This window comes from Paraburkholderia sp. BR13444 (assembly GCF_040948755.1).
GTDB classification, from domain to species: domain Bacteria; phylum Pseudomonadota; class Gammaproteobacteria; order Burkholderiales; family Burkholderiaceae; genus Paraburkholderia; species Paraburkholderia youngii.
Map to the genome: position 1 here is coordinate 57,672 of NZ_JBFPKM010000012.1, position 56,732 is coordinate 114,403.

A 56,732-nucleotide genomic window follows, 5' to 3' on the forward strand; every position below is an offset into this window, starting at 1 on the left:
TGACGATGCGCAGAACGTGCTGTCGATCGAGGGGCTCGCGGTCGACTATCGAACGAACGCGAAAGGCTGGCGCTCGTTGCTCGGCAGGACGGCGTTCCGCGCGCTGCACGAAGTCGACCTCACGCTGCGCCGCGGCGAGACGCTCGGCATCGTCGGGGAATCCGGCTCCGGCAAGTCGACGCTCGCCTCGACGGTGCTCGGCTTGCAGCGGGCCACGGTCGGCGACGTCAAGGTGGCCGGCAAGCCGCTGCGCGAATATCGATCGTCCAGCAAGGCCTGGCGTGCGCTGTGTGCGCGCATGCAGATCGTGTTCCAGGATCCGTTCGGCTCGCTTTCGCCGCGCATGACGATCGAGCAGATCGTCGGCGAGGGGTTGCGGATTCATCGTCCCCAGCTCGATGCGCCTGAACGCAGGGCGCGTATCGTCGAGCTGCTCCAGGAGGTCGGTTTGTCCGCCGAGGTGCTGCTGCGTTATCCGCACGAATTCTCGGGCGGTCAGAGACAACGGATCGCGATTGCCCGCGCGCTTGCCGTAGAGCCCGAACTGATCGTGCTGGACGAGCCGACGAGTGCGCTCGACGTATCGGTGCAGCAGCAGGTGCTCGGCCTGTTGACGCGTTTACAGAAGAAGTATGGGCTCAGCTACCTTTTCATCACGCATGATCTGGCCGTCATCCGCGCAATGGCGCACCGCGTGGTCGTCATGAAATCGGGGCGGATCGTGGAGACCGGCCACACGCTCGACGTGTTCGACACACCTTCGCATCCCTATACTCAGTCGTTGCTCGCGGCGTCGATTCTGCAGAACGCCGCAGCGCTCAAGGAGAACATTGCATGATCGAAGAACTCTGGACATCGGCCGCGCGCGCATTGCGCAGCGATGCCGATTTCTGGTCGGTGCGATTCGTGGACGAACGCAAGGACGAGCACGTCGTGCGCAACGACGTGGCCTTGCCGATTTCCACCGCACGCGAGCGCGGCGCGATGGTGACGGCGTGGGCCGGTGCCGGCGCGGGCTATGCGGCGACCGCGGATCTTTCGGCAAGCGGCCTGCAACGCGCGCTCGACATCGCCACCGCACGTGCGCAGGCGAGCGCGGCACACACGCTCATCGACCATCGCGAGATTGCGCGGCCGACGCAAAGCGGCAGCTATGTGTCGCCGAATGCACAGGGCGCTCTGCCGTCGCGGCGCGAATGGCTTGAACGGCTCGCGCACGAATGCGCGGCTGCAAATCTGGGCGAGCGCATCGTCGAGCGCGTGGCCGGCATGCAAGTGACGCACTGCGATCAGCTTTACGTGACGAGCGATGGCGTGCGCATCGATCAACAGTTGCGCTTTCTCATGCCGAGCCTTTCCGCAGTCGCGCACGGCGACGGCGACACCCAGGAGCGAACGCTCGCGGGCCACTATGGGACGCTCGCGCAGGGCGGCATGGAAATCCTCGCGCGCTACGGCTTTGACGGCGCGGGCGCGCGCGTGGCCGACGAGGCGCTGCAACTGCTGGCCGCGCCGAACTGTCCCAGCGGCCGCCGCGACCTGCTGCTGATGCCCGACCAGATGATGCTGCAAATTCACGAATCGATTGGCCATCCACTCGAACTCGACCGCATTCTCGGCGACGAGCGTAATTTCGCGGGCTGGAGCTTCGTGAAGCCGGAGATGTTCGGCCACTACCAGTACGGCTCGGAATTGCTAAACGTGACCTTCGACCCGGAGGTGCGCGAGGAGGCCGCCGCCTACGCGTTTGACGACGACGGCAGCGCAGCCAGTCGCCAATATCTGATTCGTGCCGGCGTGCTCGAACGGCCGCTCGGCGGCGCGCTGTCACAGCAGCGGGCGGGACTGCCTGGCGTGGCGAACTCGCGCGCATCCAACTGGAACCGGCCGCCCATCGACCGCATGGCGAACCTCAACATTGAACCCGGTGAATCGTCGCTCGACGTGCTGATCGCGGGCATCGAGCATGGCATCCTTATGAAAACCAACACGTCCTGGTCCATCGACGATCATCGCAACAAGTTCCAGTTCGGCTGCGAATTCGGCCAGCTGATAGAGAACGGCAAGCTCACGCAGGTCGTCAAGCGTCCGAACTATCGCGGCGTTTCTTCGAGCTTCTGGCGCAGCCTCGCCGCGGTTGGCGATGCATCCACGCGCGAAATCTACGGCACGCCGATGTGCGGCAAGGGCGAACCCGCGCAGGTGATCCGCGTGGGACATGCATCGCCCGCATGTGTGTTTTCGAACGTCGAAGTATTCGGAGGCGCGTGATGACCGAGATGCTTTTCCCGCGCGGCGTCGATGCGATCGACTGGCACGCGCGCTTCATGATGCTCGCCGGCGCGATTGAGCGCCTGCGCCGACCCGGCGAGACCGTGCTTAGTTCGTTTGCGGGCGAGCAGTCGGATTTCATCCGCTTCAACGCGGGCAAGGTGCGGCAAAGCGGTCGGGTGGAGCAGGGGCGATTGACACTGCGGCTCGTGAACGGTGCGCGTCAGGCGTATTTCACGCTCGACCTGAGCGGCGACACCCACGCCGACGCGCGTGATGTGGACAAAGCGCTCGCGGCGCTGCGCGAAAGTCTGCTGGATGCGCCCGACGATCCCCATGTGCTGTTCGATAGCACGGCGTGGTCGCGCAGCACGCACCGAAGCGGCAGGCTGCCGGAGCCGCAAGCGCTCGTCGAACTCGTCGCGCAGTGTGCGCAGGGTCTCGATTTCGTGGGCTTCTACGCGGGCGGCACGGTCTTGCGCGGCTTCGCCTCGACCTCGGGTAGCCGCGGCTGGTACGAAGTGGAGAATTTCAATTTCAGCTGGTCCCTCTATCAGCCCAACGGGCGCGCGATTAAGACGACCTACGCGGGCGACGCGTGGGACGACGTCGTGTTCGCGGGCAAGGTGAGCGAGGCGGCGGCGCGCTTGCCCGTGTTGCTGCGTACGCCGCGCGTGCTCACGCCGGGCGGCTATCGCGCCTGGCTCGCACCGGCGGCGCTTTCGGAGCTGGTCGAATCGATGGCCTCGAATGGCTTTTCGGCGCGTGCCCAGGCGAACTCGATGAGTCCACTCTACAAGCTCCACACCGGCGCGTGCGCGTTCGACGCGCGCGTGGCGCTGGCGGAATCGCTTGAACTTGGCATCGCACCCGGTTTCAACGACGACGGCTATCTACGCAAGAGCGTGCCACTGATAGACGCGGGTCGCAGCGTTGGCCAGCTAACGAGCGCGCGTTCTGCGCGCGAGTGCGGGCTCGAACCGAACGGCGCACTGCCGGAGGAACTGCCCACCTCGCTTGCGATGGCCGGCGGCGACCTCGTCGAGGACGACGTGCTCGCACGCCTCGGTACCGGACTTTATGTCGGCAACCTGTGGTACGTGAACTTCTCGGATCGCATGAATTGTCGACTGACCGGCATGACGCGCTTCGCGACCTTCTGGGTGGAGGACGGCGAGATCGTTGCGCCCGTCGACGCGATGCGCTTCGACGACAGCCTCTATGGCCTCTTTGGCGAACGTCTCGAAGCGCTGGGCGCACGTACGGAACTGCTGCTCTCGGACTCTACGTGGGGACAACGCGCGGCCGGCGGCATGCAACTGCCAGGCGCGCTGGTGAAGTCGTTCGAGCTTGTGTTGTAGCGCGGCGCGCTGGCCAGGTGGTCACGCATTACGGAAGTGCAGCTGTATCGCAAGTCCGGCTTCGAGATCGAAGGGCGGCTGCGTGGCTATATGCTGCGCCAGGGCGTCCTTGTCGATGCATATCTGTTGGGGCGCCTGAGCGCGCCACTGCCTCACATTACGGAGTGACGCTCGATGAATCACCATGGTGAAGCCGTGGCGGCCCACGTCGCGTTCGCGAAGACGGTGCGTCTACGCGCTGCCGAACTCGATGATTGCGAGGCGATCGCCGCGCTCATGAACCTGCCTGGTGTGCGGCCCGGCATTCTTTCGCACGGTTATCGCACCGCCGCATCGCTGCGCGACTGGCTGGAGAATCTCGCAGCGAATTCGATGATAGTCCTCGCCGAATGTGAAGGGCGTTTGATCGGACAGGCTGGACTCATGGTGCACACGGGGCGGCGCGCGCACAGCGCTTCGCTTGGCATCGCGGTGCACGACGCGTATCACGGCTGCGGCGTGGGCTCGCTGCTACTCGGTGCGCTACTCGAAGCCGCCGACAATGCGCCCGGCCTGCGCCGCATCGAGCTCAGCGTATTCGCGGACAATGCCCCGGCGATCGCGCTGTACCAGAAGCTCGGCTTCGTGATGGAAGCGCGCGCCCGGGCCGACGCTGTACGCGACGGTGCGCTGCACGACGTCTTCCCTATGGCGCGCATCGCCAGCGCGCCCGAATTCGGTCCGGCGCAAGTGCCCACGGATTCCACGGCAGCCCACTGACCCAGGACCCCACACGTGCCCTTCTTCTTCATCGACAGACCGGTTTTCGCGTGGGTGATCGCGTTCGCCGTGATGGTGGCCGGTGCGCTTGCCATCACGCAGTTGCCAGTCTCGCAGTATCCGCGCCTTGCGCCGCCGCGCGTCGTCATCTCCGCGACTTACCCCGGCGCGACAGCCGAGCAGATCGACAGCGACGTCGCGAGCCTGATCGAGCAGAGCCTCGACGGCGCAACGGGACTCTCGTACTACGAGACGACGAGCGACGCGCTCGGCGAACTCGAGATCGATGTCATGTTCACGCCCGGCACGAATCCCGACCTGGCCATGGTCGACGTGCAGAACCGCCTGAGGCAAGTCGAACCGCGTTTGCCGCAGCAGCTCGTGCAGCAGGGCATCAGTGTCTTCAACGCGGCGAATACGTTCCTCATGCTCGTCACGCTGGTGTCGACCGACGGCACACGCGATTCCACGACATTGAGCGACTATCTGAACCGTTATCTGCTGCGCGAACTGAAACGCACGCCAGGCGTCGGCTCGGCTGAACTGTGGGACGCTGACGAGGCGATGCGTATCTGGCTCGATCCGGTGAAGCTGCGCGAATACAGCCTGTCGCCCGCCGACGTCAGCGCCGCGATCCGTGCGCAGAGTTCGAGCGTCACGGCGGGCGCGATCGGCGATGCGCCGGCCACGGCCGGGCAGGCGCTGACCGCGTCCGTCAACGTGCATGGGCAGTTGCGCACGCCGGCCGAGTTTGCCGCGGTCGTGCTGAAGGCGCAGCCGGGCGGGGGCGTGGTGCGGCTTGGCGACGTGGCCCGCGTCGAGGTTGGGCGCGACAGCTATACCTTCTGGTCGCGCCTGAACGGCCATTCGGCCGCGACCGTCGGCATCCAGCTCGGGCCGCTCGGCAACGCGCTCGCCACATCGAACGCGATCCGCGCGCGCATCGACGCATTGTCGAAGACCTTGCCAGCGGGCATCGACGTGCGGATTCCCTACGACGGCGCGCACTTCGTCAAGATTGCCATCAAGGAGGTCGTCCTGACGCTCTGCGAGGCGATCGTCCTCGTCTTCTGCGTAATGTGGCTGTTCCTGCGCGAACTGCGCTACGCGCTCGTGCCGACCGTCGTGATTCCCGTCACGCTGTTGGGCTCGTTCCTCGCCATGCACGCGTTCGGCCTCTCGATCAACGTCTTCACGTTATTCGGGCTCGTGCTTGCGATCGGCATTCTCGTCGATGACGCGATCGTCGTCGTGGAAAACGTCGAACGGATCATGCACGAGGAGGGACTGGCGCCGCGCGAAGCGACGCGCAAGGCGATGCGGCAGATCGGCGGCGCAATCGGCGGCGTGACGGCCGTGCTCATTGCCGTCTTCCTGCCGATGGCGTTTTTCAGCGGCGGTGTGGGCGGAATCTACCGGCAGTTCTCGATAGCGATGATTTCGGCGATTCTGGTCTCGGCGTTCATGGCGCTTTCGCTCGCACCTGCACTCTGCGCGAATCTCCTCAAGCCGCCGCGGGACCATAACGCTTTGCGCGGCGGTGTCGCCGCGCGCTGGCTTGCGAAGTTCTCCTCGGGCTTCGATGGGGCGACGCGTCGTTACGGCGTCTGGGTGGCGCGATGGCTCGGGCGCTCGAAGCTGGCCTTCGCCGTGCATCTCGCGCTGATCAGTGCGGCGGCGGTACTCTACGCGGCGATGCCCGGGGGCTTCTTGCCGACGGAAGACCAGGGGCAGCTTCAGGTGATGGTGCAGCTGCCGTCCGGTGCTTCGCAGGAGCGGACCTTCGCGGTGCTGCGCCAGGTTGAATCGATCCTGCACAAGGAGCCCGCCGTCGAAAACGTGACCTCGGTGATCGGGTGGAGTTTCGCGGGCAGCGGGCAGAACGTCGGCATGGCCTTCGTGTCGCTGAAGGACTGGGAACGACGCAATGTCGATGCAGTGACCTTGCGCGAAAGACTGAACCGCGAATTCGCCAGGATCCTCGACGGTGAAGTGTTCGCGCAGTTGCCGCCATCGGTGCCCGGGCTCGGCCACGCCGACGGCTTTACGTTTCACCTCGAAGATCGCGGCGGCGTGGGCAAGGAGGTGCTCGACGCGGCGCGCGAGCGCCTGATCGAACTCGCGAAGCAAAGCCGCATGCTGGCCGACGTGCACTCGGAGACGCTGCCTGACGCGCCGCGCGTAACCGTCGAGGTCGACCGCATGAAGGCCTATGCGATGGACGTGTCGTTCGATGCCATCGCCGACGTACTCCGCGCGACGTTTGGCACGTCGTACATCGCCGATTACCCAGCGGGGGGACGCATGCTGCGCGTGCTCGTCGGCGGCAATGCTGCGACCCGGATGACGGACACCGATCTGCTCGCGCTCACGGTGCGCAACCAGGCGGGCAGGATGGTGCCGTTCTCGGCTTTCGCGTCGCTGCGCTGGGCGCGCGGGCCGAGCGTCCTGACGCGTTATAACGGCTACCCGGCGCTCGACGTGACGGGCCGCGCCGCGAACGGTTACAGCTCCGGTGCCGCGATGGCCGAGATGGAGCGGCTCGCGGCCCAGTTGCCCGAAGGTATCGGGTTCGAGTGGGCCGACGTGTCACTCGCCGAGACGCAGGCGGCGCAACAAACGCCGCAGTTGCTGGCGTTGTCGCTGCTCGCCGTGTTCATGGCGCTCGCGGCGCTTTACGAAAGCTGGACGATTCCGTTGTCGGTGCTGGTTGTCGTGCCGCTCGGCATCATCGGCGCCGTTGCGGCGATGTTCTTGCGCGGTTTGCCGAACGATATTTACTTCAAGATCGGCGTGGTGACCGTCATCGGCCTCGCGGGCAAGAATGCGATTCTGATCGTGCAGTTCGCGCGCGATCTGCATGCGAGCGGAGCGGGTCTCGCCGATGCGATCGTCGAGGCTTGCACGATGCGCTTTCGACCGATCGTCATGACGTCGGCGGCATTTCTAGTCGGTGTCGTGCCGCTTGTGTTCTCGACGGGCGGTGGCGCTGAAAGCCGCCACTCGATTGGCACGGGCGTGTTCGGTGGCATGATCGTCGCAACAATACTTGGGTTGATTTTTACGCCGGTCTCGTTCTATGTCTGCACGCGGGCCATGCGCAGGCGGCGTCGTGCAGAGGGCACGTCGGCGTGGAAACGGCGCACGCTGGAGGCCGCGCTCGATCGCGCCGTCACGGCGGAGGTGAAGCAGGGCGATTAGGGCAGTTATGCGAAATCGAGTGCAGTGGGCGACCACACCCTTGTGCCTTTCACCGAGTGACACAGGGTGGCATTCGTTCCGAATACCGCCGTCGGCTGAAGATCGCGTCGGGATTCCCTGGCACGTCGCACACGAGCTTGCCGCCACGGAACAGGTCGCGACGGATTCGCGCGTCGCTTGCGTTAAAGGAATTCATACCCGGACAACGCAAAGGACCGACATGCTCACCACTCTCTGCACACGCGTGCTGACTTCCGTCGCCGTCGGGCTGTTGTTGCAGGTAGCGGCGGGATGCGCGGAGCAGGCGGCGTCGACCGAAGCCGCCGCCTCGGCTTCCGCGCCGCCGAAGATCGATCCGCTGGTACACACGCCGGTACCGGTCGTGCTGGACGGCCGGTTCGAAGTCGCGACGCCGGCCGGGCGGGGCATCGTCCCGATTCACGTGACACGCGACTGGTCGGTGCCGCAGCCCGACGTGACGCGTGCGGTCGTGGTCATTCACGGCTGGCCGCGGCGAGACCTGGCCTCGGCGGACAATGCGGCAATCAAGGCAGGGGCGGCGGCGGAGCACACGATCGTCGTCACGCCGCAATTCCTCATTGCCGCGGACATCGAGGCCCACCACCTGCCCGGCGACATGCTGCACTGGGGTCGAGATGGCTGGAAGACGGGCTACGACGCGCACGGCCCGGCACCCATCAGTTCGTTCAGCGTGATAGATACGATCTTCATGCGGCTTGCCGATCGGCGACTCTTTCCCTCGCTCAAGCAGGTCGTGCTGGCCGGGCACTCGGCGGGCGGACAGTACGTGCAGCGTTACGCGGCCGTGGGCCGCGGCGACGCGCCGCTGCTCGCGCACGGCATCGCGATCCGATACGTGGTAGCCAATCCGTCGTCGTATCTGTATTTCGACGCAGCGCGGCCCGTCGCGACGACAGCCGCATCGTGTGCGCACTTCGACCGCTGGGAATATGGGCTTGAAGGCGAGCTGCCGCGCTATGTCGAGCAACCCGTCTCGGCATCGGCCATCAAGGCGCACTATCTGGCGCAGGACATCGTCTACCTGCTCGGGACTGCGGACAACGACCCGAACCACAAGCAACTGGACCGCTCGTGCGGCGCAGAGGCCGAAGGCCCAACGCGCCTCGCGCGCGGACTCAGCTACGTCGCCTGGTTGCGCGCGCAAAGCGGTGGTCATTCCGGTGGAGATTTCAGCCAGCGCGTTGTCGAAGTGCCCGGCGTCGGACATAGCAGCACGCGCATGTACGCATCGACGTGCGGCACCGCGGCACTGTTCGATCGCGCCGGCTGCGAAGCGATGGATGCGGCTTTTGCGGCAAAGGGGCGGTGATTGGTGTTGGGATGCCAGGCGGGTTTTGCGACCGAACGCATGACCAAAGACCTGGGCGCTCCCGCCCAGCGGCTCTGGTACGCAGAAAAATCGCTCGAGCACGGCTGGCTGCGCAGCGCGGGGCGGATGAAAACCCCGTGTTGCTCGCCGCTTCCTCCCTCCGTCTCCTTCGCACTAAAACATCGCGGTCGTAGACACCCCTTCGACGGCCCCTATGGCGATTCTATTCGTGCCATAGCGATCAACCTGTATCCAGCGCGATCAAGGCGATCCCGCCGAGCTCGCTGTGGGACGTTCGACGCAGGTGGGCCGGTGCCTCGATCAGCATGACCTCGAGCGTCGGACGCACGTGCAGTTCTTGAATGTGGCCGCCGACGGTGCGGCCGCCTTTTAGTCCAAGGAGTCCGTGCAGATGCAGCGATGGCCGGCCATCGTCTCCCTTGGCGACATCGCCCAGGACGGAGATCACCTCGCACTGCTCGTCCACGGAGATCGGCTCATAGGTCTTTGTTTCCCAGTTGAGCCATGCCACGACGCCGCACTGCAGCGCACCTATCGCACTGACCCGGGCGCCTTCGATCCCATTGTCGCCAGCGAATGCCTTGAGGCCGCCGACGGCTTCCTCCCCCGTATCGAAGACGACCACGTAGGTGCGGCCACCCTGGGCGTCGGTCTCCAGCAGCTTCGATTTCATGTTGGCTCTCCTCTGTCTTTATCGTCTCCTATGTGCACTCTGCGATTCCCGAAATTACAAAGGGCCGGGTGAATCGTGCGTGGCCCATCTTGCAAACACATGCGGCACTCAGGACAGTCGTGAGTACCGCGCAACTTGCCGGGGCGACAAATGACGCGTCAGCGGTCGGGCGTCGAAGGCGTGGACACGGCGGAAAGCGTCGAAGAAGTGCCGCCGTCCGCAGTCGTTGCAAGGTCCCCGAGCGCGATGATGCCGACGAGATGCTTTTCCCGATCCACCACGGGTAGCCGGCGAATCTGCGCATCCGCCATTTTCTTTTGGGCTACGTCGAGGTCCTCGTCTTCGAAGCACCAGTTGACCGGGCCGCTCACAATGTCCTCGATCGGCGCGTCGGACGACATTCCTGCAGCGATCGCGCGCACGACGATATCGCGATCCGTCACCATACCGAGGAGGTTGGCGCCATCGCAAACCGGCAAGGAGCCGACGTTCAGTTCGTCCATCAATTTCGCCGCTTGCTGAATACTTTGCGCTGCGCCGATCGTGGCGACGTCGCGAGTCATTACTTGTGCTACTGAGGTCATGGTTTGCTCCTCCTAGAGGTTGAACTGTAGTTTCAATCGCAGCACGGGCCATTCCAGAAAAGCGGTTGGTTGTTTGGGTATGTGCATTGCGGCGACCTATTCGTGTCATGCCAGAAATGGGTTCTAAAAGGTGTGTTGCTTCGGTGCCAGCCGCTGCAGGTCAAGCGCCGCGCCCGAAGTCCACGCCGCCCACAGATAGCGTCATGCATAGCGTAAAACGGAATCCACCCAACCAGGCTGACGGCGCGCAGAGCCCCGTCTGCCCGACCTGCGGCACCCAGTATCCACCGTCGAGCACACCGCCGCGACAATGTGCGATCTGTTGCGACGTTCGTCAGTTCGTGCCGCGCGAAGGTCAGACATGGACCGATCTCGCGAGCCTGCGCGTCAAGCACGCAAACGCGTTCAAGCGGCTACGCGCTGGCCTGTACGAGATTCGCACGCAACCGCCATTCGCGATCGGACAGCGTGCGCTGCTGGCCACCACCGCTGCCGGCAACGTGCTTTGGGACTGCGTTACGCTGCTCGACGATGCCACGGTCGACATCGTCGATGCGTTGGGCGGTCTCAGTGCAGTGGCGATCTCGCATCCGCATTACTACGCGACGATGGTGGAATGGGCACGAGCCTTCGGCTGTCGTGTCTGGCTGCATGACGCCGACAGGCAATGGGTGATGCGCGACGATCCCGCGTTGCTGTACTGGTCCGGCGAGCGCATCGCATTGAATGACGAGGCGACGCTGTTGCGGGTTGGCGGACATTTCCCGGGTGCAACCGTGATGCACTGGTCGAACGGCGCGGGTGTGCTGCTATCGGGAGATGTGCTGCAGGTCACGCCGGGACGCTCGCACGTTTCTTTTATGTACAGTTATCCAAACTATTTGCCCTTGTCGGCGAACTGCGTGCACGCGATCGAACAAGCGCTCGACGGCGAAGCGTACGACGCCGTATACGGCAGTTTCGCGAATGCGGAGATCGAGCGCGATGCGAAGCGGGCGGTGGCCGATTCGGTTGCAAGGTACGTGGCGCTTCTCGACGATCGCTCGGTGTGATCGTCGATTGCGCAAACGAAGGTCGAGTTAAAAGACCAGCGCGCGAGGCGGCGCGTGACGGCCGCTTACGCGCGCGTAGGAAATGAAAGACATGGAAGGGTATAAGGCTTGCTCGATCGTCGGCACATCGAAGAAGGAGAAGCCCATGTCCAACGATCGATCGACGAGCGCTCCTGGCCGCGAGTCGTTTGCGCAAGACAACACGCCCGCGGACCAGGTGTCCCACGGGCGCCGCAAGGTCGTGCAAAGCGCCGCGGCCGGTCTGGCCGCGGTCTTCGCCGGAAACGCGCTCGCAGCCGATCCCGGCGCGCCGGGTAGCCAAGCCGCTGACGCCGCAGCACCCGCAGCGCCGGCCGTTCCCGACGCGAACGCGGCGCTAAGCGATCCGCGCGATCTGTATCCGCACCCGCCGTTTCAGGATCAGCAGCAGCCGTGGCCCGGCCTTGCGAGCCGCATGACGCCGCGTCCCGATCATGGCGAGTCCAGCTATCGCGGCAGCGGACTGCTGGCGGGCCGCAAGGCGTTGATCACCGGCGGCGATTCGGGCATCGGTCGCGCGGCGGCGATCGCGTTCGCACGCGAAGGCGCAGACGTATCCATCATCTATCTGCCCGCCGAGGAGCCGGACGCGCGCGAGGTCGTGGCACTGATTCGCGGCGCGGGTCGCAAAGCGCTCGCGATACCCGGCGACCTTCGCGACGAAGCGTTCTGCAAGCAGGCCGTCGATCGCGCGGCGAACGGCATGGGCGGCCTCGACATCCTCGTCAACAATGCGGGACGCCAGCACAGCCACGATTCGATTCTCGACATCAGCACCGAGGATTTCGACTGGACCTTACGCACCAATCTGTACGGCATGTTCTGGATCACGAAGGCTGCGATCCCGCATATGCCACCTGGTGCGGCGATCATCAACACGAGTTCGGTGAATGCCTACAATCCGTCGGTGAACCTGCTCGACTACGCGATGACGAAGGCCGCGATCGCGAACTTCACGAAGTCGCTAGCCAAGCAGATGATCTCGCGCGGCATCCGCGTGAACGCGGTGGCGCCCGGTCCGTTCTGGACGCCGTTGCAGGTCAGCGGCGGCCAGACGATGAAGAACCTCGAGAAGTTCGGCGGCGACACACCGATGGGACGTCCGGGTCAGCCTGCGGAAATCGCGCCGGTTTATGTGGCGCTGGCGATGGCGCGCGCGAGCTATGTGACGGGGCAGGTGTATGGCGCGACGGGCGGCGAGGGTCCGCCGTGAGCGCATGGGACAAGGGATCGCTGCGCGACGCGATGCGTGGAACACGCCGTTTTCTACTTCGGGTATGCCCACGGCGGGCAACCGGCCCGATTTTCGCAAAGCCAGTAGTAGCAGGCGGCTTCGTGAGAGGCAAAATCATCACCGCGCTCACGAAGGCGTTCTCGCCATTGGGCAACGTCCATTACCGAAGCATGCGCACCGTCGGCGGTCCAGAGCGCTGCCATCAGATATTTGTCTACTTCGATCGGCGTCCCATTAACGATAACAGTCGGGATTGCCAGAGATTCAGTCAACATGGACCAGGTCACGCCCGTCGATTGCAGTAGTATGACGGTACGCCGATTGCTAGTGCCCATGTGTGTTCGTAACGGCTGCGTTTCGGACAGACCGGTATCCGCTGCGCAAGAAGAAATCCAGCGTACAGGCGCTTTGGCCACTTCTGACACCGCGGGGACAGCGGAAAAGCCAGTTCAAGCCATCAAATCGCGCTGTGGCGCAAGGCGCTGGCCGAGCGCGCAGAATCCGTCGGAAATGGCGCGACCGCGGAGAGCAACTCCCCTGCTGGTGCGTTGAGTCCGGAGTCGGCAGCAAGGCGCGGCCGACAGACGGCATTGGGCGCGCCCACCGAGTCAACCTGTATTCGAGATCGCCCCGGATATTGCCGCCTTTAGCGTCTGGACCAGCTTCTCGGCTTCGTCCACGCGGGCTTGCTCTATTTGCGCCTGCTGCTGGTCGCCCACGCGTCTCGCCCAATGCTGACGCTCGTGCGCCAGAATGATGCGCTCGTTTACTGCACGGATTGCCGCCCACAGGGGGTTTTCTGCTGCCTTTTTATCGCCGTCCTCCAGCGACAGTGCGCCGAAAGCATGCCCAGTGTGGCATCGGTAGCGTAACGGATATTCACCGTGCATCCGCCACAACGCACCACCGCATTCCGGGCATGTGAGGGCCGATCTGTCTCCGATGCGATCCATGTCCTCTGGTCGCACTATCTGCCTGCGCGCAAGCTCCTGTTCCAGATCGAGGTTGTCGGGGCACATATCGATCACCTCCTTCCGTGGCCTGGCCGGCGCTCCGTTGACGGCATCGACGATATGTCGCGCCAGTTGCCGTGCGTCCGTCAGAACGTCTGCACCAGCGGCTCTCAATGCGCCTACGACCCCGCGACCGTGGTCGCGCGCCGCGGACCTGAACAACGGGTCCGCAGCGGGGCGTGCGAAATTTTCCGCGGCGCCATTGTTAACGCACAACTTACCGTCGGAGACCAGCATGTGGCGACCGGGAGGCGCGACATATATCCGCCCCCTCGCCAGCGGTTCGCCGTCAGCCGGGTGGCTCGCCGGCAGGGCACCCCAGGCAGAAAGCAGGGCCGGCAGTCTGGTTTCATGCAAGCCTATATGCAACACAACGCAGACTGCGGCCGGAAGTTCGGGCGGCAACCCATCGGCCAGCGTCTTCAGGACAGAAAATGCACCGCGCGAGCCAGCAATAACAACGATATCCCTCTCATCCATAAATCCTCCACTAGCCTGAAGGCCCGCAGCAGCCCCGTAGACGACGCCCTGCATTATCGGCATCGCGGTGCTTGCTTTCATGTTCATTCATTTTTACGCCTTTGGCGGCGACGGAATTGCAGTTGCGTGCCCAGCGGTCAGGTTCACCTATGCCGTGCTGCGGCCAACCGGGACTACGTCAAAACCGGTGTGGAGATAGCGTGAAAGGTCGGCGCAAAGCGGCCAATTTTCGGTGTGCGGTGAGATGAACTGTGCGCGCTCCTGACAGATGACGCAGCACCGAGCGCTGCGATGCATGCGGTGCAGGATGAACGCTCACATGCGAAAGAGCGCTGGTGGCAGGGCTTCGCGCAGTAATGCTGTCCGGTAGGGCATGCCACGCTCCGCTCGAAGGTTGCGCCGGTCGGGATGATCCGGCACAACCAAGCCTGCGGAGCAGCGCGCAAAGTCAAGGCGCCGCAGAAGCACACAGCCATTCGCCGAACTGTTCAAAGATGCGACAGGCAGCAGTCGCGTCGAGGCGGAGCCGGACATGTCCGGCTGGCTTCGGTTGCGGATTCAACCGGTCGACGCAACACAATCGAAGTCGCGTGCGCCTCGCGTTGACCGTCCCACAAGGTTGCGACGCGGGACCAAGCCAATCATGCAACGGCCTCTTGCACAATTGCCGCGGTCGGCCGTGCCTGCGCCAACGCCCGCATGTCCATAAGATTGCACAGTGCCACTCCGACCGATTACTTTTTGAGCCGTCCCGTGGAGTTGTCGGGGTGTGTGCCAGGAACGCGAGCGGACGCTAGCCCTATCACTGGCATATAATTCCAACATTGGTTGATTAGGATTTACGCGATGACGGAAGAGCGACCCATTGGGGCCGCGCGGCTGGAGCTGCCGGCTGAGCGCGGCGTTGCACAGTATCAGCGGCTGGCGTCCCTGCTGCGGCACCGAATAGCGAAGGGTGAGTATCCGCTCGGCACGCAGCTGCCGCCGATCACGCAGCTTGCAGACGATCTCGGCGTCGCCGTCGTCACCGTCCGGCAAGCATACGAGCTGCTTTCCAAGGAAGGGTTGATCCGCAGCCAGCGGGGCGTCGGGACCCACGTTGCAGCGCTGCCCGCCGCCACGAGCGACCTCGAACAGGTAATCAACAACCCCTTCGCCGCGCCGCAGGCGCTCGTCTTCGAGATACTCGAAGTCCGGCGCTGCACCAAGGTGCCCCAGGAACTGCTCGGACCAGATGACCGGGCTGTCGACGACTACGTGTGTGTTCGCAAGCTTCACACCTATTCCGGCGAGCCATTCTGCTACGCCGAAATCTATGTGCCCATGTGGGTTTTCGAATCACTGCCCAATGACACCACCAGGAAGCGCAAACTGCTTGCCGCGGTGCTCGACCAACTGGGCGTGCGCTGCAAACGCTTGCGGCAACGCATGGCCGTGATGCCCGCGGATTTTCCTCTATGCGACATGCTGAAGATTCCGTTTGCCTCGCCGGTTGCGAAGATCTCGCGGCGCCTGGTTGATGGTAAAGGCAACGTGCTGTACGCCGGTGCTGCCTGGTATCGGGGCGACCGCTACGTCTCCGAGATGGACCTCCCTGCGTCCGCCCTCAAAACCGCGCCCGAAATCACTGAGCCCCAGCGGCGAACTGTCGGCTAAGCCCGTGACTGTCGGGTAAGCCCGTACTTGACCTCATTTTGCGCATGCCTAAACTACTAACATTAGGCATTTAGGTTCAACTCTCCGAAGTTAAATCCTCGTTGGAGTTCGATGCGCATGCGGAACCTTCCCCTCCTCGCCGCCGCCTTGCTCGCGTCGCAAGCAACAGCGTCGGCTACTTATCCGACCAACCTTGGCGCTTCCGGCTTCATGGCGGCGCTGGCCACCGCCCCGGCGATGAAGACCACATGGTGCCAGCCCGAATGAGGCCCGTACCTACCGTGATCCGGGCGGCAGACCTTGCCGCCTACGCGCCGGCCAACCATACCGGCACCTCCAATGTGCGTGTGATTGGCCCCGAGACCGTCGGTGCGACGGCGCTCGAAGTGCTGGTCGGCACGATCGTGAAATCGCACGGTGCGCGGCCGCACGCGCATCCCCACCTGGAGCAATGCGCCTACATGATCGAGGGAACCGGCGAGTCTGGGGCGGAAGGTCGCGTGGAAGCGATGGAGCCCGGGACCTGGGCCTACGTTCCGGCAGGCGTGTTCCATTCGTTTCGCGTGACCAGCGAGCAGCCCGGGCGTGTGCTGGTCGTCTATACGCCACCCTATGGCGAGAACCCGGCGCACACGATCACGGAACCCGACGGCGCGTCCGGCACGAGCGGTGACAGCAAGGTGCGCGTGCTTGCCGTCGGGGATGCCGCAACGGGCACGGTTCCCCTTTTCGACCGGGAGACCGTTGGCGCGCGCTGGGTCGACATTGCTGCGCTGCGCATGAGCGCCGGCAGCGTATCGGCCTGCTGCACGGAGCCTGATGCCGAGCAGGTTCTCTACGTTGAAAACGGACGGATCGATGCCTGTGTCGACGGGCAGGCCTTCAGTCTCGCCCCGGGCGATTTCCTGTTTGTTCCGCGCGGGGCTGCCGCCTCCCTGCGCTCGTTGCCGGAGCAGCCGGCGTCCGGCTTCCTTGTCAAAGGGCGCGTTCCATCCACTGCCTTACCTTCGCCAACCATCGGAGACAACTCATGAACGCAAGGATTCTCGCGCAGCCCACCACGTCCACCGGCGCTCCGCTGCCGCTGCCCGCTCTGCCGCAGGACAAGCTCCTCACCGTCAACATCGAGCAGATTCCGCTGATCAAGGATGTCTTCCCGGGCATCCACATCAAGCCGCTGCGCCTGGACCTGGAGCGCGGCGAGTGGGTCTTCATGGCCATCCTGGAACCCGGCTGCTCACTGCCGATTCACTACCACACCGGTACGGCGCAGGTGTGGACGATCCAGGGCTGCTGGATGTATCGCGAGTACCCCGACCAGCCGCAGACGGCGGGCTCCTATCTGTACGAGCCTGCCGGCTCGGTGCACACCTTCTATACCCCCGCGGACAACACCGAGGACACCATCACGATTGCCTGGATCGAAGGCGCGCAAGTCAGTTTCAACGATGACGGCACGTTCCATTCGCTCAATGATGCGGTCTCGGTCCGGTACGCGCTCGAAGCCCTCGCGGCGGCACGCGACATCGGGCCGATGCCCTACATCCGCGGCAATGGCGCCGACGTGGCCGGTTCCTGACCGAAAAGAGGAGCACAGGCCAGATGAAAAACGACTACGACCAGGGCGGACCGCTCGCGGGCTTGCGCATTGTCGATATCACCGAAGTCGTCATGGGACCTTCGGCCACACAGATGCTGGCCGACCTTGGCGCCGATGTGATCAAGGTCGAGCCACCCGGCGGCGACATGCTGCGCGCCACCGGTCCTGGCGGGCGCACCGGCGCTGGCCCGCTGTTCCTCAACCTGAACCGCAACAAGCGCAGCATCGTGCTGGATCTGAAGCGTCCCGAAGGCAAGGAGGCACTGCTGATGCTGGCGCAAACGGCCGACGCGCTGGTCTACAACGTGCGGCCGCAGGCGATGAAGCGCCTCGGGCTCGACTACGACGTGCTGCGGCAGGTGAACCCGCGCCTGATTTATGCTGGCACGTTCGGTTTCAGCCAGCGCGGCCGCTATGCGGATATGCGCGCCTTCGACGACCTCATCCAGGCGGCAGTCGCCATCCCCGAAGCGAGCGTACGGGCCGGTTCGGACGTGCCGCGCTATGCCCCGCTCAATCTCTCGGACCGGGCGACGGGGCTGTACGCCTTCGGTGTGATCTGCGCGGCGCTGCTCGCGCGCGAACGCACCGGCCGCGGCCAGGCGGTCGACGTGCCGATGTTCGAAACGACCGCGCAGATGATGCTGGGCGATCATCTGTACGGCCACACGTTCGTCCCGCCGCGCGGCGGCTTCGGCTATCCGCGGCTGCTCAACCCGCAGCGCAGGCCGTACGCCACGCAGGACGGCCTCGTGTGCCTCGTCGTCTACACCGACGAGCAGTGGAAAGCCTTCATGCGCGTGATCGGCGAGGCCGAGCGGTTTGAGAGCGACCCGCGCTTTGCCGATGGAGAAACGCGCACGCAGCATGTCGAGGCGCTGTACCAGATCCTCTCTGACGAGCTGAAAACGAAGACCACGCAGCAATGGCGCGAGCTGCTGGAGCCGCTCGGCATCCCGGTATTGTCGGCACACACCTTCGAGTCGCTGCTCGACGATCCGCACCTGCAAGACATCGGGTTCTTTCAGCAACTCGAACATCCGACCGAGGGCGTGCTGCGAACCATGGCAGTGCCCAGTGAATGGCCGCAAACGCCCCTGCCGCCGCTGCGCCCGCCGCCTTTGCTTGGCGAGCACAGCGCGCAAGTGCTGGCCGAAGCCGGCTACTCGCCCCAGCAGATCCGCGAAATGGTGCAGGCGGGCGTGACGCAAGTGGCGGCGTGTAGCGAGTCAACGGGAGTCGAAGCATGAGCGAACTCGTACACGCCAGCCGGCAGGATGGGCGGCTAATGCTCACCATCGACCGCCCGGAGCGCCGCAATGCGCTCAACGCGGAAGTGATCGGCACCTTGCAGGATGCGCTCGATTGCGCCAGATCGGACGAAACGATTCGCGCTGTGGTGCTCAGCGGCGCGGGCGACGAGGCGTTCTGTGCCGGCGCCGACCTGGGCGGGGATGCCTTTGCGTTCGACTATGCCATGCCGACCAGCGCCTATGCCAACCTGCTGCGCACGGCCCGCACGCTGAACGTGCCACTCGTCGCGCGCGTGAACGGCGCCTGCATGGCCGGTGGCATGGGCCTGCTTGCCATGTGCGATCTCGCGATCACCGCCCGGCATGCCACATTCGGCCTGCCGGAGGCGAAGGTGGGCGTGTTTCCGATGCAGGTGCTCGCCGTGCTGCAGGCTCAGCTGCCGCAACGCTGCCTGGCGCAGCTGTGTCTGACGGGCGAGCCCATCGACGCGGCGCGGGCACGCGAGATCGGTCTGGTGAATGAGGTGGCCGACGACCTCGATGCCGCGCTCGATCGCCTGCTGTCGCGGCTGCTCGCCAACTCGCCCACCGCGCTGCGGCGCGGCATGTATGCGATGAAGGCGATGCGTTCGATGTCCTTCGACGAGGCCATCGCGTTCGGCGAAGGGCAGCTCGGCCTGCTGGCACTGACCCGGGATGCGCGCGAGGGCGTGGCTGCATTCAAGGAAAAAAGGAGACCGCAATGGACGGGCAAATGACATTCTCCACGCCGGGCAAGGTCGTGCGCATCGGCGGCGCCTCGGGCTTCTGGGGCGACAGCAGCCTCGGGCCGGTGCAACTGGTGCGCTCCGGAGGCATCGATTACCTGGTGTTCGACTATCTCGCCGAGCTCACCATGTCGATTCTCGCGGGTGCGCGGGCGAAGCGGCCGACGGAAGGCTACGCCATCGACTTTGTCACGGTGGCGCTGCGCTCGGTGCTGAAGCAGGCCGTCGAGCAGCGCATTCGCATCGTCAGCAACGCCGGCGGCGTGAACCCGAAGGGCTGCGCGAAAGCGGTGCAGGCTCTGGCCGACGAACTCGGCGTACCGGTGCGCGTCGCGATCGTCGAAGGCGACGACGTGCTTCCGCTCGCCGCCGCGATGCGAGCGGCCGGCACCGTCGAAATGTCCAGCGGCGAACCGATGCCGGAGCGGCTGGTGTCGGCCAATGCCTATCTGGGGGCACTGCCCGTCGCGCAGGCCCTGGCTGCGGGCGCCGACATCGTGATCACCGGGCGCTGCGTCGATAGCGCCGTCACCCTGGGCGTGCTGATGCATGAATTCGACTGGGCGGCCGACGACTTCGACCGGCTCGCCGCCGGAAGTCTGGCCGGCCACATCATCGAATGCGGCTGCCAGGCGACGGGCGGCCTGCACACCGACTGGGCCAGCGTGCCGGACTGGGCGAACATCGGCTATCCGATCGTCGAGTGCCACGAAGATGGCAGCTTTGTAGTCACCAAGCCCGCGGACACCGGCGGCCTCGTCACGCCCGCAACCGTCGGGGAGCAACTGCTGTACGAGATAGGCGATCCGGCCAGTTATCTGCTTCCGGACGTGACCTGCGACTTTCGACAGGTGCGCATGGAACAGACCGGGCCGCATCGCGTGCTCGTGACCGGCGCGCGCGGCCGGCCGCCGACCGGCACTTACAAGGTCAGCGCCACTGCGCCGGCGGGCTTCAAGGTGTCCGGACAGCTTACCATCGTCGGAATCGACGCCGCAGCGAAGGCGAAGCGCACAGGCGAGGCGCTGCTCGAGCGCGGCCGCCGGCTGCTGCGTGAGTGCGGACTCACGGATTTTCTAGGCACCCGTATCGAGCTGCTCGGCACGGAGTCGGCCTACGGGCCCCATGCGCGCCCGTTGCCGACGCGCGAAGTCGTGTTGCGCCTGACGGTGACGCATGCCGACCGGCGTGCACTGGAGATGTTCAGCCGCGAGTTGGCCGCACCAGGCACATCCTGGTCACCCGGCACGACCGGTGCTGGTGGGCGTCCCCCGGTGTCGCCGGTGCTGCGGCAGTTCGCCTGGCTCATGCCGAAGGAGCAGGTGACGCCGACCGTCACGCTCGGCGAGACGACATTCACCGTGACGCTGCCGCCACCGCAGCCGCAGGGCGCGCTGGAACCGCTGGTGCCCACTGAGGGTGCGCTGCCTGCCGGCGCACGCCAGACCGTGCCGCTGTTGAGAATCGCGCTCGGACGCAGCGGCGACAAAGGCGACACTTCCAACATTGGTCTGATCGCGCGGCATCCGGCCCTGCTGCCGGTGCTAAGAGATCAGGTGACGTCAGAACGGGTCGCGACATACCTCGGCCATCTGGTGCAGGGGCCGGTCCAACGTTACGAGCTGCCCGGCATCCATGCCATCAACCTCGTATGCGAGCGGGCATTGGGCGGCGGCGGCATGGCATCGATGCGTAACGACCCGCTCGGCAAGGGCATGGCGCAGATGCTGCTCGATATGCCGGTCGACGTCCCCACAGCCATGTTGCAGGAGCTCCCCGCGTGAACTTCGATTTTTCCGACGACCAGCTTGCGATTCGCCACGCCGTCGAGGCGCTTTGCGCCGACTTCGGCGCTGATTATTGGCTCCAGCGCGACCGCGATGGACGCTGGCCCAGCGAGTTCTGCGATGCCGTTGCCCGCGGCGGGTGGTTTGGCGTAACCATGCCCAGGGAACATGGCGGCGCCGGCCTCGGCATCTCGGCGGCCGCGATGGTGATGCGCACGGTCGGCAAGCTCGGTTCGGCGGCGGTGTCGTCAGTACACCTGAACCTGTTCGGCCCGCAGCCGGTGGTCGTGTTCGGCAGCGAGGCGCAAAAGCGGCGCATGTTGCCGCCGCTAATCGACGGTTCGGATCGCGCCTGCTTCGGCGTGACCGAACCCAACGTCGGTTCCGACACCACACGCGTCAGAACCTCCGCCCGCCGCGCGGGCGACCGCTACATCGTCCACGGCCAGAAAGTCTGGACCTCGACCGCCCAGCAAGCGAACAAGATACTGCTCGTGGCCCGCACGACGCCGATCGAGGCATGCGCCCGGCCGATGGACGGGGTGACGCTGTTCTACACCGGCATCGACCGTTCGCATGTGCGTATCAGCGAGATCGAGAAGATGGCGCGCAAGGCGGTGGACTCGAACGAACTGTTTATCGACGGGCTGGAAATTCCTGTCGAAGATCGCATTGGCGAGGAAGGCCAGGGCTTCAGGTACCTCCTGCACGGGTTGAACCCGGAGCGCATCCTCGTTGCGGCTGCCGCGCTTGGCGCCGCTGAGACAGCCTTGGCGCGGGCCACGGACTACGCCAGGGAACGCGTCGTGTTCGGCCGCCCGATCGGCAAGAACCAGGCGATCCAGCATCCCCTGGCGGAATGCTGGATGCGCCTTCAATCGGCCGAACTGATGATGTGGAAGGCGGCGGCGCTCTATGACGCCGGCAAGCCCTGCGGTGTCGAGGCCACGGCCGCCAAGTACCTGGCCGCGGAGACCAGTTTCGAGACGTCGTTGCGCGCGGTGCGCACGCACGGCGGCTATGGCTACGCGAAGGAGTATCACGTCGAGCGCGGCTTGCGCGAAAGCGTGCTGTCGCTGCTCGCACCGGTGACGCAGGAGCTCGCGCTGTGCTACGTGGCCGAACAGGCGCTCGGGCTGCCGAAGTCGTACTGACGCTGCGCTGCAATCCGACAGCGACAGAAATGGGCGACGCCTATGCCCGCGTTATCGCTGACCTGTCCGCATGACCGAAACATTGGGATAGACAGGATTGTTAATCGTCCGCGGCCGAACCTGTCGCGTGATGAGATAAACGATTAACTATCCTAATTGAAAACCACAGTTGATCAAAGGAAATGGCGTGATGAACTTCACAGTAATATCGCCTGAATTCAAGGATCTGGAACGGCTCCAACTGGTGCATGAGTTCGATGGCTTCGACGGGACCGGCCAGAACCGTTCGCCCGCCCTGCAATGGCACGGCGCGCCGGAAGGCACCAGGAGCTTCGCGCTGACGCTGTACGACCCGGATGCACCCACTGGCAGCGGCTTCTGGCACTGGATACTGTTCGATATCGATTCGTCCATCACCCAGCTTGCCGCCGGTGCTGGCTCAACCGACGCCACTGACCTGGGCTCCAGCGGCACTCAGGCGACCAACGACTACGGCACCATCGGCTACGGCGGTCCCTGCCCACCCAAGGGCTTGCCGGCGCACCGCTATATCTTCACCGTGCATGCGCTGCGTGTGCCCAAGCTGGAACTGCCGGCCAACGTGCCCAACGCGGTGGTCCGCTTCCTGATCCACCAGAACACGCTCGCCATGGCCAGGCTGACCGGCCTCTACAACCGCTGACGATGCGCGTCAATGTGGCGGCAGGATCGAATGATCCGACGCATTACAACTCCCCACTTTGGAGACTGCAAGATGAAAGCGGACATAGCGAAAACGATACTGATACTGCTGGCGTTGTTGACGACGCCGCTCGTCACGAAGGCCTGGGAACGCGGCAAGGTCGAGACATTTGCCACGTTGCCCCCCGGCGAGGCGCATCCTGAGGGGATCGCCCTGGACCATGACGGCAACGTCTACGTCGTAACGGTCGCGGCGAACAAACCTGAGACGAGTGAGGGAACGCTCATTGTGTTCGACCCGCACGGCGAGCACCCACGGACTGTTCGAATCAAGGGCTCAAGCAGGCTATTGCTCGATGTTGGTTTCAATCCGCAGACCGGCAAGTTGCTCGTAATCGATTACCAGTCCGGGAAGGTCCTGAGCGTCGATCCCAATACGGGTGTCTCATCTGTATTTATGACGGTCACGGGCAAGAACCCCGGCCTTGACGGGATGACGTTCGACGCCGCCGGCAACGTGTACGTAACCGACTCCCACCAGGGCATCATCTGGAAAACTGGACCAGGCGGCGGCGAAGGGTTGGCCTGGGTCAAAAGCCCACTGCTCAGTCCAACAAGGTCGGCGCCGCGCATTGGCGCGAATGGTCTGGCGTTCAACAAGGAGCGGACAGCGCTGTTTGTCGCCAACACATCGAACGACACGATTGTGAAAATACCGGTAACTGGCTCGACGCCTGAACCTGGCACGCCCGAGGTATTCGTCAATCGGGTCGGCGGCGGCCCCGACGGCCTGATCATTGACGAGCACGACAACATCTGGATTGCATGCAACCAGTCCAACGAGATTCTCGTGCTCGAGCCGACGCAGGGGCGAGTGATTGCAAAGCTCGGCGATTTCGGCGGAATCGATCGCGAGGGGGCGCCCATAGGTCTCCTTTGGTCGAATAGCCTGGTCTTCCGCGGTGACGACCTTCTTGTCACCAACCTGTCGCTCGATCTCGGCGCGGTTCTTTCGCAGGATCAACGGACAATCGATGGACCGTGGGCTCACCAGGTGAAAGTCCACACAATCTCGAAAATCAAGAAGCGGATACCGGAAAGTCCAGACCTCGAACTCGCCACGCGCCAACAAGATCCTGCTGCTCCACTCCACAATCTCGACCGCTCGCGTGCGCATTTCAGGCGCGATCGAGAAGACGGGGCAAAGGACAAAGATTGCGAGGTTTCAATCTAGGCAAAGACGAAGCTGACCGCGCTCGAAATGCGTGGCCAAATAACACGGGAGACCGACATGCAGTTCTTTGCAAAGACGCTCTGCGGAGGTACGTTGCTGCTCGCGGCCGCAGGGGCGGCCGCGCAGTCGAACGTCACGCTGTACGGCATCGCGGATGCATTCGTGCAATACCTCAATAATGGCGGAAGAACTTCGTATTCGCAAAGAAGCGGCGGTGCAGCAGGTTCCCGGATCGGACTAGCGGGGAAAGAGGACCTGGGAGGCGGGTTCGAGGCAAAGTTCGACGTTGAAACAGGCTACAACCTCAACAACGGGTCGCTATTCGCTGACACGACTACGTTGTTCTATCGCCAGGCATGGGTCGGGCTGTTTGATCGCAAATACGGTTCGCTGACGTTCGGACGACAGTACCAGCCAACCTTCACCGTCGTTTATGGCGCCGATCCCTTTGGTCTCAGCGAAACCTTGTCGCCGCTTTCAGCAGCGGTGCTGGCCGTAGACAGGAATACGCTCTCGACACAGAGCATAACTGGGCGCACGAGCAATGCCGTGCTCTATCAGTCGCCGGACGTGGATGGCCTGCGGCTTTACGCGATGTACGCTTTCGCCGCGACGGTAACGCAACCCGTGCCCGCCTCGACGGGCAACGTCCTGGATCTGGCTGCAACGTACACAGGGCATGGGCTGTATGCGGGTTTCGCTTATCAATACCAGCATCCTGGAACGGAGACGATCGCTGTCGGGCCTTTTTCTTCGTTAAACCTGGTCGCAATGGAGCATTTCACCGGCGCACTCACATACCGCTTCGGGGTTGTGAACATTCAGCTAGTCTACACGTACGCGAGACCGAAGGACGCGTCGCATGGCTCAGCGGCAGCGTCCGTCGGGGCTGCACATCCTGTCAGTATCGCCCAGATCGGCGCAACGATCCAGGCAACGCCGGCGGACGTTATCGAAGTGGCTGGCCTTGAACGCAACGTGCGCGGGTCGCACGACAACACGCCCGCCATCGAACTCGGCTACGACCACCTCCTTTCAAAACGTACAAGCCTGTACGTACGGGCGGGCTATATGAAGAACAACGGTACTGCAGTAACCAGTTGGCCCGGGATACGGGTTGTCACCCCTACGGGCGCTCCGGACTTTGGTGCGTCTCAGACACTGGTCGCTGCGGGCATATCGCTTCGCTTTTGATGTTCCGGTCACGCATCTCGCGCGGCCAGTGATGCTCGGCCGGAACCGGGAGACTCGCGAAAAATTGCACAACATCACCAAATGTGGCAAAGCAATGGCGGGTTGTGCGAGACGGCCATTGGGTATTCACGATCCTCGCAAACATTTCGATCACGGATGGAAAGGATGACGAAACGAACCGTAGTGGTAACGGGCGGCATGGGCGGACTCGGAGAAGCGATCAGTACGAAACTGCACGACGCAGGGTATGCGGTGGTAGTCACGCACTCGCCGAGCAACACAGGTGCGGACAAATGGTTGGCTGACATGGAAGCTCAGGGTCGGAGCTTTCGCGCTTACCCGGTCGACGTGGCCGATTACGACTCATGCCAGCGTTGCGCGGACAAGATTCGGGCGGAAGTCGGCCCGGTCGACATCCTGATCAATAACGCAGGCATCACCCAGGACATGACCCTCAGGAAGATGGACAAGGTGAATTGGGATGCGGTCATTCGCACCAACCTCGACTCGGTCTTCAACATGACCAAGCCGCTATGCGAAGAGATGGTCGCACGAGGCTGGGGGCGCATCGTCAATATCTCGTCCGTCAACGGCTCGAAAGGCTCGGTCGGCCAGACCAACTACGCCGCGGCCAAGGCCGGCATGCACGGCTTTACCAAGTCACTGGCGCTGGAAGTGGCGCGCAAAGGGGTCACGGTAAACACGATTTCGCCGGGCTACCTGGCCACCAGGATGGTCACCGCGATTCCGCAGGAGATCCTCGACACGAAGGTCCTGCCGCATATCCCGATGGGACGTCTCGGCAAGCCCGACGAAGTCGCGGCGCTCGTGCTCTATCTGTGCTCGGAAGATGCCGGCTTCGTGACCGGCTCCAATATCGCGATCAACGGCGGCCAGCACATGCAGTGACGCAACATACCGCGCCGGTACGTGCCGCAACACCGGACGAATCGGCGTGAACCATTCACGCAACACCCCTGTGCTTCCATGAGAGAGGAACGTGTCATGAGTGAGACCTGGATGGGCCTGATCATTGGGGGCACGGCCCTCAGCATCGCAATGCTCATGGTGATTGATCACTATCGCCGTGAGCGCAGAAGGGCAAGACTGCTACGACATCTGGATCATCATGAGTGGTGGCATCAACCGCGCGGGCGAATGTAAGTGCGTCGACCGCGCCAATAAAAAATCAGATACATCGAGAGGGCTGAAGAATGACACCGGAAATCACCGGACAACAAAAGGCCACAGGCCATCAGATCACGGTTCGTACGAGGCGCGGCGGCATGAGGGTCGCCGCGGTCTGGCTGGTGCTGATGTCGGTCGCCCGTGAGATCGAGCGCGTCCGGATTGTGACCAGCAGCGAAAGTGGTTTCGAAGACCTGACGATCTCGTTTGCGGAAACGTTCTCTGGGTCGCTGAACGAAGTTCTCAGGCAGTTCAAGAAGATGGCGTGGGTGGCCACGGCAGAGCTTTGCTAAACATTCCCGTGCGGTGCGCGTGCGATGGGTCACGTCCAGGCATCGGCGCGGAACGCGTCGCGGTTCCGGGCGGCCCATGGTCGCTGTTCAGCGGGGCACGCCCGCATCTGTTGTTTGCAAGAGAGCGGCTCAACTGAAGCCTGGCGTACGGACCGGATTCAATCGGTCCACCACATGAGAGAAGTGGATGAAAACAACAATCAAAAAAAGACCCGCAAATCGGGAGAGTCCTTATACACCCCGCACAGTCGAGGACGCGATTGCTCATCTCGAACGGATCCTGTCAGCGGATGGCGCATATTCACTGTTCAGCCGGACCTACTGGCGCGGGCGTGTTCAGCAGGTGGGCGCGACACGAGGGCTGACTCTGCAGCAGCGAACCAGGCTAGAGATACTCCTTGAATCTCTCTCTTCCCCGGGTCCGGGCGAAGAGCCATCGTAGACCCGTACCTTCATGCGCGTCGAATACCGCTTGGAAAACGTCGCTGGTTGACCCTCGCATTTCGACGGCGCATTGCGGTGGGACTTCGCCCGTCAGCGGCCATTCCCAATGACCGTTGCACCTTGACAACGGCCCTTGCGGCCGTGCTGTGTTGAAGGGCAGAAGTGGGTCGGTTTGGTGCATTCGCCGTCGGCCCGGATTCGGCCAGGAAGGGCGTGTGTAATTGATCGCCAGCGAGCGTGGTGGTGCGCGGGTCTCGTGGTTTTAGGCCACCCAGACTTTCACCAGTGAACACGGTCCAGCTGACGGTGGACTGAAATAAACCGAAATCCGCTCCGTTGGCAGTGTTGTCGGCGGCCATCGGCGCCCGGGTCGACCCGTACCAGGACGACCCTACGGTCGGCCAGTCACGCGTTGCACCATCCCGTAGAGCACGGACATCTGCAAGCCGCTCTTGAGCGCATAGTTCGGGTCGTATTGATTGGAGTAGCCCCACCAGTCGAAGCATGCGTTCGGATTCGTCGGCCCCGGCGCAGATGACGCGAACGTGTCGGGATACACGACCACAAGCTTGTTCGTGTCGGCCCATTCGTTGATGCCGGCCTCGGTGACCCAGCGGTTGCCGATCAGTGATGCCTCCTGCAGACAGCCGTGCAGAGCGAGCACGAATCCACACGTTTCACCCTTCGCGCAGGCTTGGGGAACAAAAACGCTGCCTGTCGAACTCATCGAAACGTTTTCGGACGCCCCGAACTCCGTTTGATCGAATGTAGACAGCGTACCCTTCAGCGCTCCGTTTTCGCGCGGTTTCAATGGGCCGAGGAACATCGTCAACCACGTCTTGACTGAATCGTAGACTTCGCCGTTGGCCGAACAGCGCACCATGTAGGGACTCCCGAGAGTGCCGCACGCAAGTTCGCCGTCAGGCGATTCCCAGCCGTGCTCGGCGGGAAACGTATTGTCAAAACGGACGTTCGCTCCGTAATGTGCGTATTCCGAGTCGAGGTCGGCCATCTCACGTGGATTGACGACCTCGTCCAGCGTGCCGGACCACAGATAGACCGGCTGTCCACGCAGATTCGTCGCCGGGTCGATGGTCCCGAGGGACGATTGCGCGTCAAGGTACGCCTCGGATGGCACCAGCGTGCTGTTATACGACGCCTGATTCGTCGGAAGAGTCTCGCCGCCACAGTTCGCCAAAGCTGTAGCGGCTCCTCCGGCGCCTGCACACCAATACACCCCGCCAGCGTACACAGCGGCTCCTTTGAAGGTAGACGAGTGAGCAACGTGCATCTGCACTGCCGCGAAACCGCCTGAGGAGATACCTGCGACGAAGACTTTCGCCGGATCAATCTTGTAGCGCTGCAGCTTGACGATTGCGGAAGGGGCCGACGCACTGTCCAAGGTTAGACCCGCGGAGCCGGCTACCGCCTTCTCCTGTGCCGATGTTCCGGCCGAATCGCCACTGCCGCCACACCCGGCAAGGCCGATCGCTAGTGCAAACGCCGGCGCTAACCGCCGGCCTAAAGCCTTCGTTGTCATTGTCGTCTCCTCGGCGGGGCAACTTACACAAGTGCATCACTCCGACTGTCCAACTGGGCGCGGTTTCGCCTTCCGCCAAAAAACTCGCTAACACTAGTGATCGACAAAGCACGCATGTTTTCCGCGTACGGTGTGCCCGGCGATATCCAGCGTAGCAAAAATCGCTCCCGCAACACGGCAATCCTGGAACGTCGGTTCTAACCGGACGCTCCATTAACGCAACCGGTTTCCATTTGTCGAGGTGGGATTCAAGCTGCTACGCGGTCCCAAGCCCGTCCAATTCTGCTCTTGGCGGAGGGTACCCTGACCGGTTCACATTCAACATTAATGCTTTCCGGCTTTTTACCGGTCATCAGACCGATAGGACAAAGCTGCCAAAGGACATACAGGCAGCACTGCCGGCGAGTGACAAGAAGAATCTGGACGGCTTCGTCACAAATCGTGGATCTCCGACAAAGCGCGGGAGGCGACGATGGAGCCCGAGATCGGTTTCGTGAGCGTGGTTGTGGACGAACCGAATACGTCGGCAAAGTGGGACCCCCATCCGGGAAACATCAAGCATCGGCTTCGCGGCGATCCAGCTGCATGGTCGGAATCAGGAAGTATGGAATATCAAAGACGCGGCGGCCTCATCGCAGATTAACTACGACTACAACGATGATGAGCTTTACGAGCTAGCGGCGCGGATTCAAAAAATTGAGGAACGGAACGAACGCATGTGGTGTTCAACAACAATTTCGAGCCCGAGGTCAACACAACCGCTCGTTCGTCGCACGAAGTGACTGCTCCGTTTGTGCCTTCTTCGCATGATGATGGGTGACAACAGGAGGGCAGACACACCGAGCACCCGCAACACGCCTTCAACACCGCGAATAAGCCCTTTCGCTCAACCGACAAGGAGCGCCAGACCGATTGCCAGTTCGACGGCAATGATCGCAAGATTGGTTGGCAGGCGCGTTCGGGAAAGGAGCATGGCAACCGGCGCCTCCGTTGCGCGCCCTCCTTGCGCCGGAGACAGCAGCGCGGCGCGCTGGACGCTCACTGACGACGAGGATGCTCGAGAAAAAATCGCACCATCTCCGCACTGGCGTCGGGGCCGGATGGATCGGTATAGCTCCCGCTTGAAGAGCCTCCGGCCCACGCATGAGGCGCGCCGTGGATGATCCATAGTTCGGCATGTACCCCGGCTCGTGACGTCATGTGCCGGACCGTATGCTTGCGCGCCTGCCCATTGGCGCCCGACGGGCGAGCGGCTATCGGATCACTTGAGGAGAATCCGTGTACCAATCCGTTGGCGTTGGCAGGATGCACGGTCGCATCCGCGTCGCCGTGAAAAACGATGAGCGGGCATTGAGACGCCTGCGTGTCGTGAATGTCCGCTCCGCCAGGTTTCCGCGCTTTGGACCGGGCTTTGCCGCCGCGCATCGCCGCGAGCGCGGACGGCAAGTCGTGCGCGCATCCGACGGGTAGGCCCGAATGAACGCCCGCAGCTGCGTACAGATCGGGATAGGCTTGCGCGACGATCGCCGCCATCGCGCCGCCGGCCGAAAGACCAGCAACGAAGACGCGTTTCGGATCGACGTTGTAATTTGCCATGACTTCGCGCGTGATGCCCGCGATCAGCGACGGCTCGCCGTGGTCGCGCAGCTGATCGGCAGGCCTGAACCAGTTCCAGCATTTCGAGGTATTTGCGCGTTGCGGCTGGGTCGGATAAGCGACGATAAAACCGTGCGTTTCGGCAAGGGCGTTCATCCGCGTGCCGGCTGCGAAATCGTCAGCGTCCTGCGTGCAACCGTGCAGCATGACGATGAGGGGCAGGGGATCACTGCGGTATTGACTGGGGACGTAGATCTTGTAATTACGCTGGCCCGCGGCGTTGACGTAGAGCCGCATGCTGAAGTGCCCGCAATCCTGCACGTCCGGTTCGGTTTGCGTCTGATGGGCGCGATGCCGGGGTTGCAGGCGGTCGGCGAAGCGCGTTGTCGTCGTGTTCTCATGCGGGTCTGCATGCGCGGTTGCCACGTCCGTGGGCTCGCCACGCATGGCGCGTTTGACGATCTCCGCGGCCGCCGCGGCGTCATTGCGGCGAAAGAGGGCGAACGCCTCTTTCATCGAGTCCAGAAAGCCTTCGTTGAGTTTCATGTTTTTTCCGATAGCGGGAAAGAGTCAGGGACGTCAGCGGATCCGATCCGCCAGCGCGGCCTTGACCGCCGGTGAGGCATGGAGCGCGCCTCGAACGAGAATCGAGTCGATCGCTGCCAGCGCAAGTTCGGGTGAGACGTCCGTGGCAATGCTCGCCAGTCCCAGCACCTGAATTCTGAGTCGCTGACGGGCCGCGCACGCTGCCTCGAGGTCTTGTTTCGAGAAATGCTGGAGACCCAGTACAAGCTCACGGCGCGTTACGGTTTCCTTGACGGCAGGAGCATGAATCGACAGCTGATTGCGGATGGCCGTACGGATCAGATCCGTGCGGTTCGAGTAAAAGCCCTCTTCGACGAGCAGATCGATTTGCCCCAGATCGACTGGACCAAGATTGATCGTAATTTTTTCGGTCTCGCTACCTCGTGAGCGATCCGGCACTTCTTTTGCCATGTGTAAGAATCCTCCTCTCGACATCCATGTGGATGGTTATAGGATGTTCTCAGGAGGAAGTCAACGCTCTTTGCTGCCAATGGGGCCCGGTGCGGTCTATCACGAGAAAGACGCCGGCGGGGGTAACAGGCGATGTCGGTGCGCGTCGGGGCGACGGGAGGACGAGATGGATTGCGAGTCGTGCACTTCGTGTTCCAGTGCCACGGTCCCAGGGCCTTACGCCGATAATCAGCCAGCGCGGTGCCAGCAACCGGATTCCGGGCACACGGCGGCTGGTGCGCCGTTCATCCAGACTTGCTCCTCCTCTAATCGCTGCGACGACGGGCGGTCGATGTCGAAGATCACCTTGAGTGCTTGCCCGACATTGGCGTCTTCGATCGGAAGCTCCCACGTTAAGAAAATCTGGGTGAAGTCCTGGTCCGGCGCGAAGTTGGCCGCCGAGAAACTCTCGGCGCCACGCTGAATCACGCCATGGGGCTGGCCCGTGTCGAAAATGACGGCTGTTCCGCGCTTGAGGGGAATGCATTGACCCGTAGAGGGAAACCGCAAGTCCAGGCCCTTGTCTTCACTCAGGAACAGATTGCAAAACGCGGCACTGCCATATTGCTCACCATCATGGTGATATCTCGCGCCACGACAGGCCATCAGCGCCATGTCGCTATCGGCGAGCACCGCGGGCAGTCCCAGGGCGCACGTCCAATCGGACATGGCTTGCACGCAGCGCTTGTAGGCCGGCCAGCGCACTTGCGTGCGCGCCAAAGGCATTGCCTCGACATCCCCAGGTTCCAGAGCGAGTCGCGTCGATATCTCTCTTTGCCAATCTGCCATCACGGGCGCAGGGGGTGAAGGTACATCGAGCGTGGTCCATAAAACGATGTCACTTACGCGTCGACTGCGGATGGCGTCGCCGCTCCAGAAAAAGGAAGTCAGCATATTTCTCATTTCATGCTGTCGAAGGGAGTTCGTCGAGGCATTGTAATGATTCAGCCTGGTCATCCCGGTAAAAATCGGCGATGAAGCGTTCATCACCTGGTCACGTAGCCAAGTCATTCCAGCGTCGGCTGCCCCTTTGGAAACAGGCAGACGTCAATCCGCTAATCTGATACAAAGGCGCGCGATGTATAACCTGCATGGCATGCCAGGCAGGGGGCACAGCCAAGCGGTGTCGCATCGCTTCGTCAGCAGCGCGGCCCGCCTGCTGAAATGGTTACAAGATAAGTGTTGACTCTGACCCGCCTGGCGGGTACTGTGCCGTTCGAAGTTCAAGAAGTTCGATTGCTGTTCATCAATTGCTCGCTCCTCAGCGGTATTCGTTGTCCTCTCCCTCCTTGAAGCTTCAAGCGCTCTTTGACAGAGCAAGTCTTCATTTTTTTCTCAAGGATTCTTCATGGAAACCGGTACCGTTAAATGGTTTAACGACAGCAAAGGCTTTGGCTTCATTACCCCGGACAAGGGCGGCGACGACCTGTTCGCTCATTTCTCCGAGATCCGGGCCGACGGCTTCAAGACGCTGGCTGAAAATCAGAAGGTGAGCTTCGAAACGAAGCAAGGCCCCAAGGGTCCGCAAGCGGCTAACATCAAGCCGCTGTAAAGATTGAAGGACCCGGCATTCGACGAACGCCGGGTTGCAGCGACACCCTCGCGGAGTTTTTGTCTCCCAAAGTTGGCGCGATCGCCGTTAGCTGCATCTGCTGATTCGGCAGCTTAGCGAGCGCCATACGTCTTGTTGCGCCTCATTCTCTCCTCAGGCCTCAACGCCATCTTTCGCCTTTCGACTGCTTGATGAATCGGCTCGAGTGGCTTTGGGTCAACGCACCCGTGCCCTTTCGTACGATACGTGCGCACTCCAATATCATTAAAATTAAAATGCAAAACAAACAAGTTCAACAATACAACGGCTATGCCGTCCAATCCTCGGCGCATCGTTTGCCCGACGGTAACTTCTCATCCAACCTGTTGCTCGAACGCCTCGATAACGCGCGAGCCGAAGGCTGCTACTGGTTCTATTCACTCGACTACTTCACGAGTGAAGAGCAGGCGTTGCAGTACTCCAGCCAATGGGCACGCAATTGGGTCGACACCCGCGGTTAAGGGCGACTCCACAGTTCGAAACATCCAGCGCATTCGAAGCGCCAGGGCGGTTGCAACCAAAGGCGCTCAAACATCGCGCAGGTTTTAGAGCGGCACGTCGTCGGCACGCGCGGCTATCGGCCCACCGTCCTTCTGGTCCGCCGATAGTGGCCTGGAAGATGGCGGGGCTCGGCCCGTGAAAAAACCTACCACCGAACGCAAGCGCGAAAAGGCTGCGGCAGTGGCCACGACGGCGCAAGTAGAGCAAACGGTCGTTGCCGCCAAAAAAGCGGTATTGCCTGGAATTTCCCGGGCAGCCATGCTAAGGCGCCGGGCATCCCGCTAACCTCGGTATGGGGCTTCCTTCTGATCCTGGCCGATTGGCCGGTTGGGTTCGCATACCGGCCACGCGATTTTCTGCAATCGATAGACGGCTTCGGGTCGTCAAGACTCGTTCGCAGTTCGGGGAAGTCGACATTCGAATGCACCGCATCGCGACAGCAAACCGGCGAGCTGCAGACGCATGGCGGCCGAATGGCGGGCGTCGGCAATCGCCGATCTTCAGTCGCTCGATTTGCACGTTCATGGGCGGCCGGGGTTAGTCGTGGGGCGTTCTTGTTGGGTCGGCACCGCCGGATGATGACCGCGACGACGGAAGATTTACGGTTGAAACTTGTCAACCTCGGAAGTTAGTTGAGTAACAGGCACCGTGCGGGCGGCCAGTTCTGGCCTTGAAATCCAGTCAAAGCGGAGGTTATCTAACGACGTGCTTGCGGCTACCGTTGACGTCCCGCACAATTTCCTCACGACGTATGGGTGACGACGTGGGTTTGTGGGTAGGGAGGGCAACATGGCTGGACGACAGTTGCATCGACTCAGCTCTCTGCGGGTCGCGAAAGAGGTGACGGGCCGCGGCACGTATCGCGTGGCGAACGCGTAAGCGCAGCGGCTTCTCCCTGCCGCGAAGCTGCCGTTACGCCAGCGCGACGACGGCAATCTCGACCAGCAGTTCCGGCGCGGCGAGCTTCGCCTCGACGGTCGCACGAGTGGGCGCGCAGCCCGGCGCAAGCCACACGTCCCACACGCTGTTCATGCCCGCAAAATCGCGCTCGATATTCGCGAGCCACACCTGGGCCGACACCAGACGCGTCTTGTCGATGCCTGCCTTTTCCAGAAAGCCGTCGATCTTCGCCAGCACGCTCGCGGTCTGGGTTTTCACATCGGGCGCACGATCATTCGACGTCTGGCCGCCGATGAACACGAGTCCCGCTGCCTTTACGACGCGGCTCATACGCTGGTTCGTTTCGATTCTCACGATGTCGGACATACCTTGCTCTACTCCTTGCTTTGACTACAGGAAAGCGCGCCGGGCGGCGCGCGGGCGTAATCAGTGCGCGGCGGCGCTGGCCATCTGCTGCGGCGCGGGCTGGCGCGTAAAGCGGTCGATTGCGAAGTCGTCGAGCGGCAGCGAAGCGTTGCCGTCGAGCACGAGTTCGGACACGAGCCGCCCGCAGGCCGGTCCGAGCTGGAAACCGCTGCCGCAATAGCCGAACGAATAGACGAGATTCGACGCGCGGCGGCTAGGCGAGAGCACGGGCAGTGCATCGTCGGTGAACGCCTCGACGCCGGCCCACGCGCGGTTCACGCCGAGATGCCGCAAATGCGGGAAGAGATCGACGACGGTATTGGCGCTACGCACGAGCCGCGCGAAATCGACTTCGCCATGCCGGCCGTGCAGATCGGCGATGCCGATCAGCTTGCCGCCGATCACGACGGTGCCATTGTCGAACTGCTTGAACGACAACGGACGCCCGGTCGCACCCAGCGTCGCGCGGCAGAACGGCGCGACGCGATGCGTGACCATCAGCATCAGCCCTTCGGGATGCACGGGCACGCGCTCGCCCACCTGTTCGGCCAGTTGTCCCGCCCACGCGCCCGCCGCGACGACGAGTTTTTCCGCGCTGAACTCGCCGCGCGGCGTCTGCGCGAACCAGCGCGGGCCGCGCTGCTCGATGCGGGTGACGGGCGTGCCTTCGAAGAGCGCCGCACCATGCCGCTGCGCGGCGAGCCGGAAGGCGGTGGTTGTCCTGAACGGCAGCGCATAGCCGTCGCGCTCGACCCAGATGCCGCCCGTCACGTGTCGCGCGAGCGCCGGCTCGAGTTGGAGCACGCCCGCGCGGTCGATCAGCTTTTCATGCGTGAAGCCGTGCGCTTCGAGTTGCGCGACGCGCGCGCGGCATTCGTCGAGTTCGCCTTCCGTCTCCGCGATCTTCAACTGGCCGGACGGCACGAAACCGCCGTCGTCGCCGATCGTTTCGCGCAGGCTGTGCCAGATTTCGCGCGACATCAACGCGAGCGGAATCTCGGGCAGCGGCCGGCCGAGCGTGCGCACGCCGCCCGCATTGACGCCCGACGAATGTCGCGCGACGTAGTCGGCTTCGAGCACGATCACGCTCGCGCCGCGCGCGGCCAGATGGAACGCGCTGCTCGAGCCGTGCAGCCCGCCGCCGATCACCAGCACGTCGGCTTCGCGCACGGCGCTGGAAGAGGACAGGGCAGCGTCATTCACCGGCGAGTTCTCCGAGCGTCAGCGGCTTGATGGGCGGACGGATGCGGTAATAGCCGACTTCGCCCGGCGGAACCTTGCGCGCGTCGGCGATGATTTCGGTGACGGTCAGCCCGCACATGCGTCCCTGACACGGGCCCATCCCGCAGCGTCCGAACGACTTCGCCTGGTTCGGGCCGAGGCAGCCGAGTTCGACGAAACCGCGCACGTCGCCCGCCGTCACTTGCTCGCAGCGGCACACCACCACGTCGTCGCGCGGAATGCGGTTCGCGTCGCGCGGTCGGTACAGGCTGTCCAGAAACGGACGGATGCGCATCACGCTCTCCAACGCGCGGCGGTGCGGCGCGGCTTCGCGCTCACAGGCGGCTGCATCGATTGCACCGAGTTGACTGGCAACGCGCAGCGCGGCGAGCGAGCCCTGTTCGGCCGCCGCCAGCGCACCGCCGATACCGCCGCCGTCGCCCGCGACGAAGGTGCCCGGCACGTCGAGTTCGCCCCATGCGTCGGTGGTCGGTGCGAAGCATAGCTGCGCGGCGTCCCAATGGTGTTGGGCGCGCAACGACAACGAGAACTGCGTATTCGGCACGACGCCCTGATGCAGCAGGATCACATTCGCGTCGATCCGCTGCGCACGGCCTTGCGTGGTGAAACTGAGCGCGGCGGCGCGCTCGACGCCTTGCGCGTCCTGCTTCGACTCGACGCGCAGATCGTCGGCGGCTTCGTAGATGGGCACGCCCGCGGCGCGCAGCGTGCGGATCAGTTGCAGGCCTTTGCTCAGGAACGGCCACGCGCGCAACGCCGAGAGCAGATGTTTCTTCGCGCGCCAGCGGTCTTCGTGACGCGTGGTGTCGATGAGTGCGCGGATCGGCACGCCGGCGCGCACGTACTGCCAGCCGAGCAGATAGAGCAGCGGACCGCAGCCCGCCAGCACGGGCGGCTCGGCGGGCACCTCGCCCGCGCTTTTCAGCAGGATCTGCGCGGCGCCCGCCGTCAGTACGCCGGGCAGCGTCCAGCCGGGAATCGGAAACGGCCTTTCCAGCGCGCCCGTGGCCAGAATCACGCGGCGTGCGTCGAAGCTGCCGACCTTGCCGTCCTTCAGATAGTGCACGGCATGTTCGCGCGTCACCTGCCACACGGACGCATGCGCGACATGCCGTGCGCCAGAGCGCGCGAAGGCGTCGGCGAGCGCTGCGCCCGCTGCGTAATCTGGGCCGAGAATCTCCTTGCGGCGCGCATCGGCGCGGCCGATCGCACGATAGATCTGCCCGCCGACGGCGTCCTGCTCGTCTAGCAGCACCACTGACAGGCCCGCGCTCGCGGCGCGCGTCGCCGCGCTCATGCCGGCGGGACCGCCGCCAATCACGACGACATCGACGGCTTCCGAGGGGAAACTCGACACGGTTTCGACAGCGTAATCAGCGGGCATGAGCGTCCTCCAGCGACACATCGACGGGCGGCAGATCGCGCGCGCCTTCCTGAGAGCGGATGCGCATGCCGGCGCGCACGGTCACCATGCAGCTTTGCCGGCTCGGCACGCCGTCGATCTCGACGAGACACTCGAAGCACGCGCCCATCATGCAATACGGCGCGCGCGGCGCGCCCGAGACGGGTGTCGCACGGAACCGCGCGATGCCGGCAGCGAGCAGCGCCGCCGCCACCGACCGGCCGCCCGGCACGCGCAGCGGCTGATCGTTGAACCAGATGTCGACCGGCGCATCGGCGCCGGGCAAGGCCTTGAAGAGCGGTGTGGAGGTCATGTCGGAATCAGTGAGCGGGGGTGAGTGCAGGGGATTCGAGAAAGCGCGTGCCGGACAGCGCGGGGATTTCATCGGGCATCGCGCCGCCGGCGATCCACGGCGCGATGCGCAGCGCGTGCGCGGCGGCCAGCGTCACGCCGCTGTGGCAGGTGACGACGAACGCGCCGGGATGGCGTGCGGATTCGTCGTAGATTGGAAAACCATCGGAGCTGTAGACGCGCAACGCGGCCCACGTGCGCACCAGCCGCACGTTCTTCAGCAGCGGAAAGGCGCGCACGCCGCGCCGCGCAATGTCGGATAGCACGGGCGTCGTCGTGAAATCGTCGAACCCGACTTCTTCCATCGAATCGCCGAATTGCAGCGTGCCCTCGTCGGTTTGGCGCACGTTGAGGGTAGGGTAACGCAGGAACGGCGCGACGCGTTCGCTGATCAGCACCTGTCCGCGATTCGGTGCGACGGGCGCATGCAGTCCGACGTGCGGCGCGAGCGCGCGATTGCCGAGGCCCGCCGCGAGCACGACGCGCGCCGCGCGGTAGGTGCCGCGTTTGCCTTGTACCGCGAAGCCGCCGTGTTCGGGTGTGATGCGCAGCGCTTCCTCGTTGTTGACGAGCTTCACGCCGCGCCGCTGCATGCCCGCGTGGAGCGCGCGCAGCAGCTTGAGCGGATTGACGTGGCCGTCCATCGGCGTGTAGCTCGCGCCGATCACGTCCGGGCCGATTTCGGGAATACGCTCTCGCACTTCGCGCGCATCGAGCAACTGATACGGGTAGTCGCCCAGTTCACGCTGCAAGGCGCCGAGACGCTTCGCGCGTTCTGCGATTTCGTCTTCGGAGAAAAAGAAGTGGAAGCCGCCCGGCTGGCGCAGCGCGACGTCGATACCGGTTTCGTCGAGCAACGCCGCAGCCAGCGACGGCCAGCGCGAAGCCGAGCTGCGCGACCAGCGTGCATACGGCGACAAGCCATAGCCCTTGCCCTGAATCCAGACCAGCCCGAAGTTGCCGCGCGACGCGCGCAACGCGCCGTCGTCCTGGTCGAGCACGGTGACGTTCGCGCCTTCGCGCGCAAGGCCCCAGGCAACGGCGGAACCGACCAGTCCGCCGCCCAGCACGAGCACGTCGGGGTTGTCGGAAAAGTGATGAATCATCGAGCTTCTCCAATGAGGATGCGGTCCAGTCCGACCATGCGGTCGAGCAGCACCATCAGCAGAACCGTGCCGACGATCAGCACCGCCGACACCGAAGCGACGAGGGGATCGATGGTCTGCGCGATCTGGTTGTACATGGCGACGGGCAGCGTGGTCGTGCCGGGTGTCGCGACGAAAATGGTCATCGTCAGCTCGTCGAAGCTCTGGATGAACGACAGCACCCATCCGCCCGCGACGCCCGTGCGGATCATCGGCAGCACGACGCGGCGAAACGCGGTGAAGCGGCTCGCGCCGCACGACAGCGCCGCGCGCTCGGCATCGCGATCGAGCCCGACGGCCGACGACAGCGCGAGGCGCAGCGCATACGGCAGCACGATGATCACGTGCGTCGCCACCAGCGCCCAGAACGAACCGCTCAGATGCAGCAGCGACAGAAAGCGCAGGAACGCGATGCCGAGCACGACGGCGGGAATCATCATCGGCGAGAGGAAGAAGCTCATCAGCGCGCCACGGCCCGCGAAGCGATAGCGCGCAATCGCGAGCGCCGCGGGCACCGCGAGCGCGACGCCGATGGTCGCCGCCGCGAACGCGAGCCGCACGGAAAGCCAGAATGCCGACACGATGTCGTCGTTCTCGAGAATCGCGCGAAACCAGCGCAGCGACGCGCCGTCGAAGGGCATCGAAATGAAGCCCTTGTCGGTGAACGCAACCAGCATCACGACGACGAGCGGCGCGAGGATGAAAGTGAGAAACAGCGCGTTGAACAGCAGACCCCAGAATCCGTTCTGTTTCATGGCGTCACTCGAAAATATGCTTGAAACGGCGCTCGGCGAGACGGCTGCAGCCCATCACGATCGCGACGTTCGCAATCAGCAGCAACACGGCGATGCTCGCGCCGAGCGGCCAATTCAGTGTGCCGAGGAATTCGTCGTAGGCGGCGGTGGCGACCACTTTCAGACGGCGCCCGCCGATCAGTGCAGGCGTCGCGAACGCCGACGCCGACAGAGCGAACACGATGATCGAACCCGACAGCACACCGGGCATGATCTGCGGCAGCACCACGCGGCGGAACACGCGCAACGGCGAACCGCCCATCGACAGCCCCGCCCATTCGACCTGCGGATCGAGCTTTTGCAGCGTCGCCCACACCGACATCACCATGAACGGCACTAGCACATGCGTGAGCGCGATGATCATGCCCGTCATCGTGAAGACGAGGCGGATCGGCTCGGAGGTGATGTGAAAGGCTTGCAGCGCATTGTTGAGCACACCGTTCTTGCCAAGCAGAATCTGCCAGCCGAGCGTGCGCACCACGACGGAAATCAGCAACGGGCCGAGCACGATCAGCAGACACAGCGACTGCCAGGGCCGCTTCATCCGCGCGAGCACGATGGTTTCCGGCACGCCGAGCAGTACACTCAGCAGCGTCACGGCGAGCGCGAGACTCACCGTGCGCAAAAAGATTTCGCCGTAGTACGGATCGCTCAGCACTTCGACGTAGTTTTTCAGCGTGTACGCGGCCTGCACGCCGGCGACATCGCTGAACACGCGAAACGACAGCAGCAGCGTCAGCACGAGCGGCACGAACAGCAGCGCGCCGAACAGCAGCAGCGCCGGCGAAGCGAGCAGCCAGGGCGCGGCGCCCGCGCGTGAATCGTCAAGCGTTGCCATGAGCACGCTCCCGGGTCAGCACGCGCAGATCGTCGTCGGTGAACGAGAGTCCGACTTCGTGGCCTTCGTCGGGCGGCGGCGCGCCGAAGTTCGGCTGCGCGATATGAAGTTTGCCGAGCGCCGTATCGACTTCGAGCAGCCACTGGTTACCGATGAACACGCGGTTCGCAATACGTCCGTGCATGCGCGCGTCGCCATTCGCAAGGCGTACTTTCTCCGGGCGAATGTAGACGTGCACTGCGCCTTCGACATCGCGCCCTTCGTGCGGTACGTGCAGCGTCGTGCCCGCCACATCCACGACGGCGCAGCGCGGATTACGCTCCCGCACTTCGCCAGGCAGCGTGTTGGTACGCCCCAGAAAGGTCGATGCGAACGGCGTAGCGGGACGTTCGTAGGCATCGAACGGCGTGCTCAGTTGCGCGATGCGCCCCTTGTGCAGCACGGCGATGCGGTCGCTCATCGTCATCGCTTCGACCTGGTCGTGCGTGACGAGGATCGTCGTAATGCCGAGGCGCTTCTGGATCGCGCGCAGTTCGATGTGCATTTCCTCGCGCAGCTTCGCATCGAGATTCGACATCGGTTCGTCGAGCAGCAGCAGGTTGGGGCGCATCGCCAGCGCCCGCGCGATCGCGACGCGCTGGCGCTGGCCGCCCGACAGTTCCTTCGGATAACGCGCGTCCAGGCCGTTGAGCCGCACAAGATCGAGCGCTTCGGCGATGCGCGCCGCGCGCTCGTCGCGCTTCATGTTGCGCATTTCGAGACCGAAGCCGACGTTGCCCGCGACCGTCATATGCGGAAACAGCGCATAGCTCTGAAACACGACGCCCATGCCGCGCTTTTCGGGGCGCTCGTGCGTGATGTCGCGTCCGCCGAGCGTGATGCGGCCCGCGCTCGGCGTGACGAAGCCGGCGATCATTTGCAGCGTGGTCGTCTTGCCGCAGCCGGACGGCCCGAGCAGCGACAGGAACTCGCCGCGTTCGACGGACAGATCGAGCTGCTCGACCGCAGTGAAATGGCCGTAGCGCTTCGAGATGCCCTGCAGAGTGAGAAAGGTCATGGCGTCGGTCCTGTGCGGAGTCGGGACGTAGGAACTGTTGAGCGGCTATGAAGCGGTTGCGCCGCTCAGCGTTCGACCGAGCGGTTCCAGCGCTCCGTCCATTCCGTGCGATGCTGGTTGATCGTGGTCCAGTCCATCGCCGTGAGCTTGTTCACCTGTTCCGGACCATACGGCACGCGCGCCGCGACCTCGGGCGTCAGCTTGACCGTTTTGTTGACGGGGCCAAGTCCGATTGCTTGCGCCTGCATTGCCTGCACTTCGGGGCTCAGCAGATACTGGATGAACTCCTGCGACAGCTTCGGCTGTGCGTTCTCGGCGAGCGCGCAGGCCGCTACCTGCAGCGCGACGCCCCCTTCCTTCGGATACACGAACTTGAGCGGAAAGCCCGTGTTTTGCAACGCGACGGCGCGACCGCTGCCATACGGCGCCATGATGACGTCGCCCGCCTGCATCAGGCCGTCCATTTCGCCGGGCGTCGGCGCCCACGACAGCACGTCGGGTGCGACCTGCTTCGTCATCGTGTTGAAGCCGGGGTCGATATTCTTTTCGCCGCCGCCGTTCAGGCGCGCGAGCATCACGAGTGTATGCAGTCCATACGTGTTGGTGATGGGCGGCACGCCGAGCTTGCCCTTCAGGCGCTTGTCGGTGAGCGCCTGCCATGAATCGGGCGCGGGCAGGCCGAGCTTTCTGAACGCCTCTTCGTTGTAGCCGATGCCCGTCGCGACCATACCGACCCCGACGGCCGTCGGGCCGAGCCGCGCGAGCGGGTAGAGGTCTTTCATCACGGGCGCATCTTCGACCTTCGCGCACAGGCCGAGCTGCATCGCCTGATACATGGGGCCGTCGTCCATCACCGCGACGTTGATCTGCTGATGCCCTTTCTGCGCCTGCAGCTTCGCGAGCGTATCGCTCGAATTCCCCGCCACATAGACGATCTTCACGTCATGCGCTTTTTCGAACGGCGGAATGACTTTCTGCCGGTACAACTGCTCGTTCGAGCCGCCGACGTTCGCGACATACAGCGTAGTTTCGGCGTGACCGTGCAACGGAGCGGTCAGACAGACGACGGACAGTGCGGAGGCGAAAGCGTGGAGCGTAGAACGGCAACGGCGGCGCAGCGATTCTTGCATGACGGCGATCTCCGGTCAGTGTGGGAATGGACGCTCTGGTGGCGTGTCCATACATCACAGTCTGTGCCGCGATGGTCATATGGTCCAATACGAATAAAATAGCAATCTATACATGGTTGATATGGGTTGAAACCGATGAACCTGAAACATGTCGAGGCATTTCGTGCGGTGATGGTCGCCGGGTCGATGACGGCGGCGGCCAAAGCGCTCTTCACGTCGCAACCGAACGTGAGCCGTCTGATCTCGCAGCTCGAACGGGAGACGGGCTTGCTGCTGTTTCAGCGCAGCGGCGTTAGGCTGATCCCGACCAGCGAGGGCACGGCGTTTTTCCGCGAGGTGGAGCGCGCATATGTCGGCTTGCAGGGGCTCGCGAACGCCGCCGCGCAGATTCGCAATCTGGGCAGTGGGCGTCTGCGCATCGCGGCGATGCCTTCAGCGGGCCTCACGCTCGTGCCGCATGCGATCAAGCGTTTTCAGGCGCTGCATCCCGGTGTGACCGTGTCGCTGCACGTCAACACGTCGGGCACGGTGAATCACTGGACGGCGTCGCAGTTCTGCGATCTGGGCGTGGCGGTGTACATCAGCGAGGCGTCGAATTGCGAAGTTGAGATGCTGTCGACAGTGGCCGCCGTCTGCGTGATGGCGGCGGTGCACCGGCTTGCTTCAAAAGCTGTGATCAGGCCCGCTGATCTCGAGGGCGAGTCGTTTATCTCGCTGTGTCACGGCGATGGCACGCGCGCGCAGATGGACGAGGTGTTCCTGCGTGCGGGCGTCGAACGCAAGCTGGCAATCGAGGCGCAATACACGGCGATCTGTTGCGAGCTGGTGCGCTGCGGCATGGGCGTGACACTCGCGCATCCGGGCGTGGCGCTGGACTTCGCCGGGCCGGACATCGCGATCCGGCCGTTCTCGCCGGCGGTCATGTTCCCGATGTATTTGCTGTTTCCGCCGCACCGGCCGCGCGAGCGGCTGGCGTCGGCGTTTATCGAAGTGCTGCGCGCGGAGCACGACGAGTTGATGGAGAAGATGGCGCGGATCGTGCCGAACTCAGCGTCGAAGAAAACCCGCCAGCGAAGCGGCAAACGCGCTGCTCAATAACATTGCCGCGGACCCGTCGGGGTATCGCGGCAACGCGGCGTTCAAGCCGTTACAGGTAGCTGCACACATAATCGAGCGTTTCGATCACGGTGCTGTCGAAGCGACTCTAGGCGGCCACCGAGAAGGTTTCGCCCGCGCCATACGTCTTCCATTCGTCGCTGCGTTCGAGGCGGATGCGGCATTGGCCGCATCCGATTTCTTGCCCATCTGTTCCAACCTGCGATCGAGCAGTTGCCCGGCATTTCGCGTGTGCGCGGCCAGATCGATATGGTCGTAATGCAGCCATGCGTCCAGGTTCCAATCGTTGTCGAGCGACGCGTGCCTTTCGCGCACGATGCACACCACGGGATCGATTACGTTCAGTTCGCGCTGCTTCCCGCGCTCGCCGCGCCAATGTTTCGCGGGCCGCTGAGCAGCTTGGCATCACGCAATCGGCAATGAGCGCGGCGATGTCGCGCCTGCGCGCGGGCAGGAGACTCATCGGCCGGACCCTATCAGAAGAATGTTTATTCCGAAGCCCACTCGGGTTCGATGATGCCGTCCCTTCATCTGTCGGTGCCCTGTTAACCTGATTGGCAAGCGGTCATCAAACCGAGGCCGTTCATGGCGGTCCGCCTGAATGGGGTCACAGCCTTGCTTAATCGGCAAAGCGCTGTGAGCGATACGGGTCCAATAGATTCACAGCCACGCCGTCAAGCAATTCAGTCGCGATAAGCTGCGACAATCCGGCTGCCAGACTGATGCCCGCGTTCGTTGTGATCGAAAGCACGCCGGGCAGGTCTTCAGAACGGCTCACGACGGGCAGTCCATCAGCGGGAATGACGCGACGCGTTTCGGTGACTTTCTCCACAACGGCGTCCTTTAAGCCGGGCAGCACGCGCGCGGTGACACGTATAAGCTCCTCGGGGTCGGGCGTGCTTGGATCGCCAACGGGCGAACCGGAGAAGTGCTTGGCGATGACCACACGACCGTCGATGCGCTGGATCGCGTGAACATGCGCGCCAAGAATGACCGAATCGAAAATCCGTGGCAACGGCGCGAGATGGACGACGCTCCCTATGCTGTGGATGAGCGGTGCCTTAAGCCCCGTGCCTTCGACGAGTTCCGGGTTCGCGATGCCACCCGCGAAGATGAGAATGTCGGCCTCGCGCTTGCCACTTCCGCTTTGGATCTCGTAACCGCCCGCCGTCCTGGTGAAGCCTTGATACGCGTCGTGCGGCGAATATTGCGCGCCTCGTGCGACCGCCGCATCGAGCATCATTGACGTCATTTGCACAGGCGACATCATCCCTTCATCGGGCGTGTAGAAAATGTCCGTTTCGGCTCCCGGCTCAAACCCCGGCTCAATCTCGCGTGCCTCGGCCGCGGTGACGCGGTACGTCGGGCTGCCCCAGCGCAGGCGCCGGTCCAGTTCCGCCGCGAGTTCCCGTGCCTCCTCGGTGCCGGGCTCGGCGCTTTGAAAGCAGCCTGACCAGCGAATCGGCAGACCGTCGATTTCGCTTTGCAGGTAACGCCAGCGCAGGTGCGACAGTCGATGCAGATTGAAGTAATGCTGCGCGCCAACTTCGCCAAGCGAGTCCGCATTGCGGAACTTCGTCTGATTCGTTATCCACGCGAATGATCCAGAAGTGGCGCCTTTCGCGACTTCGTTCTTGTCGAGCACGGTGACGCGCGCGCCGCGTTTCGCGAAATCATAAGCGAGTGTGGTGCCGATGATGCCAGCGCCGATAATGATGACTTTAGGTGCCGAATTCATAGAGTGCCTCTTTGCATTGGTGCAAGAAGTGTTGCCAAGGTGAGATTCTTAAGTCCGAGTTGCTGTGGCTGAGCGGCGTCAGCGATGGCTACGCCGTCCTTTCCGCTCAGCTGCGAGCCTCTCTTCGCTGCAGAGAGTGTTCGCTGGCGCTCGCTGCCATGCCCGGAGCATTCGCCGCGCCGAGCGACACGTTACGGGTCTCGGGAGCCATGCGAACCGATACGAGCAGGCCAATCAGGCTGATCCCACCCGCGATAAGCAGACCAGTCGCGCTTCCAAAATGGACTAGCACGGTAGGAAGGAGGAACGTTCCTGCCGCGGCTCCGATGCGGCTTGCAGACATCGCGAGTCCCATACCGGTTGCACGAAGATCAGTCGGAAAAATCTCGTTCGGGTAGATGAATTGCAGCCCGGAGCCGGCAGCTTCGGCCACCGTGAAGAGAACGAACAAACCGATCGCAACCGTGGCAATGTTCGACATCGGCGTTGCCAGAAGAAAAAGCGCGAGCGTTGCAAGAACGAAAGAGACCAGACAAAGCGTGCGCCGACCGACGCGGTTGACGACGAACATGCCGATCGCAGTTCCGACGATGGCAAAGGAAATGATCACGAGCGAGCCGGCGAGTGGCTGAGTGACGCCGAGCGATTTCAATAGCATCGGCTGAAACGTCTTGATTGCGAACGAAGGCGCAATCTGACACATCCAGAAGATCGAGCAAAACACCAGCATGCGCCCATAGCCTCGCGAAAGCAGTTCTCGGATTTTGGACAGGCCAAGGCCACGCCTGGAGGTGCTCACGCGCGTTTCAGCAACGAGTGCATCGAAGTCAACCTGTGGCCCAAGGTGCTGTGCCACGATGCTACGGGCCGCCTCTACGCGTCCTGCGGAAATCAACCAACGCGGCGACTCGGGGATGTTCAGGCGCAGCAGCAGGAATATCGCCGAAGGGATCGCAGCGCTCGCAAGAATGTAGCGCCATACACCGCTATCACTACCGCTAACGATCAGACCCGTTGCAAGGCTTATGGTGTATCCGACCCAGAGCAAAAGCACGAGGCTCGCGAGCACCGGCCCGCGAAGCTTCCGAGGCAGAAATTCAGCTGCGAGCGCAGTCGCGATCGGATAGTCCGCGCCCAGCGCAACGCCCATGACGAAACGAAGGATGAAGAGCGTCGTGACGTCATGCACAAACAGGTGCGCGAGCGAGCAGATTACGAACACAGCGAGGTTAAGCACATACATCTTCTGGCGGCCGAAGCGGTCCGTCATGGGTCCGAAAACCAGGCCGCCGGCGAACATGCCGATCAGGCTCGACGCGCCGATCAGACCGATCTGCAGCGCGTTCAGCGCGAGGTCCTTCGCAATGAACGGCAGCGCTACAACGATGATCCCTAGCAGATACCCGTCACAGAATGGTCCCCCTGCCGCGACGAGGGCTATCCTCTTATGAAAGCGGCTCGGAGGTAAATCTTCGATGCCGACGAGTGCCTTTCCCATATGTGCCTCCAAACGTTACCGAATCAAATGACGGGATTTGTTTTCCTATTCAGCTAGGCTAAGGTGGGGGCACAATATCGGTCAATGTCAGATTTTATTCACCAAATATCGAAGGCTTAGATATGTTGTTCAGCGAGGAGATCAACACATTCCTGGCCGTGGTCCGCTCGGGGAGTTTGCTTCAGGCGGCCGAGATCGTGTCTACGACGCAATCGACTGTCTCGTATCGGATCCAGTCCCTCGAGCGCCGGATAGGACATCCGCTGCTCCTGCGCTCGCGGGGAACCAGGGGAATAACACTGACCTCCGAGGGTGAGCGTTTTCTCGACATTGCCGAGCGCTGGAAAATGCTTGAAATTGAGGCCGAGCAACTTCAGGCCGACCAGGTACGACATCTTGCTGTCGGTTCCGTAGACGCGGTCGCGATCAACGTCCTGCCTCCGTTTGTCGCTGCGCTCTGCGATGAGACACCGCCCGTGCGTCTGCACATGGAAAGCTCGCGCTACTTTCAACTCGCCAACCGGGTTGCATCTGGTCATTTGGACGTAGCCTTCACGCTGTCCCCATCCGAACACATCGATCTTGTTTCAAGGAAGATCCGGGATTACGCGATGCTTGTGGTCTACGCTGGCTCGGGTAAGACCTCGTTGCCGGAAGCCCTCGACATTACCGACCTCGAACCGTCAAGAGAAATTTATCTGCCGTGGTCGCCTCAGTTCGACATGTGGCGCAGCCGCCGCGGATTGTCGCGGCACGTAAATTGGGTTGAGAAAGCACACATGCTCGCGCCGATGCTCAGAAATGCAGCGTGGGCCATCGTTCCGAGTTTTTTGACGACCCCATTGGCGAAGGAGACGGGCTGCACGATCCACCGGATCGCGCTAAGTCCGCCCGACCCACTTTCTCTTTTTATGATTTTGCGCAAACAGAGTAGCGACGCTACCGGACGTCAGCAACAACTTATCGAAATGGCTCTCGCCGCCCTCAAATGAATTGGCGCGGCAACAGCACGATGAACCGGCAAGGATCGAGATCGGCTTGGCTGTCTGGGATTCTTGACGGTGGACCAGAAACGCTGCGCTGGCCATTAGCATCAACGCCGCCCCTCCCGGCTCCGACGATCACTAAGCGAGCATGATGGACCGATGACCTTTTTGCCTTGCAAGCTGCCATGCGCCGTTGCTCGCTTTGAACGACCGGAGAGGGTCGATACTGTCGAAAAAGTCACTGCCCGTCCTTCGCGCTAGGTTTTTAGGGGTCTTCGGACAGTCCGACTCGTTGAACAGCCCGGTGATCAAGCATTTCGATGTCACTCGGCGCATACCGCGGATCTTATGTCGCATACCGTGTAATTCAAAGCGGAGCGCGGGAGGTATCATTTTGCCAATTCCGAACAGACCCAAAGGGCGCCCAAAGCATTCACGTCGCAGTGAGTAACCCCGCGTCAAATTGCCCCAGTGCGCGACATGTTTGCCACTATGACCCGCCATCTCGTCCACGTGCAGCTTCGTCAAAGATCGGAGAAAGTGATCGATGAGGTTATATCCGCTCGCGCCCGCCTACGATGCCGGCGGCATTTTCGAACTCGCCGTCGAGCCAGGGCGCCGCTTTTCCGTTGCAATCTACCGGCAAGGCATCGGAGAAGCGCTCGAGTTCCACTGCGGCATCCTTGTAGAGGACCGCGGCGCGATGGATTGCGACAGCGTGAGTGGCCAATGGGTGCTGACTTCGCCGCGCGGACGAACCGCAACGCGTTGCGATGCTGCATGGCGGTGGCCGAGCTTCCGGTTTCGCTTCGATCGAGCCGATGCGACGTCGGGGGTGTATGTCGCGGTGGCTTACGAGGTGCGCGCCAACGGCGAGCCCGTGCGCCCGCTGGGGCGCAACTGCGCCGCGCATGAGCCTCTCTACGGGCTGCCGCCGGACAGCAGAAGTATGGCAATGTTGGTCGCGCGCCCTCCGCGACCATCGGCGTCGGTCGCTTACATCGTGCCTGTCGCGACGTATCAAGCGTACAACTCGATCGGCGGCGGCGGTTTTTATCACGATCCCGTTCGACGTAAGAAACCTGTCACGACCGTGACCCTGCTAAGACCAGGTGGCGGCTTCGGGGCGCAGTTCGGCGAGCCTGCCGACCCCTATGAACCTCGGTCCCCGCGCCAACAGTTCCCACACTGGGACGCGAAGTTCGTGCGCTGGCTGCAGGCGAAGAACATTGCTTGCGACTTCTACTCCGACCTGGATCTCGATGATGGTGACCGGCTTGATCTAACCCAGTATCGCTGCGTGCTTAGCGTGGGTCATCATGAATACTGGAGCAGGCGCATGCGTGACAGGATGGCCGGCTTCATTGCAAACGGCGGACACTACGCGATCTTTAGTGGAAACACCTGCTATCGGCCAATCGAATTTTCGCGCGGCAGCCCTCATGCTCCCGATCTGCGCGTGACTCGCCTCGCGGAAAATTGGCCCGGTCACGACGAAAGCGACCTGATCGGGCTCAGTTATGGTTATGGCGGCGGCTGGTGGGGAGAATGGCGTCTACTGCGTGGTGGCTGGATCCGGCGCGAGCGCCCAGCAACCGGATTCCGGGTCGAGGACGCGAGCCACTGGGCGCTCGCCGGTACGGAGTTGAACAACGGAGACATTTTTGGTGCCGAAGATCGTCTGGTGGGCTACGAAGTAGACGGCTTGCCGCCGGACCCCAATGGTTTCCACGTGCTTGGCATGACAAGCGCGCTGAATGGATGGGACGTCGGCGGACGCGGCGTATTTGGCGTACTGCAGCGGGCGGCTGGAAGAGGAGTTCAGCCGGGCATCGTCTTCAATGCAGGCACGACAGATTGGGCTCGCGTCCTCATGGATCCGCACGCCGAAAGTCATGCTGTCGTCGACCGTATCACCAGCAACGTCTTCGAACGCTTGCTGGCCAATCCGAGCAATCGCGACAGACAGTCCGTTACAGCACAGGCTTAATGACGATTCTGCCGCGCACCTAAAGTCGCGCGGGGATATCGGGTGCTGGCCTGAAGAAGCCACGTAACGTCAGTTGGTCTGACATGAGAGCCGACCATGCTTAATCCGACAGATAGAAGAGGAGTGTACGGATTCCTCGGTAAAGCCATAAAGTGGCCTGTTAAAAGGTTTATCCCCCCAGCGATCAGGGCCAGGATACTGCCGGCTCACAGCGTCTCAATCTCGGATGCGACGTGGAATCAGGCGTACGGCTCGGGCACCTGGGATTATCTGGGGACGACGCAGGAGATTGCCCGCTATAGCGTGATCGCCGGGTATTGCAAGCACCTGAAACCCGCCGCGCGAGTGCTCGACGTTGGATGCGGCGCTGGCGTTCTTGCAAGTTGGCTTTCGGGCGCCTCGATTTCTAGCTATTTCGGCATCGATCTTTCCGAAGTCGCCATTGAGCAGGCCCGCCAGGCGAATATCGATGGAGCGGAATTCGCCGTCGCCGATGCCGCTACCTTCGAGCCTTCGCAGATATTCGACGTTATCGTCTTCAACGAGATGCTTTATTACCTGGAAGAACCGGAGGAACAGATTCGTCGACTCGCGCGCTGTCTCGCGCCCGGTGGGCTATTGATCGTCAGTATCTGGTATCACGACGACGGAATACGGACGTGGAACAGGTTGAAGGCGGCCTTCGACGAACTCGATCGTGTCCGTATCACACACGCGTCGACGCGATTCAAATGGGACGTGGCCGTGCTGAAGTTGCGGTAAATTTTGCACGCATGCATCTGAACAAATGCCGCCCCTGAGCGGCCGCCTCGAGCCACGCTGTTCTGCAAAATCGCAGGCATCGCCCGCGCCCAAAGGGCGCTCGCACCCTCCGTTGCGGACGTGCCGGTATCCGTCGCAGCTCAGCTCAAAGTCCCAAAGTCACGGCGCGGCGTTTGTTTCTGAGTACGAGAAAGTGAAAATGCTTCGCAAGGAATCGCGCGGCGCAACTGAGGACCCAAGGGTGATGCATTGTGTGCCGAAAGGCTTGTGCGAAACGCCTTTCACGAACTGCCTCGGTGACATCGACCCAGCGAAGCTGGGTTTCGAGGGTTCGCTGCCGATGCGCACACGCGTGGGCTAACCTTCCTGACAGCGCGTGCGATGCGCGGAAACGCGCGTTTGCTTCGAGCATGCCTTGAAGCGCCCGTCGATCCGCTGACTTGTCTGTGGAAAGCGAATCATCACGTCTGCGATAGTGGTAACCCATAGCCGGATAGACGACCATTTCCGCTTCGTGCCTGACCAACACGCGCAACAAAAGATCGAAGTCTTCGGCGGAGCGAACCCGCTCGTCATACCGAAGCTCGGACAGCAGTTCGGTTCTGATCATGGGCTGCAGATAGCCGAGTTGCGGCGCTTTGACAAGCGCAACGGCATCGACGGTCCTCGCGGTCCGCAGGCCAAGCAGCGAATACCCGGTCAGCGAGCCGCTTTCGCTCATGATGAGCAAGTCGTCCGCTACAATGCCCGCGCCGTCCGATTCGGCCCTTGCGAGCATCGACTGAAGGCGTCCGTCCGCAAACACATCATCACTGTCGAGGATCGTGATCCAGCGTCCTCGCGCACATGCCAGCGCACGGTTGCGCGCGACCGAGGGCCCCGCGTTGGAAGAAGATGTGAGGAGAACGATACGTGGGTCGTTAGCAGCAGCGGCGCGGACAATCTCAGTGCTGGCGTCGGTTGACGCATCATCAACAACGATCAGTTCCCAATCCGCGAGGCTCTGTCTCTGGACCGACCTGATCGCCTCTCCGATCCAGTTCTCTCCATTGAAGTTGGCCATCACGACAGTGACAGAAGGTGCCAACGCGGAAATGCTCGTACGATTCGCGGTGGCTGGCTCCTTGTCGTCGAAACCGCTTTGAAGTGCCGCCGATGCGAGATTTTTGCCCTTTAAGCTCATAGTCATGGTTCTGACGCAAGTTTGCAAAGATTGTCGGACAGCGTTCTGCTGAAGTCGGGATAGGCGGAAATAGCGCGGGCGATGCCGTATCGCACCCCAAAGCGAGGGTGGAGATTTTCCAGATCGACGGGTTGCCTGCGACGATGCCCTCGCAGTCGGACTACCCAAGTAATAGAGGCAAAGCCCCGCTGAGTCGACAGGTATTTGGTGGTCTCGGTGCGCGCCCCCACATATAACGATCGAATGGTGCGGGTTTGTCCTGGATAGGTGTGCGACGTATTCAGCACTGCCGACAGCAATGAACAGGCCGAGGAATCCTGTGAGATCCTGCCAACACCACGGCGGTTTTACACGCAGGTCAGATGAAATCTGACCGTCCTGGCGCGGCCCGAACATATGCAAAACAGGTCAAAGCCAATTTAACGCAGAAGCCCAGTGAAGCGCCACTTTCCATATGTAAGTAGTGTAAGTGGCAGTTGAAACGCAACAGCGAACGTCGCATTCGGGCGCCGTTCTACAGCCCCACGGGCCGCCCATCGATCCCTCCGGTGTTCTACGCTTACCCGACCAACTATCTGATCGACCTGCACGCGGGAATCATCGTCGATGTCGAGGCCACACCGGCGTTTCGATCGCAAGAGGTCGAGTCGACGAAGACGATGGTCAACCGGGTCGAGCAACGGTTCCATCTCAAGCCCCAGCGATTGGTCGGTGATACCGCTTATGGCACCGGAGCGAGGGACCCGCGCGGCGACAGCCAGCACGCTGATTTTCTGGAAAATCATGTGACGATCAAAGTTGATTGAATGCAATAGAACTCCTTCATTCTCATTGTGCCGGGACAACCGACGCCGCGACCCGATCCGAGCGCCCGGCAACTCGAATGAACAAAACTAATGAATAAATGAAATAATGCCATTTTTCTTCATGGAACGAAGCCCCTATCATGGCTGCCAATCCTTACATCGTTCCTTGCATTTTTTCATCGGAAGGCAGCCTCCATGGTCACGACACATAATCTCGGCTTCCCGCGCATCGGCGCAAAACGCGAACTGAAGTTCGGCCTCGAACGCTACTGGAAGGGCGAATCGTCGCGCGAGGAACTGAAGGCGCTAGGCGCGCAACTACGCGCGCGCCACTGGGATGACCAGAGCGAGCTCGATCTCGCACCGGTCGGCGATTTCGCGTTCTACGACCAGGTGCTGGACATGAGCTTCACCCTCGGCAATCTGCCGGCACGCGTGCAGGGCTTTCATGGCGACAAGCTCGACAACTACTTCCGCGTCGCGCGCGGCCGTTCGGCGCAGGGTGCCGAAGAGCACGCCGCCTGCTGCGGCGGCGTCGCGGCCGGCGAAATGACGAAGTGGTTCGATACCAACTACCATTACATCGTCCCCGAATTCACCGCCGATACGACGTTCAACCTCGACACGTCCAGCTTCCTCGAACAGCTGCGTGAAGCGCGCGAGCAGGGCGTCAAGGCGAAGCCGGTGATCATTGGCCCGATCACGTATCTATGGCTGGGCAAGGCGAAGGACGACTCCGACAAACTCGCGCTGTTGGCTCGCATCATGCCCGTGTATCGCGCGCTGCTCGACTATTTCAAGGTGATGGATGTCGAGTGGGTGCAGATCGACGAGCCGGTGCTCGTCACCGAACTCGATCCGGCATGGCGCGACGCGTTCGTGACCGCGTATCAAGGCTTCGAGGAACGCGGCGTCAAGCTGCTGCTCGCTACCTACTTCGGCCAGCTGAAAGAGAACCTCGAACTTGCGTGCGGCTTGCCCGTCGACGGTCTGCATATCGACGCAATCAACGCACGCGAAGAAATCGCGTTGGCCGCGCGTCAACTGCCCGCGCACAGCGTGCTGTCGGTCGGCGCGATCAATGGCCGCAACATCTGGAAGACCGACCTGAACGCCGCGCTCGAATGGCTCGCGCCGCTCGCGCGCCAACTTGGCGAGCGCTTGTGGCTCGCGCCGTCGTGCTCGCTGCTGCACGTGCCGGTCGATCTCGCGAGCGAAGAGAAGCTCGATGCGGAAATCCGCTCCTGGCTCGCGTTCGCGCTGCAAAAACTCGACGAACTGAAGGTGCTCGCCACCGCACTGAACGGTGGCCGCGACGAGGTCGCCAATGAACTCGCCGCCAATGCCGCCGCGGTTGCCGCGCGCCGTGAGTCGCCGCGCGTGAACAACCCGGCGGTGAAGGCCGCGCTCGCGCGCATCGACGCCAATCTCGGCAATCGCCAGCACGCCTATGCCGAGCGCGCGGCGAAGCAGGCCGCGCTGCTCGAACTACCCGCGTACCCGACCACGACGATCGGCTCGTTTCCGCAAACGGTGGAAATCCGCCACGCTCGCAGCCAGTTCAAGAGCGGCGCGCTCGATCAGGCAGGCTATCGGGACGCAATGCGGCGGGAAATCGAGCGCAGCGTGCGCGAGCAGGAAGCGCTGGGTCTCGACGTGCTCGTGCATGGCGAAGCCGAACGCAACGACATGGTCGAATACTTCGGCGAGCAACTCGACGGCTACGCGTTCAGCCAGTTCGGCTGGGTGCAGTCGTACGGTTCGCGCTGCGTGAAGCCGCCTATCCTGTTCGGCGACATCAGCCGTCCGCGGGCGATGACGGTCGAATGGATCAGCTACGCGCAGTCGCTGACGCACAAGCCGATGAAGGGCATGCTGACCGGCCCCGTGACGATCCTGAACTGGTCGTTCGTGCGCGACGACCAGCCGCGTTCGGTGTCGTGCTACCAGCTCGCGCTGGCGATTCGCGAAGAAGTGCTCGACCTGGAAAAGGCCGGTGTACGCGTCGTGCAGATCGACGAAGCCGCGCTGCGCGAGGGCTTGCCGCTGCGCCGCGCGCAATGGGGTGAGTATCTGCGCTGGGCAGTCGAGTCATTCCGGATCACCGCGAACGGCGTGCGCGACGAAACGCAGATCCACACGCATATGTGCTATTCCGAGTTCAACGACATCATCGCGTCGATCGCCGGTATGGATGCGGACGTCATCACGATCGAGACCTCGCGCTCGGACATGGAGCTGCTCGCCGCGTTCGACGACTTCAACTACCCGAACGAAATCGGCCCGGGCGTCTACGACATTCACTCGCCGAACATCCCCACGCAGCAGCACATCGTGCAATTGATGCAAAAGGCGGCGGAACGCATTCCGGCGCAGCGTCTATGGGTGAACCCGGACTGTGGCCTGAAGACACGCCAGTGGGCTGAAGTGATTCCGGCCCTGACGAACATGGTTGCCGCCGCGAAGGCGCTGCGTAGCCAGGTTCAGTAAAGGGCGAGCGAGCCGTCGCTTTCCTCGCGGCGGCTCGTCTCCGGATCGCCGGTTTCCGCCGGGCATTGAGCAAGGCGCTACATTCCTTTCCGCCAGCCAGATTCCGCGGCCACTACATGCCGCGCGTCCACTGCCCACACACAATCACAGTTCAATCGCGCCAAGACCCACGCCAACCGTATTGGACGCTTAACGCGATTGATAAACTTCCAAGATTCCTTCTCCGGGTCGCTTGCGTCGACAGCAGAAGCCTCATTGCGCGGCACCTGCATGCCCGCCGAACGGTCTCACGCGGCTGCGCAGCGACCGGGAACGCGGATTGCGAGTTAGTCACGATGGCCGTGGTTAGCCACGGTCACCCGCAATCTCACACAGGAGAACCTCATGACCTCGGACAAGAATTCGAATCGACAGCCGTCGAACCCGGCGCAACCCGGCCGAGACAGCGGACAGCAGCAACAGAACCAGACTCCTCCGACGCATCAGGGCGGCCAGCGGCAGCCCTAAGCGCGATGAGTGACGACGTGTGCAAGCGTCGTCGCTCGAACTAACGGGATTCCGAGTGCAATAGCGCCGCGAATGGCGGATCGCGACTACGAAGGCGACGTGGAAAAACTACATATCTATCTGTTCGGCGCGCACGATGCGGTCCGCCACGAGCAGGCGCTGATCCGGCTCGACAAGGCGGGCTACATGGTCACGCTCGCGCGGCTCGTGGTCGAGGATCTGCCGACCTACACACAGGGACGCGAACGCCCCGAACTGCAGAGTCTGATCCGGCGCCTCGCGCCGCGAGATACGCTCGTGGTGCTCGAGCTGGCCGCGCTCGGCTGCAATGCGCGCGATATTCTCGCCACCGTGATGCAGTGCCGGAAGGCCGGCGTGGCGCTGCGTTGCGTCGAAGTCGGCCATACCGATCTGGCCGGACGTCCCGAGCCTTCGGCGGTGAAGGCGCTGCGCGCGCTGGTGCGGCTCGATGCCACGTGCCGCAGCCTGCGTAGCCGCGATAGTCTCGCGGCCGTTCGCGCGAGCGGCAAACACACGGGCAGGCCGCCGTCGCTGTCCGAGCAACAGCGCCAACGCGTGCTGCAATCCCTCGGCAGAGGACAGTCGGTCAGCGAAGTCGCGCGACGCTTCGGCACTTCGCGCCAGACCGTGATGCGCATTCGCGCGGACACGCCAGCCATGTAGAAAATACCTGCCGAGTTCTTTCGTATCGTTCTTACCGCATCGCCGTTCGGGCATCCCGCCTGGCGCGTTTCGCACAACCGATCGCTGAAAAGCGCCACATTGCCTTGGCACGCGCGCACAAGCTGCTGTCCGTAACACATCAGTTACGGACAGAG

At 62.8% G+C, this 56,732-nt stretch carries 50 protein-coding genes and 1 pseudogene (1 of these 51 only partly in view); 32 read left to right on the plus strand and 19 right to left on the minus strand.

What is annotated here, in order from left to right; all coding sequences use genetic code 11:
* The 6 genes from AB3X95_RS28395 to AB3X95_RS28420 all read left to right on the plus strand — a co-directional run.
* Positions 1 to 838 carry the 3' portion of an ABC transporter ATP-binding protein gene (locus AB3X95_RS28395; protein WP_184228918.1) on the plus strand. It extends 806 nt beyond the left edge of the window, so the window shows 838 of its 1,644 coding nt (coding positions 807–1,644); the start codon falls outside the window, past its left edge; the stop codon is at positions 836 to 838.
* Positions 835 to 2,271 carry a TldD/PmbA family protein gene (locus tag AB3X95_RS28400; protein WP_368623148.1) on the plus strand — a complete coding sequence of 479 codons (1,437 nt, stop codon included), beginning with the start codon at positions 835 to 837 and terminating at the stop codon, positions 2,269 to 2,271. The genes AB3X95_RS28395 and AB3X95_RS28400 overlap by 4 nt, the downstream gene beginning before the upstream one ends.
* Positions 2,271 to 3,632 carry a TldD/PmbA family protein gene (locus AB3X95_RS28405; RefSeq protein WP_176126183.1) on the plus strand — a complete coding sequence of 454 codons (1,362 nt, stop codon included), beginning with the start codon at positions 2,271 to 2,273 and terminating at the stop codon, positions 3,630 to 3,632. Before AB3X95_RS28400 ends, AB3X95_RS28405 begins: the two co-directional genes overlap by 1 nt.
* Positions 3,633 to 3,806: 174 nt before the next feature.
* Positions 3,807 to 4,391 carry a GNAT family N-acetyltransferase gene (locus AB3X95_RS28410; protein WP_184228917.1) on the plus strand — a complete coding sequence of 195 codons (585 nt, stop codon included), beginning with the start codon at positions 3,807 to 3,809 and terminating at the stop codon, positions 4,389 to 4,391.
* 15 nt (positions 4,392 to 4,406) lie between these two features.
* Positions 4,407 to 7,592: a multidrug efflux RND transporter permease subunit gene (locus AB3X95_RS28415; protein WP_368623149.1), complete on the plus strand. Its 3,186-nt coding sequence runs from the start codon at positions 4,407 to 4,409 to the stop codon at positions 7,590 to 7,592.
* A 220-nt stretch (positions 7,593 to 7,812) separates the two neighbouring features.
* The gene (locus tag AB3X95_RS28420) at positions 7,813 to 8,943 is read left to right on the plus strand and encodes an alpha/beta hydrolase (RefSeq protein ID WP_368623150.1); all 1,131 of its coding nucleotides are present in this window, start codon (positions 7,813 to 7,815) and stop codon (positions 8,941 to 8,943) included.
* Positions 8,944 to 9,184: 241 nt separating this feature from the next.
* Here AB3X95_RS28420 and AB3X95_RS28425 read toward each other — a convergent pair whose 3' ends face one another.
* Together AB3X95_RS28425 and AB3X95_RS28430 are read right to left on the minus strand one after the other, a co-directional pair.
* Entirely contained in the window at positions 9,185 to 9,637 is a 453-nt protein-coding gene (locus AB3X95_RS28425) for a PPC domain-containing DNA-binding protein (RefSeq protein WP_368623151.1), read from the minus strand.
* Between the two features lie 158 nt (positions 9,638 to 9,795).
* On the minus strand, positions 9,796 to 10,221 hold the full coding sequence (locus AB3X95_RS28430; protein WP_368613492.1) for a CBS domain-containing protein: 426 nt from the start codon (positions 10,219 to 10,221) through the stop codon (positions 9,796 to 9,798).
* 203 nt (positions 10,222 to 10,424) lie between these two features.
* Here AB3X95_RS28430 and AB3X95_RS28435 point away from each other — a divergent pair, with 203 nt between their 5' ends.
* Together AB3X95_RS28435 and AB3X95_RS28440 are read left to right on the plus strand one after the other, a co-directional pair.
* Positions 10,425 to 11,273 carry an MBL fold metallo-hydrolase gene (locus tag AB3X95_RS28435; RefSeq protein WP_368623152.1) on the plus strand — a complete coding sequence of 283 codons (849 nt, stop codon included), beginning with the start codon at positions 10,425 to 10,427 and terminating at the stop codon, positions 11,271 to 11,273.
* Positions 11,274 to 11,418: 145 nt separating this feature from the next.
* Positions 11,419 to 12,525 (plus strand): SDR family oxidoreductase, encoded by a 1,107-nt coding sequence (locus AB3X95_RS28440; RefSeq protein ID WP_368623153.1) that lies wholly within the window; start codon positions 11,419 to 11,421, stop codon positions 12,523 to 12,525.
* Positions 12,526 to 13,154: 629 nt separating this feature from the next.
* Here AB3X95_RS28440 and AB3X95_RS28445 read toward each other — a convergent pair.
* The gene (locus tag AB3X95_RS28445; RefSeq protein WP_368623154.1) at positions 13,155 to 14,126 is read right to left on the minus strand and encodes a chemotaxis protein CheB; all 972 of its coding nucleotides are present in this window, start codon (positions 14,124 to 14,126) and stop codon (positions 13,155 to 13,157) included.
* A 759-nt stretch (positions 14,127 to 14,885) separates the two neighbouring features.
* Here AB3X95_RS28445 and AB3X95_RS28450 point away from each other — a divergent pair.
* The 13 genes from AB3X95_RS28450 (at position 14,886) to AB3X95_RS28510 (ending at position 26,846) form a co-directional block, all read left to right on the plus strand.
* Entirely contained in the window at positions 14,886 to 15,695 is an 810-nt protein-coding gene (locus AB3X95_RS28450; RefSeq protein WP_368623155.1) for a GntR family transcriptional regulator, read from the plus strand.
* A 117-nt stretch (positions 15,696 to 15,812) separates the two neighbouring features.
* The gene (locus tag AB3X95_RS28455; protein ID WP_368623156.1) at positions 15,813 to 15,962 is read left to right on the plus strand and encodes a hypothetical protein; all 150 of its coding nucleotides are present in this window, start codon (positions 15,813 to 15,815) and stop codon (positions 15,960 to 15,962) included.
* Positions 15,959 to 16,729 carry a cupin domain-containing protein gene (locus tag AB3X95_RS28460; protein ID WP_368623157.1) on the plus strand — a complete coding sequence of 257 codons (771 nt, stop codon included), beginning with the start codon at positions 15,959 to 15,961 and terminating at the stop codon, positions 16,727 to 16,729. The genes AB3X95_RS28455 and AB3X95_RS28460 overlap by 4 nt, the downstream gene beginning before the upstream one ends.
* Positions 16,726 to 17,274, plus strand: a complete 549-nt coding sequence (locus tag AB3X95_RS28465) for a 2,4'-dihydroxyacetophenone dioxygenase family protein (RefSeq protein ID WP_368623158.1) — start codon at positions 16,726 to 16,728, stop codon at positions 17,272 to 17,274. The genes AB3X95_RS28460 and AB3X95_RS28465 overlap by 4 nt, the downstream gene beginning before the upstream one ends.
* Before the next feature lie 23 nt (positions 17,275 to 17,297).
* Entirely contained in the window at positions 17,298 to 18,545 is a 1,248-nt protein-coding gene (locus AB3X95_RS28470) for a CaiB/BaiF CoA transferase family protein (RefSeq protein ID WP_368623159.1), read from the plus strand.
* A complete protein-coding gene (locus AB3X95_RS28475; protein WP_368623160.1) occupies positions 18,542 to 19,306 on the plus strand; it encodes an enoyl-CoA hydratase-related protein in 765 nt (254 codons plus the stop codon). Before AB3X95_RS28470 ends, AB3X95_RS28475 begins: the two co-directional genes overlap by 4 nt.
* Positions 19,291 to 21,099: an acyclic terpene utilization AtuA family protein gene (locus tag AB3X95_RS28480; protein ID WP_368623161.1), complete on the plus strand. Its 1,809-nt coding sequence runs from the start codon at positions 19,291 to 19,293 to the stop codon at positions 21,097 to 21,099. Before AB3X95_RS28475 ends, AB3X95_RS28480 begins: the two co-directional genes overlap by 16 nt.
* Positions 21,096 to 22,256, plus strand: coding sequence for an acyl-CoA dehydrogenase family protein (locus tag AB3X95_RS28485; protein ID WP_368623162.1), 1,161 nt, complete (start codon positions 21,096 to 21,098; stop codon positions 22,254 to 22,256). Before AB3X95_RS28480 ends, AB3X95_RS28485 begins: the two co-directional genes overlap by 4 nt.
* Positions 22,257 to 22,446: 190 nt before the next feature.
* Entirely contained in the window at positions 22,447 to 22,938 is a 492-nt protein-coding gene (locus AB3X95_RS28490; RefSeq protein ID WP_368623163.1) for a YbhB/YbcL family Raf kinase inhibitor-like protein, read from the plus strand.
* Positions 22,939 to 23,010: 72 nt separating this feature from the next.
* Positions 23,011 to 24,171 carry an SMP-30/gluconolactonase/LRE family protein gene (locus AB3X95_RS28495; protein ID WP_368623164.1) on the plus strand — a complete coding sequence of 387 codons (1,161 nt, stop codon included), beginning with the start codon at positions 23,011 to 23,013 and terminating at the stop codon, positions 24,169 to 24,171.
* 57 nt (positions 24,172 to 24,228) lie between these two features.
* Positions 24,229 to 25,365 carry a porin gene (locus tag AB3X95_RS28500; protein ID WP_368623165.1) on the plus strand — a complete coding sequence of 379 codons (1,137 nt, stop codon included), beginning with the start codon at positions 24,229 to 24,231 and terminating at the stop codon, positions 25,363 to 25,365.
* A 165-nt stretch (positions 25,366 to 25,530) separates the two neighbouring features.
* Entirely contained in the window at positions 25,531 to 26,274 is a 744-nt protein-coding gene (phbB, locus tag AB3X95_RS28505; protein ID WP_176126756.1) for an acetoacetyl-CoA reductase, read from the plus strand.
* A gap of 305 nt (positions 26,275 to 26,579) precedes the next feature.
* Positions 26,580 to 26,846: a hypothetical protein gene (locus AB3X95_RS28510; protein ID WP_184228862.1), complete on the plus strand. Its 267-nt coding sequence runs from the start codon at positions 26,580 to 26,582 to the stop codon at positions 26,844 to 26,846.
* An 835-nt stretch (positions 26,847 to 27,681) separates the two neighbouring features.
* On the opposite strand, the gene AB3X95_RS28515 is transcribed toward AB3X95_RS28510, so the two are convergent.
* Positions 27,682 to 28,830 carry a prolyl oligopeptidase family serine peptidase gene (locus AB3X95_RS28515; RefSeq protein WP_368623166.1) on the minus strand — a complete coding sequence of 383 codons (1,149 nt, stop codon included), beginning with the start codon at positions 28,828 to 28,830 and terminating at the stop codon, positions 27,682 to 27,684.
* 472 nt (positions 28,831 to 29,302) lie between these two features.
* Between AB3X95_RS28515 and AB3X95_RS28520 the strand changes: the two genes are divergently transcribed.
* A complete protein-coding gene (locus tag AB3X95_RS28520; RefSeq protein ID WP_368623167.1) occupies positions 29,303 to 29,473 on the plus strand; it encodes a hypothetical protein in 171 nt (56 codons plus the stop codon).
* Between the two features lie 395 nt (positions 29,474 to 29,868).
* On the opposite strand, the gene AB3X95_RS28525 is transcribed toward AB3X95_RS28520, so the two are convergent.
* From AB3X95_RS28525 to AB3X95_RS28535, 3 genes are all read right to left on the minus strand, one after another.
* Positions 29,869 to 30,972, minus strand: coding sequence for a PHB depolymerase family esterase (locus AB3X95_RS28525; protein WP_368623168.1), 1,104 nt, complete (start codon positions 30,970 to 30,972; stop codon positions 29,869 to 29,871).
* A gap of 33 nt (positions 30,973 to 31,005) precedes the next feature.
* Entirely contained in the window at positions 31,006 to 31,422 is a 417-nt protein-coding gene (locus AB3X95_RS28530; protein ID WP_176106400.1) for a CopG family transcriptional regulator, read from the minus strand.
* 228 nt (positions 31,423 to 31,650) lie between these two features.
* Positions 31,651 to 32,355 (minus strand): hypothetical protein, encoded by a 705-nt coding sequence (locus tag AB3X95_RS28535; RefSeq protein WP_368623224.1) that lies wholly within the window; start codon positions 32,353 to 32,355, stop codon positions 31,651 to 31,653.
* Between the two features lie 454 nt (positions 32,356 to 32,809).
* On the opposite strand from AB3X95_RS28535, the gene AB3X95_RS28540 reads away from it, so the two are divergent.
* Both AB3X95_RS28540 and AB3X95_RS28545 read left to right on the plus strand, forming a co-directional pair.
* Positions 32,810 to 33,013, plus strand: coding sequence for a cold-shock protein (locus tag AB3X95_RS28540; RefSeq protein WP_176106399.1), 204 nt, complete (start codon positions 32,810 to 32,812; stop codon positions 33,011 to 33,013).
* A 275-nt stretch (positions 33,014 to 33,288) separates the two neighbouring features.
* The gene (locus AB3X95_RS28545; protein ID WP_176366859.1) at positions 33,289 to 33,513 is read left to right on the plus strand and encodes a hypothetical protein; all 225 of its coding nucleotides are present in this window, start codon (positions 33,289 to 33,291) and stop codon (positions 33,511 to 33,513) included.
* Between the two features lie 952 nt (positions 33,514 to 34,465).
* Here AB3X95_RS28545 and AB3X95_RS28550 read toward each other — a convergent pair.
* The 9 genes from AB3X95_RS28550 to AB3X95_RS28590 all read right to left on the minus strand — a co-directional run bounded on the left by AB3X95_RS28550 (position 34,466) and on the right by AB3X95_RS28590 (position 42,817).
* Positions 34,466 to 34,819, minus strand: a complete 354-nt coding sequence (locus AB3X95_RS28550) for a RidA family protein (protein ID WP_176123671.1) — start codon at positions 34,817 to 34,819, stop codon at positions 34,466 to 34,468.
* Between the two features lie 60 nt (positions 34,820 to 34,879).
* Positions 34,880 to 36,061 carry an NAD(P)/FAD-dependent oxidoreductase gene (locus AB3X95_RS28555; protein ID WP_368623169.1) on the minus strand — a complete coding sequence of 394 codons (1,182 nt, stop codon included), beginning with the start codon at positions 36,059 to 36,061 and terminating at the stop codon, positions 34,880 to 34,882.
* Positions 36,054 to 37,484: an FAD-dependent oxidoreductase gene (locus AB3X95_RS28560; protein WP_368623170.1), complete on the minus strand. Its 1,431-nt coding sequence runs from the start codon at positions 37,482 to 37,484 to the stop codon at positions 36,054 to 36,056. Before AB3X95_RS28560 ends, AB3X95_RS28555 begins: the two co-directional genes overlap by 8 nt.
* Positions 37,474 to 37,815, minus strand: coding sequence for a (2Fe-2S)-binding protein (locus AB3X95_RS28565; protein WP_012406215.1), 342 nt, complete (start codon positions 37,813 to 37,815; stop codon positions 37,474 to 37,476). The genes AB3X95_RS28560 and AB3X95_RS28565 overlap by 11 nt, the downstream gene beginning before the upstream one ends.
* 7 nt (positions 37,816 to 37,822) lie before the next feature.
* On the minus strand, positions 37,823 to 38,959 hold the full coding sequence (locus tag AB3X95_RS28570; RefSeq protein WP_368623171.1) for an NAD(P)/FAD-dependent oxidoreductase: 1,137 nt from the start codon (positions 38,957 to 38,959) through the stop codon (positions 37,823 to 37,825).
* Positions 38,956 to 39,753 carry an ABC transporter permease gene (locus tag AB3X95_RS28575; RefSeq protein WP_368623172.1) on the minus strand — a complete coding sequence of 266 codons (798 nt, stop codon included), beginning with the start codon at positions 39,751 to 39,753 and terminating at the stop codon, positions 38,956 to 38,958. The genes AB3X95_RS28570 and AB3X95_RS28575 overlap by 4 nt, the downstream gene beginning before the upstream one ends.
* Before the next feature lie 4 nt (positions 39,754 to 39,757).
* The gene (locus tag AB3X95_RS28580; RefSeq protein WP_368623173.1) at positions 39,758 to 40,630 is read right to left on the minus strand and encodes an ABC transporter permease; all 873 of its coding nucleotides are present in this window, start codon (positions 40,628 to 40,630) and stop codon (positions 39,758 to 39,760) included.
* Positions 40,617 to 41,687, minus strand: coding sequence for an ABC transporter ATP-binding protein (locus AB3X95_RS28585; protein WP_368623174.1), 1,071 nt, complete (start codon positions 41,685 to 41,687; stop codon positions 40,617 to 40,619). Before AB3X95_RS28585 ends, AB3X95_RS28580 begins: the two co-directional genes overlap by 14 nt.
* A gap of 65 nt (positions 41,688 to 41,752) precedes the next feature.
* Positions 41,753 to 42,817 carry an ABC transporter substrate-binding protein gene (locus AB3X95_RS28590; protein WP_176366853.1) on the minus strand — a complete coding sequence of 355 codons (1,065 nt, stop codon included), beginning with the start codon at positions 42,815 to 42,817 and terminating at the stop codon, positions 41,753 to 41,755.
* A gap of 135 nt (positions 42,818 to 42,952) precedes the next feature.
* On the opposite strand from AB3X95_RS28590, the gene AB3X95_RS28595 reads away from it, so the two are divergent.
* Positions 42,953 to 43,915 (plus strand): LysR substrate-binding domain-containing protein, encoded by a 963-nt coding sequence (locus AB3X95_RS28595; protein WP_368623175.1) that lies wholly within the window; start codon positions 42,953 to 42,955, stop codon positions 43,913 to 43,915.
* A 284-nt stretch (positions 43,916 to 44,199) separates the two neighbouring features.
* Positions 44,200 to 44,487, plus strand: a complete 288-nt coding sequence (locus AB3X95_RS28600) for a LysR family transcriptional regulator (protein ID WP_368623176.1) — start codon at positions 44,200 to 44,202, stop codon at positions 44,485 to 44,487.
* A 65-nt stretch (positions 44,488 to 44,552) separates the two neighbouring features.
* On the opposite strand, the gene AB3X95_RS28605 is transcribed toward AB3X95_RS28600, so the two are convergent.
* Positions 44,553 to 45,671, minus strand: coding sequence for an NAD(P)/FAD-dependent oxidoreductase (locus AB3X95_RS28605; protein WP_368623177.1), 1,119 nt, complete (start codon positions 45,669 to 45,671; stop codon positions 44,553 to 44,555).
* A 106-nt stretch (positions 45,672 to 45,777) separates the two neighbouring features.
* On the minus strand, positions 45,778 to 47,169 hold the full coding sequence (locus AB3X95_RS28610) for an MFS transporter (RefSeq protein WP_176123660.1): 1,392 nt from the start codon (positions 47,167 to 47,169) through the stop codon (positions 45,778 to 45,780).
* Between the two features lie 122 nt (positions 47,170 to 47,291).
* On the opposite strand from AB3X95_RS28610, the gene AB3X95_RS28615 reads away from it, so the two are divergent.
* From AB3X95_RS28615 to AB3X95_RS28625, 3 genes are all read left to right on the plus strand, one after another.
* On the plus strand, positions 47,292 to 48,161 hold the full coding sequence (locus AB3X95_RS28615; RefSeq protein ID WP_176123659.1) for a LysR family transcriptional regulator: 870 nt from the start codon (positions 47,292 to 47,294) through the stop codon (positions 48,159 to 48,161).
* A 697-nt stretch (positions 48,162 to 48,858) separates the two neighbouring features.
* Positions 48,859 to 50,145 (plus strand): N,N-dimethylformamidase beta subunit family domain-containing protein, encoded by a 1,287-nt coding sequence (locus AB3X95_RS28620; protein WP_260332484.1) that lies wholly within the window; start codon positions 48,859 to 48,861, stop codon positions 50,143 to 50,145.
* 96 nt (positions 50,146 to 50,241) lie between these two features.
* Positions 50,242 to 50,907 carry a trans-aconitate 2-methyltransferase gene (locus AB3X95_RS28625; protein WP_368623178.1) on the plus strand — a complete coding sequence of 222 codons (666 nt, stop codon included), beginning with the start codon at positions 50,242 to 50,244 and terminating at the stop codon, positions 50,905 to 50,907.
* A gap of 145 nt (positions 50,908 to 51,052) precedes the next feature.
* Here the strand turns inward: AB3X95_RS28625 and AB3X95_RS28630 are convergent, their stop codons facing one another.
* Positions 51,053 to 52,090 carry a glycosyltransferase family 2 protein gene (locus tag AB3X95_RS28630; RefSeq protein WP_368623179.1) on the minus strand — a complete coding sequence of 346 codons (1,038 nt, stop codon included), beginning with the start codon at positions 52,088 to 52,090 and terminating at the stop codon, positions 51,053 to 51,055.
* Between the two features lie 545 nt (positions 52,091 to 52,635).
* Here AB3X95_RS28630 and AB3X95_RS28635 point away from each other — a divergent pair.
* The 3 genes and pseudogenes from AB3X95_RS28635 to AB3X95_RS28645 all read left to right on the plus strand — a co-directional run.
* Positions 52,636 to 52,821: pseudogene (locus AB3X95_RS28635) on the plus strand (IS5/IS1182 family transposase); the annotation flags it as partial.
* Positions 52,822 to 53,091: 270 nt separating this feature from the next.
* Positions 53,092 to 55,386, plus strand: coding sequence for a 5-methyltetrahydropteroyltriglutamate--homocysteine S-methyltransferase (gene metE / locus AB3X95_RS28640; RefSeq protein WP_368623180.1), 2,295 nt, complete (start codon positions 53,092 to 53,094; stop codon positions 55,384 to 55,386).
* A gap of 606 nt (positions 55,387 to 55,992) precedes the next feature.
* Positions 55,993 to 56,577 carry a recombinase family protein gene (locus tag AB3X95_RS28645; RefSeq protein ID WP_309235056.1) on the plus strand — a complete coding sequence of 195 codons (585 nt, stop codon included), beginning with the start codon at positions 55,993 to 55,995 and terminating at the stop codon, positions 56,575 to 56,577.
* Positions 56,578 to 56,732 lie beyond the last annotated feature (155 nt).

What these genes read in the sequence shown, in the direction of transcription:
- AB3X95_RS28400 (WP_368623148.1), top strand. Translation starts at nt 835, where the DNA reads ATGATCGAAGAACTCTGGACATCGGCCGCGCGCGCATTGCGCAGCGAT.
- AB3X95_RS28405 (WP_176126183.1), top strand. Translation starts at nt 2,271, where the DNA reads ATGACCGAGATGCTTTTCCCGCGCGGCGTCGATGCGATCGACTGGCAC.
- AB3X95_RS28410 (WP_184228917.1), top strand. Translation starts at nt 3,807, where the DNA reads ATGAATCACCATGGTGAAGCCGTGGCGGCCCACGTCGCGTTCGCGAAG.
- AB3X95_RS28420 (WP_368623150.1), top strand. Translation starts at nt 7,813, where the DNA reads ATGCTCACCACTCTCTGCACACGCGTGCTGACTTCCGTCGCCGTCGGG.
- AB3X95_RS28425 (WP_368623151.1), bottom strand. Translation starts at nt 9,637, where the DNA reads ATGAAATCGAAGCTGCTGGAGACCGACGCCCAGGGTGGCCGCACCTAC.
- AB3X95_RS28430 (WP_368613492.1), bottom strand. Translation starts at nt 10,221, where the DNA reads ATGACCTCAGTAGCACAAGTAATGACTCGCGACGTCGCCACGATCGGC.
- AB3X95_RS28435 (WP_368623152.1), top strand. Translation starts at nt 10,425, where the DNA reads ATGCATAGCGTAAAACGGAATCCACCCAACCAGGCTGACGGCGCGCAG.
- AB3X95_RS28440 (WP_368623153.1), top strand. Translation starts at nt 11,419, where the DNA reads ATGTCCAACGATCGATCGACGAGCGCTCCTGGCCGCGAGTCGTTTGCG.
- AB3X95_RS28445 (WP_368623154.1), bottom strand. Translation starts at nt 14,126, where the DNA reads ATGAACATGAAAGCAAGCACCGCGATGCCGATAATGCAGGGCGTCGTC.
- AB3X95_RS28450 (WP_368623155.1), top strand. Translation starts at nt 14,886, where the DNA reads ATGACGGAAGAGCGACCCATTGGGGCCGCGCGGCTGGAGCTGCCGGCT.
- AB3X95_RS28455 (WP_368623156.1), top strand. Translation starts at nt 15,813, where the DNA reads ATGCGGAACCTTCCCCTCCTCGCCGCCGCCTTGCTCGCGTCGCAAGCA.
- AB3X95_RS28460 (WP_368623157.1), top strand. Translation starts at nt 15,959, where the DNA reads ATGAGGCCCGTACCTACCGTGATCCGGGCGGCAGACCTTGCCGCCTAC.
- AB3X95_RS28465 (WP_368623158.1), top strand. Translation starts at nt 16,726, where the DNA reads ATGAACGCAAGGATTCTCGCGCAGCCCACCACGTCCACCGGCGCTCCG.
- AB3X95_RS28470 (WP_368623159.1), top strand. Translation starts at nt 17,298, where the DNA reads ATGAAAAACGACTACGACCAGGGCGGACCGCTCGCGGGCTTGCGCATT.
- AB3X95_RS28475 (WP_368623160.1), top strand. Translation starts at nt 18,542, where the DNA reads ATGAGCGAACTCGTACACGCCAGCCGGCAGGATGGGCGGCTAATGCTC.
- AB3X95_RS28480 (WP_368623161.1), top strand. Translation starts at nt 19,291, where the DNA reads ATGGACGGGCAAATGACATTCTCCACGCCGGGCAAGGTCGTGCGCATC.
- AB3X95_RS28490 (WP_368623163.1), top strand. Translation starts at nt 22,447, where the DNA reads ATGAACTTCACAGTAATATCGCCTGAATTCAAGGATCTGGAACGGCTC.
- AB3X95_RS28495 (WP_368623164.1), top strand. Translation starts at nt 23,011, where the DNA reads ATGAAAGCGGACATAGCGAAAACGATACTGATACTGCTGGCGTTGTTG.
- AB3X95_RS28500 (WP_368623165.1), top strand. Translation starts at nt 24,229, where the DNA reads ATGCAGTTCTTTGCAAAGACGCTCTGCGGAGGTACGTTGCTGCTCGCG.
- phbB (WP_176126756.1), top strand. Translation starts at nt 25,531, where the DNA reads ATGACGAAACGAACCGTAGTGGTAACGGGCGGCATGGGCGGACTCGGA.
- AB3X95_RS28510 (WP_184228862.1), top strand. Translation starts at nt 26,580, where the DNA reads ATGACACCGGAAATCACCGGACAACAAAAGGCCACAGGCCATCAGATC.
- AB3X95_RS28515 (WP_368623166.1), bottom strand. Translation starts at nt 28,830, where the DNA reads ATGACAACGAAGGCTTTAGGCCGGCGGTTAGCGCCGGCGTTTGCACTA.
- AB3X95_RS28520 (WP_368623167.1), top strand. Translation starts at nt 29,303, where the DNA reads ATGGAGCCCGAGATCGGTTTCGTGAGCGTGGTTGTGGACGAACCGAAT.
- AB3X95_RS28525 (WP_368623168.1), bottom strand. Translation starts at nt 30,972, where the DNA reads ATGAAACTCAACGAAGGCTTTCTGGACTCGATGAAAGAGGCGTTCGCC.
- AB3X95_RS28530 (WP_176106400.1), bottom strand. Translation starts at nt 31,422, where the DNA reads ATGGCAAAAGAAGTGCCGGATCGCTCACGAGGTAGCGAGACCGAAAAA.
- AB3X95_RS28535 (WP_368623224.1), bottom strand. Translation starts at nt 32,355, where the DNA reads ATGCTGACTTCCTTTTTCTGGAGCGGCGACGCCATCCGCAGTCGACGC.
- AB3X95_RS28540 (WP_176106399.1), top strand. Translation starts at nt 32,810, where the DNA reads ATGGAAACCGGTACCGTTAAATGGTTTAACGACAGCAAAGGCTTTGGC.
- AB3X95_RS28545 (WP_176366859.1), top strand. Translation starts at nt 33,289, where the DNA reads ATGCAAAACAAACAAGTTCAACAATACAACGGCTATGCCGTCCAATCC.
- AB3X95_RS28550 (WP_176123671.1), bottom strand. Translation starts at nt 34,819, where the DNA reads ATGTCCGACATCGTGAGAATCGAAACGAACCAGCGTATGAGCCGCGTC.
- AB3X95_RS28560 (WP_368623170.1), bottom strand. Translation starts at nt 37,484, where the DNA reads ATGCCCGCTGATTACGCTGTCGAAACCGTGTCGAGTTTCCCCTCGGAA.
- AB3X95_RS28565 (WP_012406215.1), bottom strand. Translation starts at nt 37,815, where the DNA reads ATGACCTCCACACCGCTCTTCAAGGCCTTGCCCGGCGCCGATGCGCCG.
- AB3X95_RS28570 (WP_368623171.1), bottom strand. Translation starts at nt 38,959, where the DNA reads ATGATTCATCACTTTTCCGACAACCCCGACGTGCTCGTGCTGGGCGGC.
- AB3X95_RS28575 (WP_368623172.1), bottom strand. Translation starts at nt 39,753, where the DNA reads ATGAAACAGAACGGATTCTGGGGTCTGCTGTTCAACGCGCTGTTTCTC.
- AB3X95_RS28580 (WP_368623173.1), bottom strand. Translation starts at nt 40,630, where the DNA reads ATGGCAACGCTTGACGATTCACGCGCGGGCGCCGCGCCCTGGCTGCTC.
- AB3X95_RS28585 (WP_368623174.1), bottom strand. Translation starts at nt 41,687, where the DNA reads ATGACCTTTCTCACTCTGCAGGGCATCTCGAAGCGCTACGGCCATTTC.
- AB3X95_RS28590 (WP_176366853.1), bottom strand. Translation starts at nt 42,817, where the DNA reads ATGCAAGAATCGCTGCGCCGCCGTTGCCGTTCTACGCTCCACGCTTTC.
- AB3X95_RS28595 (WP_368623175.1), top strand. Translation starts at nt 42,953, where the DNA reads ATGAACCTGAAACATGTCGAGGCATTTCGTGCGGTGATGGTCGCCGGG.
- AB3X95_RS28600 (WP_368623176.1), top strand. Translation starts at nt 44,200, where the DNA reads ATGCGTCCAGGTTCCAATCGTTGTCGAGCGACGCGTGCCTTTCGCGCA.
- AB3X95_RS28605 (WP_368623177.1), bottom strand. Translation starts at nt 45,671, where the DNA reads ATGAATTCGGCACCTAAAGTCATCATTATCGGCGCTGGCATCATCGGC.
- AB3X95_RS28610 (WP_176123660.1), bottom strand. Translation starts at nt 47,169, where the DNA reads ATGGGAAAGGCACTCGTCGGCATCGAAGATTTACCTCCGAGCCGCTTT.
- AB3X95_RS28615 (WP_176123659.1), top strand. Translation starts at nt 47,292, where the DNA reads ATGTTGTTCAGCGAGGAGATCAACACATTCCTGGCCGTGGTCCGCTCG.
- AB3X95_RS28620 (WP_260332484.1), top strand. Translation starts at nt 48,859, where the DNA reads ATGGATTGCGACAGCGTGAGTGGCCAATGGGTGCTGACTTCGCCGCGC.
- AB3X95_RS28625 (WP_368623178.1), top strand. Translation starts at nt 50,242, where the DNA reads ATGCTTAATCCGACAGATAGAAGAGGAGTGTACGGATTCCTCGGTAAA.
- AB3X95_RS28630 (WP_368623179.1), bottom strand. Translation starts at nt 52,090, where the DNA reads ATGAGCTTAAAGGGCAAAAATCTCGCATCGGCGGCACTTCAAAGCGGT.
- metE (WP_368623180.1), top strand. Translation starts at nt 53,092, where the DNA reads ATGGTCACGACACATAATCTCGGCTTCCCGCGCATCGGCGCAAAACGC.